We start from the raw sequence: 56,686 nt of genomic DNA on the forward strand, positions 1-56,686 counted from the left end.
GTCGGCCGGGTCCGGCAGCCCGGCCACGGCGCACAGCAGCCGCTGGGCCGTCGCGGCGGCGAGCAGCAGCGGCAGCGCCCTCGGGGCGGAACCGCCGTTGGCGCCACCGGAGTCGGGGCGCAGGCGCTCCGCGAGCGCGGCGAGATCGGCGCGGGCGCGCTCGGGGTCGGCGGGCGCGGTGACGAATCCGCCCTCCGGGCCGTACCGCAGGCCGACGGCCACCGGCGGTTCGCCCGCGACGGCCAGCACCTGACCGGCGGGCAGCGCGGGCTCGGCGACGACCGTCGGCCGTGCCCCGCCCCGGGCGAGGGCGCGCGCCACCGCCCGGGCCGTCGCGTCGTCCGGGTCCGCCGAGGCGACCACCGGGTGCGCGGCGGCGAGGGCCGCCGCCGCGTCGCCGGGGCGGTCGGCCACCGAGCCCGGCCAGGGCGGCAGACCGGCGCCGTCGGGGTGGTCGACCAGCAGGTCGTGTTCGCGCAGCCGTGCGGTGACGGTGGCCAGCGCCGCCTCCACCTTGGGGTGCCCGGTCTCCGCGGTGGCCGCCGGGTCGCCGTCGAGCCGCGCGGACAGCACCTCCCACAGCGCGGGCAGCGAGCGGCTGCCCTCCAGGGTGAGGCTGGTGCTCCGGCCGCGCAGGTGCAGCCCCTCGCGCAGCGGGGTGACCGCCACGCCGGGGCGCAGGTGCGGGCGTTCGGTGACCGGTTCGGCCGTCACGCCGCCCCCTCGACCGTGCCGGTCACCTCGGCGATGTAGTCCTGCCACCGGTGCCCGGTGAGTTCCGGCACGCTGCGCACCACGAGGTGGGCGGCCAGGTAGCGTTCCACCGGCCGGACGTCGCAGATCGCGAAGAGCCGGTACAGGGCGTTGGTGCCGGTCCGGTAGACGAGGTAGTCGGCGCGGTCGAACATCGTGCCGTCGGGGTCGCTGCGCGACAGCATCCGGTGGAACTCGCTGTAGCGGGTGCGCAGTTCGGCGTTCCAGCGCTCGGCGGTGGCCCGGTCGCCGAGGGCCTCCGCGCGCCTGCGGTACTCCTCGCCGCGGCTGGAGAGGTCGACCCCGGCCGCCAGCAGCCGCTCGGCCCGGTGCCAGGCCGTGGCGGACCAGCGCGCCCAGTCCTGCTCCCAGCCCCGGGTGCCCCCGGCCGCCACTCGGCGGACCAGCTCCGTGACCGCCGGGCGGCCCTGCTCCCAGCGCCGCTCGAAGGCCGCCCGCAGGCGGCCGTCCGGGTCCTCGTGGACGAGGAAGTCCTCCAGGTGGGAGAGGAAGGAGTAGTGCCCGCCGACCAGCCCGTCCGGATGGGTGCTCGCGTGCGCCGCCAGCGCCGTGACCGCCAGCTGCACCCGGGCCTGCGCGGTGTCGCCGTGCTCCCCGAGGAACGCGCAGGCCGACGCGATCGCGGGCAGCCCGCCGCGCATCAACTCATCGCGCAGCGCGGCCGGTTCGGCTCCGATCAGGGCGTGCAGGTCGGCCGTGGCCGCCGGGTCGACGGGTACCGTCCGGACGGTGTTGTCCGGCACCAGCGGGCCGTACGGCGGCGCGATCAGCTCGGCCCGTCCGGCGACGGCGGCCTCGGCGAGCAGCTGCTCCGGCGTGCGGTCGGCGACGGACGGGTGGGCGGCCGCCCACGCCCGCAGCACCTCGGCGGACTCCCGCGCCATGGCGGCCACGCGCTCGGCCGGCCCCTCCAGCCGCAGCCGCAGGTGCGGCCCGAACCGCCAGTGCCGTTCGACGTGGGCGCGCAGCCCCCGCTCCGTCGCCCGCAGCGCCAGCGGCAGGACGGCCTCGCGCAGGGCGGGCGCCTTGACGGGCTGGTAGTAGGTCAGGATCACGTCGACGGCCGTCCCGGGCGCGGGCCGGTCGGTCGGATCGCTCATCGGCTCACTCATCGGGCGACTCCTCGGCGCCGTGGCGGCGGTGCGGATGCGGGGCGGGCGGGCGTACGGGCGTGGCGGGGGCGGGCGGGGCTACGGGCGCGGCGGCGGGCCGGGCCGGACGGTAGGTCTCCGCGACGAGTTCGACCGTCCGGGTCGGTTCCGGCTGCCCGCCGACGAGGGGCAGGGCCTCCTCCAGCAGGGCGCCGTGCGGGTGGCGGGCGAGCCACCGGTCCAGGTGCCGCAGGTGGAGCGGGTTGCCGAGGTCGACGGGCTGCGGCTTGGGCGCCCGGAGCCGGTCGAGGAAGGCGTCGACGGGCGCGGCGTCCTCGGCGGGCCGGGCCACGGGGTGGAGGAAGAGCTGCTCGGGCAGGCCGAGGCGGGCGCGCCAGCGGGCGACGGCGGCGAGCGGGACGCCCTCCGGGCCGGGGTCGGCGGCGAGGTCGGCCCGCAGGGCGTCGAGGACCCCGGCCGGGAGGTGCCAGCGGCGGCGGGCCAGGACCACGTGCCGGTGGCGCAGCCGCGGGGTGCGGGTGACGGTGCCGCCGGGGGCGGGCAGGGCGGTGCGCGGCAGCAGCGGCTGGAGGACGACGACGCCGTTCGGGTGGTCGGCGAGCAGCGGGGCGAGCCGCTGCGGCAGCATGATCGGGGAGAGGAAGCCCAGGTAGAGGACGTCGAGGTACTCGCCGGTGGAGCGCAGCCGGAACCGGAGCTGGTCGCTGTCGACGTCGTGGACCAGGTCGAGGTCGGCCTCGGCGAGGGCGGACCACCGGTGGTCGGGCCCGATCTCCTCGGCGAGCAGCAGCGGGTGCAGGTTGGCGTTGAAGCCGCCCACCGGCCGGAGCTGGGCGGCCCGCGCGTTCCCGCCGAGCCCGTCGCGGATCTGCCGGGCGACCTCGGCGGCGGCCCGCGGCTCGGTGGCGTCGAGGAACCGGCTGGTGAAGCGGCCCCAGCCGCAGTAGACGTGGTTGACGCACAACAGGCCGTCGGACGGCTCCCGTTGGACGAACCAGGAGTAGCTGAGCGGCCGGGCCGCCGTCCAGTCGGGCAGTCGGCCGGCCAGGGCGCGGACCCGGTCGGCGGGCAGCACGACCTCCCCGTCCACCTCCGGCAGGTCGGTGAACTCCCGTCGCAGGGCGGCGATCTCGTCGGGGACGGGGACGTCGGCCCAGGCGTCGCCGATGTCGGCGCCGAACTCCCAGGGCGTGGCGCAGACGCCGCCGGCGCCGTACCGGGCGACGAAGCGGTCCCGGGCGGCCAGCCGGGTCAGGTGGCCGTGGTCGAACAGCTCGGCCAGCGCGGTGAGTTCGCCGAGCGCGGCCCGGTCGGCGGGGTCCAGCCGGGGCTGCGGGGGCGCGGGGGCGTGGACGTCCTCGCTGAGCACGTTGAGCGGGAAGGCCTCCCCGGGCAGGGGCCGGCCGGCCTCGGCGAGCACCCGGCGCCAGTCGGCCGCCAGGGCGGAGAGCAGGCCCGGCCGGCGCTCGGCGGGCGCGGCCGGGTACGCCGCCGTGTCGTCGGCGAGCTTCCGTACGCTCTGGGCCAACCCGGCGTCCTCGGGCCAGGTGCCCAGCCAGGCGGCGAGCCGTTCCAGCGGTTCGGGGCTCTGCGGGTCGACCGGCTCGGTCGGGACCAGCAGCCCGGCGTCGAGGAGCCGGTCGACGAAGCGCCGGACCGCCGGGTCCTCGCCGGGGCGCCCGAGGGCCTCGGCGAGCCGTGCGACGAGCCGGTCCGGCGGGTCGGGGGTCTCGGCGAGGGAGGCGAGCAGCGCCAGCTCCGGCCGGGCGCCGAGCTCGACCTCCTCCTCGCGGCTGGCCAGGTAGCGGCCGCCGACGAACACCGTCCGGGTGCGCTGGTAGTGGGCCCGTCCGGCGTCGACGCGGGCGGCGCTGGTCATCCGGTGCGGCAGGCTCCGGCTGCGCCGGGGTTCGTCGAGCAGCGCCTGGACCAGCGCGCCGACCAGGGTCCGGTTCACCCGGACGACCGCGCGCGGTTCGGTCGGCGACTCGCTCCGGCACGGTTCGTCCGAGGCCCAGCCGACCGCCGTGAACCAGGACAGCGGGCTGCTCTTGCCGGTCGCGCGCAGCGCGTGGCGCAGGACCGCGGCCTCCTCCTTGCGGGCCCGGCCGCCCCGTCCGGCGCCCGGGTCCGAGGCGTTGACCACCGCGCGCAGCAGGTCGGCGCTGCCCAGTGCGACGGCGCGCCGGAACGCGGGCTCCCGGCACACCGCGGCCAGTGCGGCCCGTTCCGCGGCCAGCGCCGGCGGCACGGCCCGCGCGAGCTCGTCCAGCAGCCGGGCGCGCTGCTCCCGCAGCTCCAGCCACCGGGCGAGCCGGGGGAGCCGGGCGGGCAGGTCCCCGAGCCGGTCGAGCTGCGCGGCGCGGGCCGCGCGGCCGTTGTGGAGGTCGCGGCGCAGCGGCAGGACGACCCGCCGGTGGAAGTCCTCGTCGTGTCCGGCCCGGCTGGCGTACAGGTCGTCGGCGAGCACGGGGCGCAGGGCGGCGTCGGCGGCCTCCGCGGCGGTGAGCCGCGCCAGCAGGTCCCGTACGAGAGCGGAGGGCGCGGACTGCGCGGCCCGGGTGAGCACGGCGGCGCGCACCAGCGCGTACGCCGCGGTGGACGTGGCGACCGGCGGCACGGGCGCCGACGGGGCACGGGTGGGCACGGCGGGCGACCTCCGATGCTGGCGGGTGGGGGAAGCGGGAACCCGGCGCGTTCGCGGCGGAACGCGCCGGGTTCCGTGGTGCTCCGGTCCTGAGCAGCACTGCTCGGTCCTGCTCGGGACCGCTCGGTGCCGCGACCCTCAGAGCTGCGTCGTGGGCGGGTGCACGATGCTGGAGTTGGAGGACGACTGGCAGGAGCTGGAGGCGGGGTTGCTGGAGGCTCCGCCCTCCGGCAGTGCGATGCTGTCCCGCAGCGCGGTGACGGTCAGCTCGCCCAGGTCGAGGTCGTCGAGCGCGAGGACGTCCTGCAGGTGGTCGGCCATGAAGGCTCCCGAAGGGTGTCGAAGGGATGGACCCGGCGGATCGTCAGGACGTCTCCGTGCCGGGCCCGCCGGACTCGGCGCACGAGGGCGAAACCGGTGGGAACACGATCCGGATCGGACCGGTCACCGGCCGGGCGCCACCGCGTCGCCGAGTGTAGGTCGGGTCGGTTCCGCCGAGTGGGCGCTGCGGTGATATTGGCTGGTAATCCGCTCCGGCCCGGCGGGGCGGTCCGCACCCGCCGGGCTCCGCGGTGTCCGGTTCGCCCGCATGCGTACGACCCTGAGCCCTGGACGGATCCGGCCCACCCGCCGCCGACGGGACGGTGCGACGGGGGAGACGGTCCGTCGGCGCCCTCGGGAAGCGGCAGCTCCGGCCCCGTACGGGCCGTCGACAGGTCCTTCACCCGGACTTCACGCCTCCTGCCCGACCGTACGACTCGCGTACCCGTGCCGAGGCGGTGGAGGGCCGGACCGGAGCCGTGCGGATTCGGCCAGCCGCCGGACCCGCGAAGCGCGCGGGCGTCCTGGCCGAACCGGGCGCGTGCCGTGCCGGGCAGGCAGACGTACGGACGAAGGGCGAGGGCTGCCTCGCGGCCGATGGCGGCGAGTGATCCTGAGGGGATGACAAAGAGGTCGATCCGTGTCGGACGACCCGGGTCAGGACGGCAGCGGGGTGAAGTCGCGGGCGGCGATGAAGGCGGGCCGGCGGCCGGGTGCGACACGGCCGTGAAACCGGACCGCCCGGCCGCCGACTCGGCTGAGTCGGCGACCGGGCGGTCCGGCGGGCGCGCGGAAGGCGCGCGTCGTGCGGTCAGACGGTGACCTGTTCGGTCCGCTCCGCCTGGAGGCCGGCGGTCCGCCCGGCGGTGCCGGAGGTGTTCTCCCGGGGCGTGGGGAGGACGGCCATGATCGCGCCGGAGATCACGATGGTCGCCGCCCAGGCGAGCCCGTACCGGCCGACGGGAGTGTCGGAGAGCGGTCCGGCGAACCAGTCGCACTTGGTGAAGGCGAGCCCCATCAGCAGCGCGAGCACCCAGGACACCATCGCCTGCCAGCAGAAGCCGCCCACGTACCAGTAGCGGCTGTTCCTGCCGGTGTCCATCAGCGCGGCGGCGTCGTAGCGCACCGCGCGCGACCGCCGGCGGAACATGTCCACCGCGTAGACGCCGATCCAGGCCGAGAAGGAGACGGCGAGCAGGACCAGGAAGGTGATGAAGGAGCCCAGGAAGCTCTTGGCGACCAGCATCAGCAGCAGGCCGCCGACCAGCGAGATCACGGCGTTGATGCTGACGGCCATGGCGCGGGGCAGCTTCACGCCCATGGTCTGCGCGGTGAAGCCGGCCGAGTACATGGAGAGGCTGTTGATCAGCAGCATGCCCACGATCGCGGTCAGCAGGTACGGCACGGCCAGCCAGGTCGGCAGCAGGTCGCCGAGGAAGGAGACCGGGTCCGCGGCCTGCGCCAGGCCGGGGGAGGCCACCGCCATCACGGCGCCCATCAGCACCATCGGCACCATCACCAGGCCGGCACCGGAGACCGTCACGCCGGCGATCTTCCGGCCGGAGGCGGAGTGCGGCAGGTAGCGGGCGAAGTCCGGGCCGGTGGGGACCCAGCTGATGCCGCCGGCGGCGATGGTCCCGATGCCGGCGATCATCATCGTGGTGGTGCCCGCGGGCTTGGCGAAGACCTCGCTCCAGTCCATGGTCGCGACCAGGTAGCCCAGCACCAGGATGCTGAAGACGCCGAAGAGGTACGTCGACCAGGTGTTGCAGACGTTCAGCGCCTTCCGGCCCATCCCGGAGACCAGGAAGGTGCAGGCGACGAAGGCGAAGAGCGTGATCACGATCAGCGCGGTGTTGCTCTTCACGCCGAAGAGCAGGTCGAGGACGGTCAGCACCGCGTAGGCGCCGGTGACGGCGTTGATCGTCTCCCAGCCGAACCGGGCGATCCAGAGGATCGCGCCGGGGAAGAGGTTGCCGCGCACGCCGAAGGTGGCCCGGGAGAGCGTGGCACCGGGGGCTCCGCCCCACTTCCCGGAGACCGACACCACGCCGACCATGCCGAAGGAGGCGAACGCGGCGCACGCGGCGACGATCAGGACCTGCCAGAAGTTCAACTGGTTGAACACCACCAGGGCCGCACCCATGGTGAGGAGCAGGACGCTGATGTTGGCCGCGACCCAGGTCGGGAAGAGCTCGCGGACTCTGCCCCGGCGCTCGTCGTCCGGGACGGGTTCGATGCCGCGGGTCTCTATCGCGCCGCCGGTTTCGGCGGTGGACAGGTTGTCCATGTGGGTGGCTCCGTGCGTGTGAAGCGGTAGATGAATCGGACAAATGGAGTATTCATGGAACTCTTCGCGCGTAGCGCGGGAGTTACGTCATCCTACTTTGTCCAGTTCGGCTTCAAGCCCCGCCCGGTGCCGGGCCGGAGCGCCGGGCGGGGTGGTGTCCTGCGCGGGTCTCAGGGCTTGACGGCGACGGCCGCGTAGAAGGAGACCTGGGCGTCGGTGACGGTGGCCGGGAGGGCGTCGTCGGTGGGGGTGCCGGTGCCGTCGTCGTGCCAGCGGTGGGCGGGGACGATGCCGGGGCCGAGGAGGTCGAGGCCGTCGAAGAGGGTGGCGAACTCGGCCTTGGGGCGAAGCCGCAGGGAGGTGCCGGCCTGGTTGTAGATCTTCTCCACCTGGGAGGCGCCGGCCGGGTCGAGTTCGGCGGTGGCGTGGGAGAGGACGAGCGCGGAGCCCGCCGGCAGGGGCGCCAGGAGGTGGTCGACGATGGCGCGGGCGTCGTCCAGCTCGGGAACGAAGTGGAGCAGGGCCACCATCGACACGACCAGGGGCCGGGTGAGGTCGAGGGTCTGCTGGACCTGGGGGGTGGCCAGGATGGCGGCCGGGTCGCGGACGTCGCCGTGGACGTAGGCGGTGCGGCCCTGGGGGGTGCTGGTCATCAGGGCGCGGGAGTGCGCCAGGACGACGGGGTCGTTGTCGGCGTAGACCACGCGGGCCCGCGGGTCGACGGCCTGGGCGACCTCGTGGAGGTTCGGCGAGGTGGGGATGCCGGTGCCGATGTCCAGCCACTGGCGCAGGCCGCGGCGGGCCAGGGCCCGGGTGGCGCGGCGCATGAAGGTGCGGTTGGCGTGGACCGCGGTGCGCATGGTGGGGAAGACGGTCAGGACGCGTTCGGCGGCCTCACGGTCGACCGCGAAGTTGTCCTTGCCGCCGAGGAAGTAGTCGTACATCCGGGCGCTGTGCGGGATGTCCTGACGTATGTGCAGGGCGGCCGATTCGTCGGACCCGAACGCGGCGGCCGTCGCCACGGTCTCGTCGGTGCTCATTCCCTGCCCCTTCGTCGGTGATCATGCCAGGCCCGCCGCAGTCTAGCCAACTCGCCTGCGCCGCGCGGGAAGTCGGCGGCCCTGGACGAGCGACAGGACCCGGGAGCGTAGCCAGCTCCCGGGCCCCTGTTTGCCGCCCAATTGCGCACACCGGCACGTTTAAGGGTCGCGGATCAGATTGAAATCGACGCGTTCTGCCTTTGAACTACCGTGCCACGGAGCGGCACAGACAGGACTCGAACCTGCATTCGTCGATATTCGTCCGCGCCCGGTCGATCCGGTGTTCGGCGGCGAATGCTGAGACTGGAGCGGGAGTCTGAGATTCAGGGGGTCTGCCTCTGCCTGCTTGGGCCACCCCGGCCGGTGGTGCCGGGGGGAGGATTCGAACCTCCACCGAAACCCCTGGTCAGCTTCAACATCAGTGTCAGCTTTTCGCACCGCGCAGCGTCCCCGCCCGGTTCTCCCGGAACGGTTCGGACGCGCTCGGCGCACCCGCCCGGCTCCCCGGGCGGGCGTTCACGGGCTACCGGAACAGGTAGCCGAAGACGGCGTCACCCACCCGCTGGTCGGTGACCTCGACGGCGTTGGCCTCCTCGCGGGCGAACTTGACCGCCTGCTGGAGCCGCTCCACCCGGTCGGCGAGCTCGTTCACCCGGCGGGCCGGCAGCGCACCGGAGAACTTGACCGTGGTCCAGTAGCCGACCGCGATGTCCTCGTAGTAGACCTCGACCTGGGCCGGGTGCTTCTCGGTGGCCTCGGCCTTGACGTGGTTGCGCGGCACCTTCTTGGTCCGGATGGTGCGCACCGGCTCGGTCTTCCAGGAGTCGGTGGACGGGTCGAGGTTCCACGACTCGGAGGCGTCCAGCACCGGCAGCTTCTTCACGAAGGTGAACAGGTCGGTGAGCTGCTTCTCCAGGAAGAGCAGGTACGGCACCGGCACCTGGGGGAGGAGCACCTGGCCGTCCACCACGACGTCGGCGCGGGCGTCGACGTTGGCCCAGTCCTTGGTGGCCGTCACGTCGAAGAGCCGGGTGAGGGTGTTCGCGGTCGACCGCAGGATGTCCTCGGCCTTCAGCTGCACCCGGGTCGACTCCGGCGGCAGCTGCTCGCCCTCCTCGTCCTTGGGCTGGTAGGTGCGGGAGATCCCGGCCAGCAGCGCGGGCTTCTGCAGGTCCTGGTGGGCCTGCGTCAGCTCCTGGAAGGACTTGGACTTGACGCCCTTTTCGACGGCGATGATCTGGTTCAGCTTTGCCACGTCGGGGACGCTACCAGTCCCGAACTGAACGGCGACACCCGATTATTGACCGAGTGGCGACCGGAGCCCCGGCCGGACCGCTCGGACCGCTCGGACCGCTCGGACCGCTCGGACAGACGAGGAGAGAGGGCCATGGCCATCGCGCCGATCACCTCCCGTGACTTCCCCACCAGCCCGCTCGCCCTGCGCTTCGCCGACCCCGCCCGACAGGTCCGGGCCCGCGCGTTCGCCGCCGAGCAGGCGAGCGCCGCCACCGAGGCGGCCGGCCTGCTGGCCCGGATGTGGCGGGCCGCCGCGGACCGGTCGGCCCGGGTGGCCGCGCTGGCCGCCGTCCACGCCCACCTGGTCGACTGGCGCTACCGGCTCGCCGTCTCGATGGGCCCGCCCCCGGGCGGCGTCGCCTTCGACCCGGAGCGCTTCCGCACCCCGATCCGGGAGGGCGACACCAACTACGACCGCCTCGGGGACGTCGGCCGCCTGCGCGAGGGCGCCCGGTGGGACCAGGCCACGCACAGCTACACCGGAGGCCGGGCGACCCCGGCCTGGGAGGCCATGCTCCGCTACGGCCGTCTCGCCGAACTGCGCTTCGCCGCCGAGGGCGTCAGGGGCGACACCCTGCAGAACCGGGTGCTGCTGCCGGACGGACGGCGGATCGCCGGCAACCGCCTGCTGCGGGGCGAAGCCGCCCGCCGCGCCGACGCCGAGCTCGTCGCCCGGACCGCGGCCCGGGGCCTGGACGCCTCCCGGCTGGAGACCGGCGGCAGGCCGGTCTACACCGCCACCCCCGCTCCCCGGGACAGCGCCGTCCTGCACTCCGCAGCCCTCGGCCTCCTGGCCCGGCCCCGGCTCACCGTCCAGGACTACCTGTCGGCCCGCTACCTGCTCTTCCAGGCCCCGCAGACCAAGAAGGGCAGCGACGCCGTGACCAGGACGTTCGTCGTGGCGGTCGGCGCCGTCGCCCTCCCCGGCGCCAGGCCGGCCCTGCCCGAGGACGTCGACCTGCGCTGTTACGTCCTCGGCCAGCCGCGCCGGCGCCGGTAGCAGGGCAGCCGCGCCGCCATCGGAAGGAGGGCAGGCCGCCGGGCAGTCACGCGGCTTCGGCCCGACCGTGGGCGACGGCCCCGGCGGCATGCTCCCGGGGCCGGTCGTCGTCGCCGGACGCGCCGAGGGAGACCAGGAGTTCCCGGATGCGCAGGCCCAGGTGGAGGGTGATGCGATCCGCGCCGCTGTCCAGGTCGAGTCCGGTGACGTCCTGGATCTGCCGCAGCCGGTAGTAGAGCGAGGTGCGGTGGATCCGGAGCGCTTCGGCGGTCCTGGGGACCGACCCCGCGTGATTGAGGAAGCACCGCAGGGTCGCCTCCAGGCGGTGTCCGCCGCTGGACTCCAGCAGTGCGCGCAGCGGTTTCGGGAGCAGGGACTCGTTCAGGGCGTGGTCCGGCAGTTGCAGGAGCACGGCGAACTCGCCGAGGTCCTCCCAGCAGCCGATGCCGTCCAGGCCGGGCATCCGGCGTGCGGCGCGTACCGCGACGAGTGCCTGCTCGTGGGAGGTCCAGGCGTCGGCGAGGCCGCTCTGGTGGCCGCCGACGCCGATGACGGGAGCGGCCGAGGCGCCCAGGCGGGCGCCGAGGGCTTCCCTGATGCGGGCGGACTGCTCGCGGAGCGCCTCCGGGGTCAGCGGCCGGTCGGCGGCCTGGAGCAGGACGGCCCGGTGCGAGGCGACCGCGAAGGCGCCGTGGGCCGATCGGGTCCGGCGGAATCCCTCCAGCGCGCCGTGGAGTGCCGTCGCCACCTGCCCGGGGGACACCCGGGAGCGAGCCACCTGCACGATGCTGACCACCGCGTGGGGGGCGTCCGGCAGCAGCCCGTCGTCCAGGATCCGGGTGCGGGAGTCGGCGCGGGCGGCGGGGTCGGCGTCCAGCAGCGACAGCAGGAGCCGCTGCTCGGCGGTCCTCCGGGCGTCGGCCGCGACCTGGTCGGCGTACAGCTGGCCGATGACGGCGGGCGTCGCCCGGGCGACGGTCCCGGTCTCCTCGGGGGTCAGGGAGGTGTCCGGTGCGATGACCGTCAGCAGGCCGAGGAGGTGGCCGCGCTCACGCAGCGGCACGCAGTAGCGGGGGAGCAGCCCGAGGTCCTCCCGGCCCGGGAGGAACCCCGGCTTGGACCACCGGATGACGTCCTGGTCGCGGACGTACCGGGCGACCTCGCTGCTCACCCGCCCCTGCAGCAGGCTGTAGAGGCGGACCGGGTCCGCGTCGTCGTAGTGCCGGCTCGAACAGATGCGCCTGCCCGCGGCGTCGGTCAGGGTGACGGACCGACGGAGCGACTCCGCGAGTCGCTCGATCAGCCCGCGCAGCGCGGCGGTGCCGGCGGGGGGCCGCCGCCGCTGTTCGGTCGTGGCAGTCGTCATCGTGGTCATCCCTCCGTGTCCTCGACACACGGTGACACCGACGCGTTGCCCCACGGTGCACGGCTCTTGCCCCTGTCTGCGGGAAGTGCCGGACCCTTGTACCCCGGGGGCTGACCTGTCTCCGACCGACCCGGCGGGTCACCCGCCCCCGTCCGTGGCGACCGCGCCGCCTTGCCGCCGCCATTCGCTCGGGGAGACCCCGTAGGCCGCCTGGAAGCGGCGGCTGAAGTGGCTCGGGCTGCTGAACCCGCAGCGGGCGGAGACGGCGGCGACGGTCAGGCGGTCGTACCGCGCGGAGGCCAGCATGCGCCGTGCCTTCCCGAGCCGCTCGGATATCAGCCACTGCTCCAGGCTGATCCCCGCCCCGCTGAGCAGGGCGTAGAGCCGGCGGACCGAGACGGCGTGCTCCGCCGCGATCCGCTCCGGCGTCAGGTCGCGGTCCGCGAGGTGGGCCCGCGCGTAGGCCGTGATCCGGGTGAGCAGGGTCTCGTCCATCGTCGACCTGACCTCGGGGGCCTGTTCGGCGTGCGCGGCCGACAGCAGCAGGGCGCGGACGAGGTCCGTGGTGGCGGACGCCAGGGCCTCCGCGCCGGGGTCGTGCTCCAGCCGGCCGGGATCGCGCCACACGCCCCGCAGGTGCTCCAGCACCAGGCCGTACAGCGGACTGGCGCGCAACCGCAGGGACGCCCGCACCACCGTGTCCACCGGTACGCCGAGGCGGTTCATGTCGAACATGACGGCCTGGGACGCCCCGTCGCCGGACCAGCCGTACACCCGGGGCGACAGCTCGTGGAAGACGCAGATGTCGTCGGAGCCCAGGAGAGTCCGCCGGTCCGCGACCTCGGCCCGGTGGACGCCCCGGGGCTGGAGCGAGACCGAGACGATCGGGTCGCTGCGGTGGTGGTGCACGTGCTGGGCCGTCCGCCGCACCTGGAAACCCGAGTTCCGGGTGGCGAAGAGGTCCAGTCCGCCGATGCGCCAGAGTTCCATGCGGGCGCGGATGCCGGTCTCCGGTTCCTCGTGGGCGACGTCGTTGGGGACCAGCGAATCCGTCAACGCGTGGTGGAACGCATCCACGCGCTCGCGAGGCGCCACGGTGTCGAGGTCGAGCAGCAGCACACACCCTCCCGGGGGAAATGATCTTCATCCCATTCTGCCGCACCGGTGAGCGCCCCGGCCGCGGCGGACGTTCGCGCGGCCGGGCGGACGTCCGGGGGAGGGGGCCGGGGACGGGGCGGCCTGGGCGGTGCGTCAACGCCGGTGTGGCGTGTACTCGGCCGGGTGAACATCGCGCGTGCGAGGTGCACCGCGTCGGCCGGCCGGGCAGGGGTGGGGAGCCGGGGGTTCCGTCAGAAAGGGCTGTGCCATGGGGCGTGCACTGATCGTGGTCGATGTGCAGAGGGACTTCTGCGAGGGCGGGGCCGTTCCGGTCGGCGGCGGGGCGGGGCGGGCCCGCGCCATCGCCGAGCTCGTCGAGCGCACCGCCGGCGGCGAGTACGCCCACGTCGTCGCCACCCGCGACCACCACCTCGACCCGGGCGGCCACTTCTCCGACCATCCGGACTTCGAGGAGTCCTTCCCCGTGCACTGCGTCGCCGGCACCGAGGGGGGCGAGTTCCACCCCGACTTCGCCCCCGCGGCCGAGCGGAAGGTGGACGAGGTCTTCTACAAGGGCGCGCACTCCGCCTCCAAGAGCGGCTTCGAGGGCTTCGCCGCGGACGGCACCGCCCTCGCCGACTGGCTGCGCGCGCGGGAGATCACCGAGGTGGACGTGGTCGGCATCGCCACCGACCACTGCGTGAAGGCCACCGCGCTCGACGGCGTGCGGGCCGACTTCGCGGTCCGGGTCCTGCTCGACTACACGGCGGGCGTGTCCGCCGAGACCACCGTCCGGGCCGTTGCCGAACTGGATGAGGCGGGCGTGGAGTTGAGCGGTACGCCGGTCGTCCTCGCCTGACGGCCGAGCGCGTCATCCCGATTCGCCGGCGCGCCCTCGAACGGGTGGGTTGCGGCACCTCGGGGGCGGCGGGCGGCCAGGGTAGCGGTCGTGATCAACATTCGAATTCGCACGGCCGCCGGCGCGGTCGCCCTCGCCTGCGCCGTCGTGCTCACCCCCGAGAGCCTGGCCGCCGCCGCCCCCGCGGCCGAGACCGAGACCGCCCCGTTCCGCTGCCTCGACCCCAGCGGGGAGGCGCTCTGGAGCGGCCCCCAGTGCGACGGCTTCGTCGTCCGTGAACTCGGCACCGGGGCCGTCGCCATCGTCCTGGACGGCCGCCGTATCGACTTCGCGAACGAGGCCGAACTGCGCGCCGACGACTGCGCGGCCCGGCCGACCGTCACCCTCCCCGCCAGTACCTTCGAGAGCATCCCGGAGGGCCCGGACCCGCTGTACGCCGCCGTGGACCGCCGGGTGGACGTCCCCCGCATCACCCCGGCACCGCACTGGCGCAAGGACTGCCACCCGCTCTTTCGTTCGGACGGCCGCGACCCGTCCGTCATCTTCGAGCAGGGCTTCGCCCCGAAGGACGTCAACGGCCAGTACGACATCACCAGTTACGTGCTGCAGAACCAGCCCTCGCCGTTCGTCAGCACCACCTACGACCCCGAGCTGTACAAGAAGTGGAAGAAGGTGCCCTGGGACTACTTCATCGACGCCCCCGGCGGCATCAACGTGAACGCCACCATCGGCGACCAGCACCAGTACGCCGACCAGGTGGAGGTCGCCTTCCCCGGCGGCGTGGACCGGCACTTCATCCGCCGGGCCTGCCCGGTCGACCGGGCCACCGCCTCACTGGTCGAGTCCGGCTGCGTGGACAACCCGCACTACCAGCCCTGGCTGCACTGACCGCGGGGCCGGAACGGCGGGGCGGCCGGTCGAGCCGAGGCTCGGCCAGCCGCCCCGTCCGCGCCGGAAGCCCGGTTCGGTGGGGGAACCCGGGGCCGGCTGCCCGAGCACCCTCCGGGCGGAGTCCTACCGGGTGTTCCAGAACAGGACGGTGACGCCGGCGGTGAGGACCAGCCAGCCGGTGATCCCGACGGTGAGGGCGATGGCGAAGGCCAACCCGATGGTGATCATGGTGGTGCTGCCGAAGAAGGCGAGGAAGGCGATGACGAGGTAGGCGGCGGCGGGAGCCTTCCAACCGGTCCGGTGGCCCCGCAGCAGGGTCTGGACGGCGAGGGCGGTGCCCGCGCCGATCAGCAGGGACAGTTCCAGGACGGACCGCCAGGGGGCCGTGATGATCGCGTTGCGGTGGCCCCCGTGGGAGAGCTCGATGACGCGGCCGTTCCAGAGGGTCAGGTCCACGTCGGCGCCCGTCCGCGTGCTGTCGTAGAGGTCCTCGGAGACGTAGTAGGTGCGGTCGGGCGCCGCCTCGCGGGAGACGGTCAGCTGGTGGCTGGTGTTCTCGCCCTCCCAGTGGGTCTTCCTGCCGGTGACCCGGCCGGTCTCCCGGGTGGTGCAGTCCGTGGCGGGCGGGCCGGTGAGGGCGGCGCAGGCGGGGGCGTCGCGGTAGGCGAACACCTCGTCGTAGGTGTCGGTGAACCGGGCGAAGCCGAGGGCGACGGCGGCCACACCGGTCAGGACGAGCAGGGTACGGGCCACGAGGCGGGCGGCCGCACGGGCCTTGTGCGGGTGGGCCGGGTCGCCGGTGCGGAGGGGTGGCGCCGGGGTCCGGTCGGCGAGTTCACTCATCGTCGTCGCCCAGCACCTCGGCGAGGAGCGGTACGGCCCGCGCCTGCTCCGGCTGCCCTGCGGTCAGCGTGACCCGGCCGCGCCTGGTGGTGACTTCGAGGGACACGTCCGGGTGGCGGGTCCGCAGCCACTCCGACAGCGCCCCGGCCAGGGCCGCGCCGGCGCCGCCGCCACCGAGGGCGATCTCCAGCACCTCGGTCGTCCCGCCCGGCTCCCCGTCGGCGGGCCGGACGGGAAGCGGGCGGACCGCCCCCGCCGGGCCGCTCCCGCGGCGCAACCAGTCCCGGAGTTCCGCGGTCTCCCGCAGCCCGTCGCCGCCGGCGACCCTGATCCGCGCGTCCATCGCACTCCCTCCGGCCACGCCCGGGCGGCTCCCGGGCTCAGTCGGGATGATGGCAGGGAACGGCGCCGGGCCGGGAGCAGGCGGCGGAGCTTGTGACGGAGTTGTGGAATTCCCGCGCGGCGGAGGCTTCTCGGCGGTCCTCGGCGCTCCTCGGCGGCCGTCGAACGGCCCTCGGCGATCGGCGGCGCGTCAGGTCGGGCAGGCCTGGCAGGCCGGCTCAGGTCGCGTCAGGTCGCCGTCAGAGCGGGCAGGTCCCGCCAGTCCGGTCAGGGCAGCAGCAGGCCGGCGAGCTCGTCCAGCAGTTCGGTGACCCGCCGTGCCTTCTCCGGGTCCGGGACGGCCGTTGCGATGACCGGCTCGGCGGGCCGGGCGACGTGGGTGTGGATGGCGCGCCTTGCCGACTCGGAGACGGTCAGCAGGGTGCGCCGCCCGTCGCCCGGGTCGGCGGCGGCGTCGAGCAGGCCGCGTTCGCGCAGTCGGGCGACGGAGACCGAGACGTGGCTCTGGGCGAAGCCGGTGCGGACCCGGATCTCCTGGACGGAGGACGCGGGGTGGCGGAACACGTCGGAGATCACGGCGATCTCCCCTGCGGTGAGGTGCTCGGAGGCCGGATCGGTGATCAGGGCTCGGCCGAGTTCGGTCAACCGCTTGCCCAGTCTGAGGAGTTGCACGCCGTCCATGTCCGCCAGAATACATCTTCACCGATGCATCGGTAGCGATGTAGATTGCCGGGCATGACGACCTCCGAACCGCTCAGCCCGGTCTCCCGCACCGCCCTGTCCGTCGCCCGGGTGCGGGCCTACGAGAGCTCCCGGCCCGATCCGCTCTTCGTCGACCCGTACGCCGCCGCGTTCGTCGCCGCCGCCGGTCTCGACCTGGCACCCACCGGGGCGGACAGCGGCTTCGCCAAGGCCCTGCTCGCCCACGGCATCCTGCGCACCCGCTTCTACGACGACCGGCTGCGCGCCGCGGGTGCCGACCAGGTGGTGCTGCTGGCGGCCGGCCTGGACACCCGCGCGTACCGGCTGGACTGGCCGGACGGCACCCGGGTGTTCGAACTCGACCTCGGCCCGGTGCTGGCCTTCAAGGAACAGGTCCTGGCCGGGCTCGGCGCCGCGCCGAACGCCGAGCGCACCACGCTGCCCGCCGACCTGCTCGACCCGCGGTGGCCCGAGCGGCTGGTCGCCGCCGGCTTCGACCCGGCGCGACGCTCGGTCTGGCTGGCCGAGGGGTTGCTGGTCTACCTCACCGCCGAGGAGGCGGCCGCCCTGCTGACGGCGGTGGCCGGGCTGGCCGCCCCGGGCAGCCGGCTGCTGCTGGAGCAGGGCCGGGACCTCAGCCGTACACCGGACGATCCGGCGCTCGCCCACCTCACCGGCCTGTGGCGCGGCGGGCTCGGCCCCGGCACCGACGAGTGGCTCGACGGGCACGGCTGGACGACGGAGGTCACCACCCTCGTCCGGCTCGGGGAGGCCTACGGGCGGCCGTTCCAGAACCCCTCCGCCACGACGGCGTTCATCGAGGCGGAGCGGCGGGCGGCGCCGGGCGGGGCCGCCCGGCCCTGATCACGGGCGGCATGCCGCTTCCGTCGCCGCCCGGTCCAGGATCAACTTCCCCTCCGCACAAGGACGTCAGAGCGAGTCGGCCGGCTGCGGCGGCCAGCTGCCCGGGAGCAGGACGCCGGTGGCGTAGGCCCGGGCGACCAGGGCGGTGCGGTTGGGGACGCGCCAGCGGCGGGAGAGCCGGGCCAGGTGGTAGTTGACCCCGTCCGGGGTGACGCCGATCTCCCGGGCGATCTGCGCGGTGGTGTCGCCACGGGCCGCCGCGGCCAGGATCCGGGCCTCGACCGGGCTGGCCCCGGCCCGCGGGCCGGGCGGCGGGGCCGCCTCGCCCGCGGGCTCCGCCGCGTTCAGCGACAGCAGCAGGCTCGGGGTCTGCTCCGGGGTGTCGCCGACCAGGGCGACGGTCATCTCGCCCTGCCGCTCCCGGCCGTCGGCGGGCGTCCAGGAGACCCGGGCCGGGTACTGCGAGCGGCGGTGCAGCCGGACGGCCTCGGTGAGCGCCTCCAGGGTGCCGCTGTCCCGCAGGGTGAAGAACTCCAGAATCCTACGGTCGCGCAACTGGCCCGGCAAACGGCCGAATTCGGCGGCCATCGCGCGGTTGACGATCAGGATCCGACCGCCGAACTCGCACACCGCGATGGGCAGCGGCACGTGGTCCAGCAGCCGCAGCGCCCGGTTGCGCCAGATCACCGCCGCCTCCAGCCCGTCGTCCGGCACCGGGCCGCAGCCCTCGGTCGTACGCATGAGTGGTTCTCCTCCCCGGGGGCCGGTGCTGACGGTTCGTGGGCAAGCCCGTGGCGGCCCCGGGTACTACACAATCATGTAGTGACCGGGGCCCGGGCTCCCGCCCGGTGGGCGCACAGTGGGGGAAGCCGAAAGTTTCCTGCTGTGGGAGGGGCACACCGATGACCGAGACCGTGGAGAGCGTGACCGAGGACGAGCCGGCGGCGGGGGCCGGGAGCCGGGGAGTCCCGCTGGTGGACATCTCGTCGGCGCCGCCGCTCGCCGCCCCGATGCTGCGCACCATGGAACTGGCCAGAGAACACGGCCCGGCCTTCGTCCAGCGGCTGCACGGCCGGGACACCCTGGTCGTCAGCGGCCTGGAGCTGGTGGCGGAGCTGGCCGACGAGACCCGGTTCACCAAGTCGATCAGCCCGGCGCTGGAGAACGTCCGCCAGTTCACCGGCGACGGCCTGTTCACCGCGTTCAACGACGAGCCCAACTGGGCCCGGGCGCACGACATCCTGATGCCCGCCTTCGCGCTCGGCTCGATGCGCACCTACCACCCGGTGATGCTGCGGGTGGCCCGCCGGCTGGTCGACGCCTGGGACCGCCGGGAGGCCGCCGGACTGCCGGTGGACGTGCCCGGCGACATGACCAGGATGACCCTGGACACCATCGGACTGGCCGGCTTCGGCTTCGACTTCGGCTCCTTCGAGCGGGACGAGCCGCACCCCTTCGTCGAGGCGATGGTGCGCTGCCTGGACTGGGCGATGACGAAGCTCACCCGCGACCCGGAGGCGGACCACCACGAGCGCGACGCGGCCTTCCGGGCCGACGCCGACTACCTGGCCGCCGTGGTGGACGAGGTGATCGCCGCCCGTGCCGGGGAGGGCGTCCAGGGCCCGGCCGAGGACCTGCTCGGCCTGATGCTCGGCGCGGTCCGCCCCTCGGACGGCACCCGGCTGGACGCCGAGAACATCCGCAACCAGGTGATCACCTTCCTGATCGCCGGCCACGAGACCACCTCGGGGGCGCTCTCCTTCGCGCTGTACTACCTGGCCAAGCACCCGGCCGTGCTGCGGCAGGTGCAGCGCGAGGTGGACGGGCTCTGGGGCGCCCAGGCCGACCCGGAGCCCTCCTACGAGGACGTCGGACGGCTGCGCCACACCCGCCAGGTGCTCAACGAGGCGCTGCGGCTGTGGCCGACGGCGCCCGCGTTCAGCCGGGAGGCGCGCGAGGACACCCTGCTCGGCGGACGCATCCCGCTGCGCGCCGGGGAGACGGTCTTCGTCACCACGCCGATGCTGCACCGCGACCCGGCCTGGGGCGACAACCCGGAGCTGTTCGACCCGTCCCGGTTCGACCCCGAGTACGAGGAGGCCCGCTCCCCGCACGCCTTCAAGCCCTTCGGCACCGGCGAACGCGCCTGCATCGGAAGGCAGTTCGCGCTGCACGAGGCCGTCATGCTGCTCGGCATGGTGGTCCACCGCTACCGGCTGATCGACCACGCCGACTACCGGCTGACCCTCAAGCAGACGCTCACCATCAAGCCCGACGGCTTCACCCTCGGGCTCGCCCGGCGGATGCCCGTCCAGGCGTCCGCCGCCTCTCCCGGCACCGCCGGGCCGACGGCCGTCGACCGGCAGGCCGGCCCGGCCGCCGAGCGCCCCGGTAGGGTCCGCCGCGGGACCGGGCTGCTGCTCCTGCACGGTTCCAACTACGGTGCCTGCCGGGAGTTCAGCCGGCAGCTCGCGGAGGCCGCCGCCGACCTCGGCTGCGAGACCGAGATCGCCCCGCTGGACGCCTACGCGGACGGTCTGCCCGCCGGTCGGCCGGTGGTGATCACCGCCGCCTCGTACAACGGGCAGCCGACCGACGACGCAGCCCTGTTCGTGCGCCGGCTGCAGGAGGCGCAGGAGGACCCGGCGGAGCAAGTGACCGACGGCTCCCCGCGGTTCGGGGCGGGCGGGACGGCCGACGGCGTCGAGTACGCGGTGCTCGGCATCGGCGACCGCACCTACGCCGCCACCTACCAGCGCGTGCCGGCGCTGATCGACGACCGGCTCGCCGCGCTCGGCGGCACCCGGCTGCTGGCCCGCGCCGAGGCCGACGCCTCCGGCGATCTGGCGGGCACGGTACGGCAGTTCACCGCGGCGCTGCGCGAGGCCCTGCTGGCGCGCCACGGGGACGCCGACGCCCCCACCGCGCCGCAGCCGGAGGCCGCCTACTCGGTGACCGAGGTGACCGGCGGCCCGCTGGCCGCGCTGGCCGCCCGGCACGACATGGCGGAGCTGACCGTCACCGCCGTCGGCAGCCTGACCGACCCCGCCTACCACCGGGTCAAGCGGCTGGTGCGGCTGGCCCTGCCGGAGGGCGCCGGCTACCGGACCGCCGACCACCTCACCGTGCTCCCGGCCAACGACCCGGTGCTGGTCGAGCGGGCCGCCAAGCTGTTCGGCGCCGACCCGGACACCGTGCTGGGCATCGTGGCGCACCGGCGCACCGGACTGGCCGTCGACCGCCCGCTGACGGTGCGCGACCTGCTCACCCGCCACGTCGAGCTGCAGGACCGCCCGAGCGCCGAGCAGCGCGCCGCGCTGGCCGCGCTCAACCCCTGCCCGCCCGAGCAGGCCGCGCTGCGGGCACTGCCCGTGGACGACCCGCGCACCCTGCTGGACCTGATCGAGGACCACCCGGCCCTGCGGGAGCGGCTCAGCTGGCCGGTGCTGCTGGAGCTGCTGCCGCCGATCCGGCCGCGGCACTACTCGATCTCCTCCTCGCCCACCGGCGACCCGGGCCAGGTGGAGCTGATGGTCTCGGTGCTCAGCGGGCCGGCCCGCTCGGGCCGGGGCGCCTTCCGGGGCACCGGCTCCGGCTACCTCGACCGGGTGGCCGTCGGCGACACGGTGCTGGCCCGGGTCCAGCCCTGCCGGGAGGCGTTCCGGATCGGCCACCGCACCCCGGTGGTCATGGTCGCGGCGGGCACCGGCCTGGCGCCGTTCCGGGGCGCCGTCGCCGACCGCCGGGCGCTGCTCGCCGAGGGGGCCGGGCTCGCCCCGGCGCTGCTGTACTTCGGCTGCGACGACGCGGCGGCGGACTACCTGCACCGCGGCGAGCTGGAGGCGGCCGAGCGGGCCGGCGCGGTCTCGCTGCGGCCCGCCTTCAGCGAGCGGCCGCAGCACGGGCGGCGGTACGTGCAGGACCGGATCGCCGCCGAGGCGGCGGAGGTCTGGGAGCTGCTCGAAGCCGGCGCCGAGGTGTACGTGTGCGGCGACGGGGCCCGGATGGCGCCGGGCGTCCGGGAGGCCTTCCGGACGATGTACCGGGAGCGCACCCCGGGGGCGGACGAGCAGCGGGCGCAGGCCTGGCTGCAGGGGCTGGTCGAGGCCGGCCGGTACGTCGAGGACGTGTACGCGGGCTGACCGGTCGCCCCCGGACAGGGCCGTGGGGGGGGGGCGCCCCGGGGGGGGGGGGGGCCGGGGGGGGGGGGGCGGGGGGGGGCGGGGGGGGTGGGGGGGGGGGGGGGGGGGGGGCGGCCCCGCCCCCCCGGCGGGGGGGGGCCCCCCCCCCCCGGGGGGGGGGGGGCCCCACGGCTGGGGCGGCTCGAAGTGCTCAGCGGGCCCGGAGCGTGCAGCGGGCCCGGAGCGCTCGGAGGGCTCGAAGGCTCCGAACGGCGAAGGCTGCGAACGGCGAAGGCTTCGAACGGCCCGGTCAGTACACGCTGACCCCGTACGCGGAGAGCGCCGCGTTGACCGGCTGGTAGAAGGTCGTCCCGCCCGAGGTGCAGTTGCCGCTGCCGCCCGAGGTGAGGCCGAGCGCCTTGGTGCCGTCGTACAGCGGGCCGCCCGAGTCGCCCTGTTCGGCGCAGACGTTGGTCTGGATCAGGCCGCGGACGGTGCCGCCGCCGGTGTAGCGCACGGTGGCGTTCAGTCCGGTGACGGTGCCGCCGTGGGTGCCGGTGGTCGAGCCGGTGCGCTGGACCGACTCGCCGACGAAGGCGTTCGGGGCGGAGGTGAAGCCGCCCGGGTGGCTGAGCGCGGCGTTGTCGTAGCGGACCAGCGCGTAGTCGTGCCCGGGGAAGGTCGAGCTGACCGTCGGGCCGATCCGGGCGGTGTGGTTGGCGTCGGTGTACCAGTCGGGGGCGACGTTGCCGCAGTGCCCGGCGGTGAGGAAGTAGTAGGTGCTGCCGCTCATCACGTTGAAGCCCAGTGAGCAGCGGTACTGACCGCCGTAGATGGCGTCCCCGGCGGCGACCAGCGGGGTGAAGGTGCCGGGGACGCGGTGGATGTCGACGGCGGCGGCGTTGGTGCCGACGGCGCTCATCAGCCGGCCGAGCGCGAGGGGGGTGACGGTGCTGTCGGCGGTCACCACGACGCGTCCGGCGGCCTCGTCGACGTACCAGGCGGTGCCGTCGACCTCGGCGTTCAGGATGGCGTCGCTGACCGCCGAGAGCTGCCCCGGTTGCGGGGCGGGGGTGGGAGCGGCGGCGGCGCCCGGTGCGGCGACCGCGGTCGCGGTCAGCAGGCCGAGGGTCGCGGCGAGCAGGCGGAAGCGGCGCCTGGTGCCGGTGCGGGGCGTGGTGCGCGTGGTCCTCACCGATGTCCTCCAGAGGGATGACGGCCCTGAGGGTTGGGGCCGTGGAGCGCGGTCAGACGGTGGGCGGACACCGGCCGGTGCTCTCCGGAAGCACGACGGATGATCTGCTCCTGACAGGCGCTGACCGGAAGTATGAGGAAACGGACCTTTCGGTACAAGCTTCCTGATGGGGTGTCGGCGGACCCGCGGGCTCGGGGGTGAACCCGCGGATCCGCCGTTCGGCGGCTGCCGCCCGGGTGCTACCGGGCGGGCACCGGTTCGGGCCCGGTGAGTCGCCGGCCGCGGTGGAGGGCGTGCAGCGAGAGCGCGCAGAGCGCCCCGAGCGCGCACAGCGCCAGCCAGGGGAGCGCGGCGAGCCCGGCCGCGCGGGAGGCGTCCAGGGCCGCGCCGGTCAGCAGGTTCCCCAGGGTGATGCCGATCCCGCAGACGGTGTTGTAGAGCCCGTAGTGGGTGGCGACCAGGCGGTCCCCGGACAGCCGGACCACGGTGTCCATCTCGAACGGATAGGCCAGCATCGTGCCCAGTGCCAGCAGGAACGCGGCCAGCGCGGGCGGCCCGGCGGCCAGCGCCCACCGCCCGGGACCCGCCCCGGGGACGGGCAGGGCCGAGGCGGCGAGCAGCGGCAGGAAGGCCGCGCCCATCACGGCCACCCCCGTGACCAGCGCGGTGCCCGGTGCGATCCGGGCCCGGCACCAGGCGGTCACCCTGGTCTGGAGCAGGTCCAGCGGGTGACCTCCCGCTCGTCCGGCCGGGCGAGCTCGTCCGGGCCGTCCGCCGGCGGGTGGTCGAGCAGGTCGTGCGCGGCGCCGTACTCGTCGTCGTAGACGGTGCCGAGGTAGCGCTGCGGCCCGTCCGGGAAGACCGCGGCGATCCGGCTGCCGGCGGGCTGAGTGCGGGCCAGCCAGCCGGCCACCAGGGCGACCGCGCCGACGCTCCAGCCGCCGGTGGCGTAGTGCGAGGCGGCGAGGCGGCGGCAGGTCCAGACGGCCTCGGCCGGGGCGACCCAGTGGACCTCGTCGAAGGTGTCGTAGGCGACGTTGCGCGGGTAGATGCTGGAACCGAGGCCGCGCATCAGCCGGGCGCGGGCGGGCTGGCCGAAGATCGTGGAGCCGACGGTGTCCACCCCGACCACCCGCAGCCCCGGGTAGAGCTGGCGCAGCACCCGGGAGGTGCCGGCCGAGTGCCCGCCGGTGCCGACGCTGCACACCAGGACGTCCAGGTGGCCGAGCTGGGAGGCGAGTTCGAGAGCCAGCGGGGTGTAGGCGGTGGTGTTGTCGGGGTTGTTGTACTGGTCGGGGCACCACGAGTCGGGGTGGCGGGCCAGCAGCTCCACCACCCGGTCGCGCCGGGCCTGCTGCCAGCCGCCCCGCGGGTGCGGGCTGGCGACCGCCTCCACCTCGGCGCCGTAGGCGGTGAGCAGCCTGGTCATGGCCGGCTCCAGCCCCGGGTCGGTGACCAGCGTGACCGGGTGCCGGTACACCATGCCGGCCAGCGCCAGGCCCAGGCCCAGTGTGCCGCTGGTGGACTCCACGATCCGGCCGCCCGGGCGCAACTCGCCCCTGGCGCGGGCCCGCTGGACCATGTGCAGGGCCGGACGGTCCTTGATGCCGCCGGGGTTGAAGCCCTCCAGCTTGGCCCAGAAGCCGCGGCCCGCCGGGGCGAGCGGCTCGCCGATCCGCAGGACCGGGGTGTTGCCGACCAGGCCGCTGAGGGCCGCGTGGTCGTCGGTGGGATGAGTGAGGGACGTCATGTCTGGTCTCCTGTCGGAAGGTTGGCGGAGGATTCGGCGACTCGGGCGGGCGCCGAGCCGCTATATCCGCCACCGACCGGTGGCCAGCAGCGGGCCTCTCGGCCCGGGCGTACGGGCGCGGCGCACGGCGGCGGCCGTCGCCGTGCGCACCGCGCGGGGCGCCACCCGCCCGCCGCCGGGGCCGACGAGGAACGCCGGGGCGGAGGAGGGGACGGGCGCGGCGGTCGGGCGCGGCGACCGCAGGGCGGGTGCGGCGCTGTCTCCCTGCGGACAGTCGCGCTCCGGGAGACCGCTCGGTTCGGAAGGACCGGTGGTCCGGGTGGAGGAGAGGGCGGTGGCCGCGGAGAGGCCGGCCGGATGGGCGTCGTGGTGCGGCTGCGCGCAGCCGGAGGGCAGCAGGGAGAGCAGGCCGAGCAGCAGCGCGGCCAGGAGCCGGACGGGCATGGCGGGACTCCGCGCGGCCGCACGACGGCGGCAGCGGATCGGCAACGGCGGGGGAGTGGACGCGGCAGCCCACGTCGGCACGTACCGCGGGGCGGGCGTGGCAGGGCGCGGGCCGGAGCCGGTCTAGACCCTCAGTCGACCGATCCGGTGGGGGAGTTCGGGTGTTCTGGCCGCGGCGTTCCGGGCCGTCGGGACCGCCGGGCCGGGTGCGACGGGCTGTTCACCGAGGGCGGGTCGGACGGCGACGTCCGGCCAGGCGGCCTCGGCGCCCGGGCCGTCCTCGGGCTTGCCGGACAGGCACTCGCCGCCGGGGTGGTCGGCGTCCTCGTCGTGCTCCCGCTGGTGTGCGGGCTGGGTGCGGTCGGCGGCCTGCGGCCCGTCCGGCGCGGACCAGACGATCCGGATCGGATCGGTGTGTCCGGCGCCGTTCTCCACGCTGAACCCGTGGGCCGCGAACACGGCCGCCAACAGGGCGCCCAGCCACAACAGCCGCGCCGCCACCCCTCGGGGGCGGGCGCGTCGTGTACGCAACGGCGACCGGGCGGTGACCATGCCGTGATCCTAGCCCGACTTCCCGCTCCGCCATAGCGTGCCCTGGTTGATGTGATGAATCGTCAACCAGCTGTGCCGGCAGGCCGATCGACGGAAGCGCGGCGCACGCCGGAGAGGGGCGCTTGTCAGCTCCGGTCGCTCCGTGCGGCCGCGTGCCCGACGCGGGGCCGGCCGGGCGGGGTGCGGCGCTGGAGCACGACGGCCGCCTCGCGGTCGGTGACCTCGTGGAAGTCGCTGTACCAGGGCCCGGCGGCGTGCGCGTAGCGGGGGAGGTGGAGGCAGACCACCGCGTCCACGTCCCGGCGCAGCTCGGCCGCGATCCGGGCGTCGCCGACCGGCGCCGCGACGATCAGCTGCCGCGGGTGCTCGGCGGCGAGCGCGTGGAGCGCCGCCCGGGCGGTGAGGGCGTCGGTCAGGCCGTCGGAGACCAGGACGGCGGTGCGCCCGCTCAGCGGCAGCCGGGCGCGGCCCTGGCGGTAGAGCGACTCCCGGCGGTGGACCTCGACCCGTTCCCGCCGGACGCTCTCGCCCAGCTCCGCCGGGGTGACGCCGAGGCTGGTCAGGCTGCACCGGTCGAACAGCGGGGGGTCACCGTCGGCGATCGCGCCGACCGGGCGGTCGTGGCCGGGCACGGCCAGCGGCCGCACCACGGTGGCTTCGAGCGGGGCGCCCAGGGCCTCGGCGACCTCGGCGGCCACCGGCATCCCGCCCGGTGCCAGGCCCAGGACCACCACCCCGTCGCCGCTCCGTTCGCCCAGCAGCGGGACGAGCCTGCGGGCCAGCTGGTGTCCGGCGGTGCTGCGGTCGAGGAATCTCACGGCCTGTTCCCTGCCCTCCGTGCGTCCGAGCGCCCCGGTCGGGCGGCCGGGGTGCACCGGCGAGCGGCCAGCGGCCCCCGCCGCCGGTGCGGCTTCCCCGTCGGGACGGGCTCTAACGTCCGGCACGCGGCCCGGATCGTCCGTGGACGGTGACCCCGGGCCGTCCGGGACACGACCCGGACCGTCCAGGACGCGGCCCCGGACCGTCCCGGACGCGATCCGGGCCGGACGCCCCCGGCGGGTGTGCCCCGGGCGGGTGTGCTCCGGCGGGGTTCGGGCAGACGCGGGGCATGGACGGCCGAAGGTCGGCGCTACCGCCCGTACCCGGTGTGCTCGCGGGTACGGGCGCCGGTACGGCCCGCGACGGCGCACGCGATGATGTCCGGCGCGACGCCCCGCCGTCCCCGTCTGACCGGGAGCGAGCCATGCCAGGACCATCCGAGCCATCCCACGAGCCCGCGGGTCGGGACGGACCCGGCGAGCCCGAGCCCGACGACCTGAGCGTCACGGTGGCCGACCGGGGCCGGGTGCGGATCGTCACCGTCACCGGCGAACTGGACCACGACAGCGCCGACCGGCTGCGCGTCGCGCTCGCCCGGCCGGCGTCGGCGGACGGCATCGAGCGGATCGTGGTCGACCTCGCCGGCCTGCGGTTCTGCGACTCGACCGGACTGAACGTCCTGCTGCGCGCCCGACTGGACGCGGGAGCGGGGGAGCTGCGGCTGGAGCTGGCCGGCCCAGGCCCGCTGGTGGCTCGGCTGATCGCGATCACCGGGGCCGACAGCGTGCTGCGGGTCCACCCAGATCTCCGTGCGGCGCTGGCGGTCTCCGGCGAGGGGTCCGCCGGCGGGGCCGTGGTGCCACCCGGACCGAGGTGAGGAGGCGGACCGTGGAGCGCCCCGCGAACGGTGGGCCGCCGGGCCGGGAGGAGACCAGGCGGCTGGCGCTGCAGGGCAGCGCCGGCGCGGTGCAGCGCAGCCGTGACTTCAGCCGGCGGGCGCTGGTGTCCTGGCACTGGCTGCCGGCCGCCGACGAGGAGCGGCGGGCCGCGGCCGAGGACGTCCTGCTGATGGTCTCCGAGCTGGTCACCAACGCCTGCCTGCACGCGCCCGGCGGCCCGCGCGAGCTGCGGCTGCGCTGGGACGGCGACCGGCTGCGGGTGGAGGTCGAGGACGCCAGCCCCGTCCCGCCGCGGCTGCGCCCGTTCGCGGGGCCGGGCCGCCCGGGCGGGCACGGGCTGCGGGTGGTCGACCGGCTCGCCGCCGCCTGGGGCTCGCGGCCCGAGGGCGGCGGGAAGCTGGTCTGGCTGGAGGTGCCGCGCCCACCCGCCGTGACGGCGGCGGACGGGAACCGGGCCGGGGGACCGGCGGGGCCGGGCCCGGGCTGATCGGCGGCCCGGCCCGATCGGGACGCACCGAGGGGTTTCCGGCGCGGCACAGCGGATAGTCGCGGGATGTGAGCGCCGGCCGTCGACCGGCGCGTGCGGTCCGGACCGTGTGAGAGGAGCCCGCAGCCATGGCGCAGCGCCCGTCGAAGTCCGGGGAACCCGCCGCCGACCGGGCCGAGGGGCTCACCGTCGAGATCCGGCCGTGGGCCGGGGGGGCCGTGCTGGCGCTGCTCGGCGACCTGGACCTGGACTCGATCGCCGATCTGCGGGTCGCGTTCGACCGGGCCCTCACCGAGCCCGCCACCGTCATCGTGGTGGACTGCGCCGGGTTGGAGTTCTGCGACTCCACGGGGCTCAACGCCCTGCTGCGGGCCAAGGCCCGGGCGGCGGTGGACGGCAGCCGGATCGAGCTGGCCCGGCCCCGGCCGCTGATCCTGCGGATGCTCGAACTGACCGGCGCCACCGACGCCTTCCCGATCCGCGACACCGTGCCCGACTGAGCCCCGCCCCCGCGTGCCCTCCCCGCCGTGTCACCCCCGGCCGGCGGTGGCACAGTGGGAGCAGGGCGGCGCCCGCCGCCTTCGGGGCCGAGGTGCCCGAACGGCGCACCCCGGCCGTGCGAGCGATCCGGACGGTGGACGGATGGACGAGCACCCGGTGGCCGGAGCCCCCGCGCCCGACCCGGCCGAGCAGGCGCTGCGGCAGCTGCTCGCCGGGCTGACGGCCGTGCGCGACGGGGACTTCCGCACTCGGCTCGCCCCGGACCGGCCGGGGGTGCTGGGGGAGATCGCCGCGGTCTTCAACGGCATGGCCGACCAGCTGGCCCGGGTGACCTCCGAGGTGACCAGGGTGGCCCGGGAGGTCGGCAGCGACGGACGGCTCGGCGGCCAGGCCCAGGTGCCGGACGCGACCGGCACCTGGCTGGAGCTGACCGACTCGGTGAACGCGATGGCGCGCAACCTGACCTGGCAGGTGCGCAACATCGCCCAGGTCACGACGGCGGTGGCGCGCGGCGACCTCACCCAGAAGATCGAGGTGGACGCGCGCGGCGAGATCCTGGAGCTCAAGAGCACCGTCAACACCATGGTGGACACCCTCTCCTCGTTCGCGGACGAGGTGACCAGGGTGGCCCGGGAGGTCGGTACCGAGGGCCGGCTCGGCGGCCAGGCCCAGGTGCCGGGCGTCGCCGGGACGTGGCGCGACCTGACCGACTCGGTGAACGCGATGGCGGGCAACCTGACCTGGCAGGTGCGCAACATCGCCCAGGTGGCGACCGCCGTGGCGGAGGGGGACCTCACCCAGAAGATCTCGGTCGCCGCCCGCGGGGAGATCCTGGAGCTCAAGACCACCATCAACACCATGGTCGACCAGCTGTCCGCCTTCGCCGCGGAGGTGACCAGGGTCGCCCGCGAGGTCGGCACCGAGGGCCGGCTCGGCGGCCAGGCGGACGTCCGGGACGTCTCCGGCACCTGGAAGGCGCTGACCGAGTCCGTCAACGTCATGGCCGACAACCTCACCGCCCAGGTCCGCTCGATCGCCGAGGTGACCACCGCCGTCGCGGAGGGCGACCTGACCCAGAAGATCCGGGTCGACGCGCGCGGGGAGATCCTGGAGCTGAAGGAGACCATCAACACGATGGTGGACCAGCTGTCCGCCTTCGCCGCCGAGGTGACCAGGGTCGCCCGGGAGGTCGGCACCGCCGGGAACCTGGGCGGGCAGGCCACCGTCCGGGGCGTCTCCGGGACGTGGAAGGACCTCACCGACAACGTCAACGTGATGGCCTCCAACCTCACCGGCCAGGTCCGCTCGATGTCCGAGGTGGCGACCGCGGTGGCCCGCGGCGACCTCTCCCGGAAGATCACCGTCGAGGCCGAGGGCGAGGTCGCGGCCCTCGCCGACGCGATCAACACCATGGTGGACACCCTGTCCGTGTTCGCCGACGAGGTGACCCGGGTCGCCCGCGAGGTCGGCACCGAAGGCATCCTGGGCGGCCAGGCCCGGGTGCCCAACGTCGCCGGGACGTGGAAGGACCTCACCGACAACGTCAACTTCATGGCGCACAACCTGACCAGCCAGGTGCGCAACATCGCCCAGGTCACCACCGCCGTCGCCGAGGGCGACCTGACCCGCAAGATCGACGTGGACGCGCGCGGGGAGATCCTGGAGCTGAAGACGACCGTCAACACGATGGTCGACCTGCTGTCCTCGTTCGCCGCCGAGGTGACGCGGGTGGCCCGGGAGGTCGGCAGCGAGGGCCGGCTCGGCGGGCAGGCCCGGGTGGAGGGCGTCTCCGGCACCTGGAAGCGGCTCACCGAGAACGTCAACGAGCTGGCCGGCAACCTGACCCGGCAGGTCCGGGCGATCGCCGAGGTCACCAGCGCCGTCGCGGCCGGCGACCTGACCCGCTCGATCAGCGTGGACGCCTCCGGCGAGGTCGCCGACCTCAAGGACAACATCAACGCGATGGTCGGATCGCTGCGCGAGACCACCCTGGCCAACCAGGAGCAGGACTGGCTCAAGACCAACCTGGCCCGCTTCTCCGCCGCCATCCAGGGCCGGCGCGACATCCGGCCCGTCGCCGAGATGATCACCGACGAGCTGACCCCGCTGGTCGGCGCCCAGTACGGCGCGTTCTTCCTCGCCGAGGAAGGCGCGACCGGCACCGAACTGGCCCTGATCAGCGCCTACGGCCGCCCGGCCGGCGAGCGGCGGCTCCGGCTGGGGGAGACCCTGGTCGGCCAGGCCGCCCGGACCCGGCGGACCGTCGCGGTGGACGAGCTGCCGCCCGGCTACGCCACCGTCTCCTCCGGCGCGGGCAGCGCCGACGCCCGCTCGCTGGTCATCCTGCCGATCGCCCTGGAGGAGTGGCTGATCGGCGTGATGGAGTTCGCCTCCGTCCACCCGTTCACCCAGGTCCACCGCGACTTCCTGGCCCAGTTCGCCGAGATCTGCGGGGTCAACCTGGGCAACCTGCTGGCCAACGCCCGCACCGACGAGCTGCTCGGCGAGTCCCAGCGGCTCACCGCCGAACTCCAGGCGAGATCCGAGGAGTTGCAGGAAGGGCAGGAGGAACTGCGGCGCTCCAACGCCGAGTTGGAGGAGAAGGCCGCGCTGCTCGCCCAGCGCAACCGGGACATCGAGGCGAAGAACCTGGAGATCGAACAGGCCCGCCAGGAACTGGAGGAAAGGGCGAGGGAGTTGACCCAGGCCTCGATGTACAAGTCGGAGTTCCTGGCCAACATGAGCCACGAGCTGCGCACCCCGCTGAACAGCCTGCTCATCCTCGCGCAGCTGCTCGCCGAGAACAGCGGCGGCAACCTCACCCCGAAGCAGGTCGAGTACGCGGGCGTGATCCACTCGGCCGGCACCGACCTGCTCCAGCTGATCAACGACATCCTCGACCTCTCCAAGGTGGAGGCCGGGAAGATGGACCTGGCCATCGAGCCCTTCGCGGTGCGCGAGCTGCTGGAGTACGTGGAGTCCGGCTTCCGGCCGCTGGCCGACCAGAAGGGGCTGGCCTTCGAGGTGTCCGTCGACCGGAACATGCCGGAGCGGATCGTCACCGACCAGTCCCGGCTGCGCCAGGTGCTGCGCAACCTGCTCTCCAACGCCGTCAAGTTCACCGACGTCGGCCGGGTGGAGCTGCGGATCGAACGCGTGGAGGAGGCGGACCTGCCGTCCGGACTCGGCCGGACCCGGGCCGCGGTGGCCTTCCACGTGGACGACACCGGGATCGGCATCGACCCGGCCCACCTGGACACCATCTTCGGCGCCTTCCAGCAGGCCGACGGATCCACCGCACGACGCTTCGGCGGCACCGGCCTCGGGCTGTCGATCAGCCGGGAGCTCGCCCGGCTGCTCGGCGGCACCATCACCGTGCGCTCGGCGGCCGGGCAGGGCAGCCGGTTCACGCTGTACCTGCCGCTGGGCGAGGACGAGCACACACCGGACGGCGCGGCCGAGCCGCGGGTCCTGGTGGTGGAGCCCGACCCGCCGGGGCTGCTCACCCAGCTCGCCCGGGCGGCGGTGGGGACGTCCTCGGGCGGTCCGACCGGCGGCTCTCCGGATGCGCCGTCGGTGGTGCGGGTCGACGGGGTGGGCGACGAAGCCGGGCTGCGGGCCGCGCTCACCGGCGGGCCGTACCGGTGCGTGCTGCTGGACCTGGTCGGCTCCGCGCACCTCGCCCCGCTGCTCGGGCGGTTCGCGGCGGGCGGCACGCCGGTGCTCGGGTACGGGACCGGCGGTGCGCCGCCCGAGGGCGTGGAGCGGGTCGGCGGACTCGACGAGCTGCGGGTGCGGGTGATCCGGGCGCTCGGCGGCGAGCCCCCGGCCGCCCGGGAGCCCGGGGAGGCGGAGGAGGCCGCGGGGACCGACGACCCGGGCGTCGCCGCCGCTCTCGCCGGACGGACCGTGCTGATCGTCGACGACGACATCCGCAACGTCTTCGCGCTCACCGCCGCCCTGGAACGGCACGGACTGGACGTCCTGCACGCCGCCGACGGCCGCGCCGGGCTCGACCTGCTGCGCTCCCACCCGGAGACCGACCTGGTGCTGATGGACGTCATGATGCCCGGACTGGACGGCTACGCGGCCATCGCGGCGATCCGCGCCGACGCGCGCTTCGAACGGCTGCCGGTCGTAGCCGTCACCGCCAAGGCGATGCCCGGCGACCGGGACCGCAGCCTGGCCGCCGGGGCCGACGACCACGTCACCAAGCCGGTCGACACCGGCCGGCTGCTGGAGCGGATGCGGGACTGGCTGGACGCGTCATGACCGCTCTCCGGCACGGGGGAACCGCCCTCCGGCACGGCGGAACCGCGCTCCGACCCCGGGGTGCGCGGTGACCGCCGGGCAGGAGCCCCCCGGGCACGCCGGGCAGGAGTCCGCCCGGCGGGAGTCCGCCGAGCGCACCGCCCGGGCCCTGGCCGAGACCGTCCGCCGCCTCCAGGCCGCCGCCGCCCGGTCGCACGCCGAGGCCCGGACCAGGGCCGCCGTCGACCTCGCCACCGGCATCCTGGCCGAGCGGCTCGACCTGCCCGTCGCCGAGGCCGCCGCGCACCTCGCCCGGCTGGCCCGGGATGCGGGCGTGCCGGTGCTCGCGCTGGCGGCGGACGTCGCGGGGCTGCCGGCGCCCGGCCCGGTCCCCGGCCAGGAGCCGGCACCGGAACCGGAGGAGGGGCCCGGACGGTCCGCCCCCGCCCTGACCGCCGTCGGACCGCCCGAGGCCGGCCCGCCCGTCGCGCCCGCGCTCGCCGCCTCGCCCGACCTGGAGCGCGCCGCCGGGGCCGTCCTGGACCAGGCCGCGGCGGCGGTCGGCGTCCGCGCCGTGGCCGTCTGGCTGCGGCTGCCCGGCGGCGCGCTCGCCCTCGCCGCGCACGCCGGGCTGTCCGCCGAGGAGGCGGCCGACTGGGCCCGGGTACCGCCCGGCGTGCCCACCCCGGCGCAGCTGGTCGTCGGCGGCGGAGCCGAGCTGTGGCCCGGCGACCCGGGGGCGGACGGGCCCTCGGTGGGCGCCGGCGCCGCCCGGGCGGTCCTCCCGCTGATCGACCGGCGCCGCCGCCGCGGCGCGCTGGAGCTGCTCTGGCCGGCCGCCGGCCCGGGATCCGCCCCGGTGCTCGGCCAGGCCCAGCGCCGCGAGCTGTGCGCCCTCGCCGACCTGTGCACCACCCTGCTCGGCCCGCCCCCGGAGCCGATGGCCCCCGAGCAGGCCGCCGCTCTCCTGGACGGGCTGCTCACCCCCGCGCTGCTCCTGGCCCCCGCCGTCCGGGCCGAGCGGATCGCCGACTTCACGCTGCTGCGGGTCAGCGCCGGGTTCCGCGACCCGCTCGGCCGCTCCCGGCAGGAGCTGGAGGGCGCCTCGCTGCTGGCGACCTACCCCGCCGCCTGCGCCGCCGGACTGCTCGACCGGCTGCTGCGCGCGTACGAGACCGGCGTGCCGTCGACCGCCGAGCCGGTCCGGCTGGCCTTCCGGGAGCACGGACCGGCGGTGCCGGTGGCCGTGCTGCTCTCGGTCGTCCCGCTCGGCGCCCGGATGCTGGTCTGCTGGCAGCTGGAGGACGAGCGGGAGGACGACGAGCACACCGCCCTGCTGCGCCAGGCCCAGCGGCTGGCCCGGGTGGCCGGGTTCGAGGAGCGCCCGGCCGAGGGCCGGATCCGCTGGAGCGACGGGCTGCGCGAGCTGTACGGACTGCCGCCGGACGCCCCGCCCGTACCGCTGGACCGGCTCGCCCGGCACACCCACCCGGACGACCGGCCGGCGATCCGGCGGCTGCTGGACACCGTCCGGCACCACCACCGCACCGCCTCCGCGGTGGTCCGGCTGGACCGCCCGGACGGCACCCACCGCTTCACCCGGGTGATCGCCGAACCGGTGGTGGACGAGGCCGGCCGACTGGTCGCCGTCCGCGGCGCCTACCACGACGTCTCCGCCCAGCACTGGACGGAGGTCGCGCTCGGCGCCACCCGGGAGCGGCTGGCCGACAGCGAGCAGGAGTCCGCCGAGCGGGCGCAGCTGGCGCTCCGGCTCCAGCAGGCGATCCTGCCGGCCGCGCCGCCCCCGCTCGGCGTGACCGGCCTGCACGCCGCCGTCCGCTACCGCCCCGCCGGCCAGCGCGACCGGGTCGGCGGCGACTGGTACGACGTGCTGGTGCTGCCCGACCGGCGGGTGCTGCTCGCGGTCGGGGACGTGGCCGGGCACGGCGTCGGCGCGGCCACCGGGATGGTCGCGCTGCGGCACGCGCTGCGCGGCCTCGCCGTCACCGGGGCCGGCCCGGGCCGGCTGCTGGCCTGGGCCAACACCGTGGCGCTGCGCGAACCGGGCCAGATCACCGCAACCGCCGTCTGCGTGCTGCTGGACCCGGTCGGCGGCGAACTGCGCTGGGCCCGGGCCGGCCACCTGCCGCCGATCCGGCTCGGCGCGGACGGCGCCCAGGTGCTGCCGCTGCCGCACGGCGTGCTGCTCGGCGCGCTCGACGACGCCGAGTACGAGGAGCACACCGCCCGGCTCGACCCGGGGGACGTCCTGCTGCTCTACACCGACGGGCTGGTCGAGCGCCGGGACCGCCCGGTGGAGGAGTCGGTGGAGCAGCTGCTCCGGGCGGCCGGCGCCCCCGGCCCGGACCTGGAGCAGTACCTGGACCGGCTGCTCGAACTCAGCCCCGCCGACACCGACGACGACACCTGCCTGATCGCCGTCCAGACCGAGTGAGGCCGATCGCCGCCGCGACGGCGGTCGCCCGTCCCTTCCGCCGCCGTTCCCCGGCGGCCGTTACGGGCCGCCGGGGGCGGGTAGGCGCGAGCGGACAAGGGGGGCCGAGACGGAAGGGACCGATCCCCATGTTGCTGCTGGGACTTCTGCTGATGGCGGCGTCCGGAGCATTCGTCGGACTGCTGATCGCGGACAACCTCTCCGGCGGGCCCGACTACCAGGTGACGATCCTGGGCAACGACCTCGTGACGCTGAACAGCCTGAGCATCTTCCTCGCCGGGGTGGCGCTGGCCCTGATCTTCTGCCTCGGCCTCGCGATGATGCGGCTGGCCCGGCGGACGCCGCGACGGGCGCGGCGGGCGCGGCCGGTCGCGGCTCCCGTGGAACGCGAACGCACCCTGGGCGGCACCGACGACATGCGGGTGCTGCCCGAGGACCGGGCCGCCGAGCAGGGCGGCCGGGAGACGGCGGCGCGACCGGGCGGCCGGATCCGGCACATGTTCGGACACTGACCACCGGTCGCCGACCGAACCGCCCGCCACCCAAGGAGGCCGCCATGGACCTCGCCTTCCTCACCCCGCTGCTCGACCGGACCAGCCCCTGGGCCTCGGTTTACCTCGACACCTCCCGCGCCACCGAGGACGCCGCCCGGCGGCGGGCGCTGATCGACCGCGCCGCCGTCCAGCGACTGGCCGACGCCGGCGCAGACGGGCCGACCTGCACGGCCGTCCGCGAGCACCTGGCCGGGATGCCCGCCGCCGGGTCCCCGCCCGGCCGGGCGCTGTTCGCCGCCGACGGCGAGGTCGTGCTGGACGTGCCGCTCGCCGACTCCCCGCCCGACGTCGCCGCCACCTGGGCCCCGCTGCCGCACACCGGCCCGCTGCTCGGCCTGCTGGACGACGCGGTGCCCGCCTGCCTGGTCGCCGCCGTCGACCGCACCGGGGCCGACCTGCGGCGCTACGAACTCGGTCGCGGGGAGCCGCTGGGTACCGTCGAGGGTCCGCAGTGGCAGGGCCGGGGGCACCGCGCCCCACCCGCCGACCGCTACGAGTGGCACTACCGGCACCGGGTCGAGGACACCTGGGAGCGCACCGCCGGGATCGTCGCCGAGCACCTCGCCCGGAGCTGGCCGCACAGCGGCGCCCACCTGCTGGTGCTCACCGGCGGCACCCGGGAGCGCCGGGCCGTCCACGACCGGCTCCCCCCGCAACTCCAGGACGTGACCGTCGAGTTGGACGGCGAACCCGCCGGAGGCGCCTTCGACCGGCGCCTCGCCGAGGCCTGGGCCGACCACCGCGGCCGGCACGTGGCCGAGCTGCTGGACGCCTTCCGCACCGGCGTCGGCCGCCCCGGCGGACACCGTACCGACGGCGACGGCACCGAGACCGCGCCCGGCCCGGCCGCCCAGGGCATCCCCGCCGTGGTGAGCGCCGCCCGGCAGCACCAGCTTGCCGCGCTGCTCCTGCAGGCCGGCGGCCACGACCCGGAGCGCCCGGTGTGGACCGGGCCCGAGCCCGAGCACCTCGGCGTCGACCGGGCCGACCTGCGGCGCATGGGCGTCCGCCACCCGGTGCAGGCCCCCGCCGCCGACGCCCTGCTGCGCGCCGCCACGGCCTGCGCGGCCGAGGCCGTGCTCGTCCCGGAGACCGTCCCCGGCCCGCCGGGTGGACTCGGCGCGGTGCTGCGCTGGCCCGCCTGACGCCACGCCCGACCGGCGGACGGCACACCGCCGGCCCGTCGGCCGGGCGGAGCCGGCGCCGACGGGCCGGCTCGGAGACCGTCACGGCCGCGTCGTTCAGCGGGCGGCGACCGGGGGCAGCCGGTCCAGGATGCGCTCCATGCCGCTGGTCCAGTTGGCCTCCAGCGCGGTGACGGCCTGGTCGATGTCGCCGTCCAGCAGGCACTGGGCGATCCGCTCGTGCTCCTCTGCGGCGCGTTCCAGGATCTCGTGGTCGCCGACCACCACCCGCTCGTAGCGGTGCAGGGTGAGCTTCAGCGAGTCGATCATCTCGCGCAGCCGGGCGTTGGCGCAGCCGGAGAGCAGCAGGGCGTGCCAGGCGTCGTCGTAGCGTTCTATCGTGCCGTGCGGGGCCTGCGGGGCGGAGAAGGCGCGGGCCTCGGCGAGCAGCCGGGGGGCGATCTCGGCGAGGTGCGCGGGGTCGGAGGTGCGCAGGGCCAGCGACTCCAGGGCGATCACGATCGCGGTGAGGTCGAGGAACTCCTGTTTGCCGGTGGGCGCGAAGCGGAAGCCCTTGCCGCGCTCGCTGGTGATGATGCCCTCGCGTTCCAGGCTGATCAGGGCCTCGCGCAGGGGGGTCCGGCTGACGCCAAGTTCCTCGGCGAGCTGGACCTCGTTGATCGACTCGCCGGGGGTGAACCGGCCGCGGCCGAGCTGCTCCAGGAGTTCGTCCTTCACCTGCTCGCGCAGCGGACGCCGCTCGATCGCCATCGGGCTTTCCTTTCGTTCTCGGTCGGTAGCGTACCGGCCGGGCGACCGGCGTCGGCGGTCAGGCGCCCGGGGCCGGGTACGGGGGTGCGGGTCAGGCGGTGCCGGCGCCGTCCACGGCGATGACCGCGCCGCTGACGAAGGCGGCGGCGTCGCTGGCCAGGAACGCCACGGTCCGGGCGATGTCCCGGGGTTGGCCGATCCGGCCGAGCGGCCGGTCGGCGGCGTCGGTGTAGAAGGCGTCCGGGCTCTCGCCGAGCTGGCGGGCCTCCTCGGCGAGCATGCCGGTGTCGGTGTCGCCCGGGCAGACGCAGTTGACCCGGATGTTGTCCGGGCCGTGGTCGATGGCCATCGCCCGGGTCATGTTGACCACGGCGCCCTTGGAGGCGCAGTAGGAGACGGCCCGGCCCCCGCCCTTGATGCCCCAGCCGGAGCCGGTGTTGACGATGCTGCCGCCGCCGTCCGCGGCCATCAGCGGCACCACCAGCCCGCTGACCAGCATGATCGAGCGGACGTTGACGGCCATCACCAGGTCCCAGTCCTCGTCGCTGATCTCGGTGACGGTGGAGCGGCGGATGATGCCCGCGTTGTTGAACAGCACGTCCACGCCGCCGAGTCGCTCCACGGCGGTGCGTACGGCCCGCTCGCAGTCGGCGCGGCGGGAGACGTCGCAGCGGACGAAGGTGCCGCCGGTCTCCTCGGCGGCCGCTTCGCCGCGCTCGGCGTCGACGTCGAGGAGGACGACGGCCGCGCCGAGTTCGGCGAGCAGGGCGGCGGTGGCCCGGCCGATGCCGGAGGCGGCGCCGGTGACGATCGCGCGCTTGCCGTGCAGGTCGATCATGGGAGGCTCCTTCAACTGGCCTGGGGGAGTGGGGCGTCGGAGTCAGGCGGAGAGGCGGTAGACGGCGCCGGAGCGGCGGCCGGTGATCACCCGGACGTGGCCGGCGAGGGCGTCGTCCAGGTCGGGGTCGCCGGTGTCCAGCAGCAGCGGGCGCCCCGCCAGGGCGGCGAGCTTCGCCTCGGTGGCGAGCACCAGCAGCCTCTCCCGGCCCGCGGCGCGCAGCAGTTCGGGGGTGAGCTGCTGGTTGCCGCGGCCGAGCAGGAAGCCCTGGCCGCCGATCGGGGAGAGGGCGATGTAGGGGGTGGTGGGCAGGGCGCGCAGCTGGTCGGCCCGGGCGTCGCGGACCAGCACCCGGGCGGCGGGGGCGAGGCCGTCGGCGTGGCCCGGGCCGGGGGCCCGGGGCCGGACTCCTGCCCGCGCGGCACCGGCGGGGCCGAGCCGCAGCAGGTCGACGCCGGTCAGGCTGGTGTCCGGCGCACCGAGCGCGGTGGCCACCGCGTGGGTGGTGCTGCCGGGCCCGAGGACCAGCAGCCCGCCGGGGCCGACCCGTTCGGCGACCTCGGCGGCGAGACCGGCCGGGGTCCCCGGGTCGGGCCCGGAGCTGCCGGTCTTGCGCTGCTGCACCCGGGCGGGCAGCACCGGGACGGTCAGCCGGCCGTACAGCCGGGCGGAGACCAGGCCGGCCCGCAGCGCGGCCTCGTCCCGGTCGACCACCTCGGCGGCCGTCAGGCGCACGCCCCGGCCGGCCGCCCAGGCCGCCGCGACCTCGGCGGCGGCCCGGGGGTGGACGGCGAACACCGCGGAGTGCATCTTGACCCCGGCCGGGATGCCCAGCACGGGCAGCCGGGGCTCGGGCCCGAGCGCCTCCAGCACGTCGCGGGCGGTGCCGTCGCCGCCGCAGAACAGCAGCAGTCCGGCGCCGGCCGCGACCAGGGCGCGCACCACCGCGCGGGTGTCGGCGGCGGTGGTCGCCGCCCCGGCGGGCCGATGGACGACCCGCGCGGGCCGGCCGGCCGCCCGGGCGGAGTCGGCGCCCATCGGGCCGTCGGCGGTGACCAGCTCCACGCCGGGCAGGCCGCGCAGCGTCAGCGCGGCCCGGGCGACGGCCTGCGGGGCGGCCCCGAGTGCCAGGGCCCGCCGCTGGACGTCGGCGCCGTCGCTGCCCTTGAGGCCGACCCGGCCGCCGAGCCCGGCGACCGGGTTGACCACGAGCCCGATCCGGGCGCCCGGGGCGGACGTCACGGCCGCTCGCCCAGGACCTTGCGGCGGTAGGCGCGCCAGCTGACCGCCCAGAGCGCCGGGTCGTCCAGCGGTTCGTGCCGGATCCGGTGCACGGTGGAGTTGTGCGGCGCGGTGCGGACGGTCTCCGGGTCCTCGTACGCCTCGCGGGCGACCTCGGCCAGGATCGCCGCGTACTCGTCCAGGTCGGCCCGGGAGTAGGACTCGGTGGGCTCCAGGGTCATCGGCTCGGGGACGACGTAGGGGTGGTGGCTGGTCCAGTAGTGGGTGCCGAAGTCGGCGGCGCGGTAGCCGAGGTCCTCGCTGTGCAGGCCGGTGTCCTCGTTGAGCCGCTGCCAGCTGTAGCGGACCTGCTCGACCCGGGGGCGGCCCTCGGCGTACGGGACGGAGACGCCGCGGATCCGCCGTACGTGGTGCAGCAGGTAGTTGTTGTTGAGGACGGCGGTCTCGGCGGCCGCGCGCAGCCCCTCGGCGCCCAGCGCGGTGATCCAGGCGTAGGCGCGCACCAGGTTCGGCACGACGCCCAGGTAGGGGCGGATCTTGCCGACCGAGTCCGGCCGGTCGTCGTCCAGGAAGTACCGTTCGCCGTCGAACTCGACGGTGGGGCGCGGCAGGTGGGGCGCCAGCTCGGCGGTGACGCCGCAGGCGCCGGCCGCCGGGCCGCCGCAGGCGTGCGGGGTGGAGAAGGTCTTGTGCAGGTTGAAGTGGCACAGGTCGAAGCCGGCCTCGCGGGCCCGGGTGATGCCGAGGATGCCGTTGGCGTTGGCCTGGTCGTAGGCGCACAGGCCGCCGGCCTCGTGGACGATCCGGACGAACTCGGCGATCCGGGGGTTGTAGATGCCGGTGTCCTCGGGGTTGGTGATCAGGAGGGCGGCGGTGCGCGGGCCGACGGCGGCGCGCAGCGCCTCGATGTCGGGGTAGCCGTCGGCGTCCGGGTGCAGGGTGACCACCCGGAAGCCGGCGGTCCTCGCGCAGGCGGCGTTGGAGGGGTGGGAGAAGGCGGTGGTGACGACCTCGTCGCGCTGCTCCAGTTCGCCGCGCGCGGCGTGGTACGCGCGGATCACCGAGACGTTGGTCCAGATCGCCGCCGAGCCCGCGCCGGGCTGGAGGCTGACCCGGTCCATGCCGGAGACCTCCTTGAGCGCCTGCTCCAGCCGGTGGACGAGTTCGAGCACGCCCTGGACGGTGGAGGCGTCCTGCGCCGGGTGCAGGGCCGCGATCCGGGGGTCGCGGACGAAGGCGTCGTTGACCTTGGGGCTGTACTTCATGGTGCAGGTGCCCTGGCCGACGTCCACGTTGAGGTCGGCGCCGAGGTTCTCCTGGGAGAGCCGCAGGTAGTGCCGGAGCACCTGTTGCTGGCCGAGTTCGGGCAGGGCGGGCGGTGTGCCGCGGCGCAGGGCGGCGGGCAGCCGCGCGGCCGGGTCGCCGACGGCGGCGGTGACGGCGGGCTCGGGCAGCGGGGGCAGGACGCCGCGCTCGCCGGGGGTGCCCAGCTCGAAGATCAGCTTCTCGTCCCAGCGGGCCTGGTGGAAGCGGCGCAGCGCGGGTTTGGCGGCGATCCGCGGGTCCACCGGCCGGCTGTTCTCCTGACGATTCGTCACTTCACGATCTCCTCAAGCGCGTCGGCGAGGCGGTCGATGTCGGCCCGGGTGTGCAGTTCGGTCACGCAGTACCGGCCCTCGTGCGGCCCGGCCGGGGTGCCGCCGTGCAGGCCGAGGGCGAGCAGCGCGCCGGCGATCTCGGCGGCGCCGCGCTCGCCGGTGTAGCGGACGGTGAAGTCGGCGAAGTGCACGGCCTCCGGGTCCGCCGGTTCCACGCCGGGGACGCGGGCCAGGCGCCGGCGGGCGTACTCGGTGTTGGCGAGGATCGTCGTGCCGATCTCGCGCATGCCGTGCGGTCCCATCAGCGCGAGGTAGACCCCGGCGGCGATGCCGTGCAGGGCGGCGGCGGTGCCGACCCACTCCTTGCCCTCCTCACGCAGCGCGAAGGAGGTGCGCTCGTACGCGACGTCGCCGAAGCCGTACTCGCCGGGGACGTCGGTGGGGGTGAGGCCGAACAGCCGGCTCGGGTACTCGGCGACCAGCCGCTCGTCGTCCGGGCTGCCGATGAAGCCGGCGTTGCCGCCGCCGAAGCTCGGGTGGATGCCGAGTGGCTGGAGGTCGCCGCAGGTGAGGTCGGCGCCGAGTTCGGCGGGCGGGGTGAGCACGCCGAGGCTGAGCGGGTTGACGTGGACCACCGCCAGCGCCCCCGCCCGGTGGGCGAGTTCGACGTACCGCGGCAGTTCCGGGTCCACCCGCCCGCGGTGGTCGGTCAGTTGGGCGTAGACCGCGGCCGCGTCGCCCCGCTCCAGCGCGGCCCGGACGGCGGCGGGATCGGCCGGGACGGGCACCAGTTCGTGGACGCCCCGGACGTAGTCGCGGATCCGGGAGAGCCGGTCCGGGTCGATCGCGCCGACCAGCACCAGCCGGCGCCGCCCGGTGGCCCGTCCGGCCATCCGCAGCGCGGTCGCGGCGGCCTGGAAGCCGTCGTACGTCGGCACGTTGACGACCTCGACGGCCAGCAGCTCGGCCATCAGCGACTGGTACTCCCACAGCGCCTGGAAGCGGCCGTGGTCCTCGTACGGTTCGCCCGCGTAGGCGGTGAGGAACTCGCTGCGGTTGACGATCTCGTCCACCACGGCGGGGACGTGGTGGCGGTAGCAGCCGGCGCCGAGGAAGCTGCGGCCCGGCGGCACGGCGGTGTTGCGGGAGAGCAGTTCCTCCATGTGCGCGACCAGCCGGGCCTCGGACTCCAGGGGCTCGGGCAGCCGCAGCGGGCGGTCCAGCCGGAGGGCGGCGGGGATGTCGGCGTAGAACTCCTCGACGTCCTGGGCGCCGATCGCCGCCAGCATCGCTTTGCGCACCTGCGGGGCGGAGTTGGGGATGTACGGGTGGGTTCGGGGGGCGCGTGTGCTCATCCTGGCACCTTCCGCGATTTCAGTCACAAGCCTTGACGGGTTTGTGAATGCTGAGTTCTGTATACAGCATTCGGCATTCACCAGTCGGGAGGCAAGATGTCCGCACGAACCCGGCACCGAGAACATCCCCAACTCGCCCACGACCAGGGCGGATCACCACCACGTCCGGCGCGGCGCCGGATCCTCTCCGCCGGACTCGCGGGCGGCGCACTGCTGTTGACCGGCGCCGCCGGCTGCGCGACCGGCGGGGCCGGCGGCACCGGAGCCAAGCAGCTCACCGCCGGCCCGGGCAGCACGCCCACCGGCAAGGTCGTCATCTGGTCCTGGGACGTCGCCGCCAAGGCCATGCGGCGGCTCGGCAGGGACTTCGAACAGGCCCACCCCGGCACCACCGTCGAAGTGGTCGACATCGGCTACGACAACGCCTACGACAAGATCGCCGTCGGCCTCGGCGCCGGCAGCGGACTGCCCGACGTCCTCACCGTCGAGGGCCACCGGCTGCCCGCCTACCTCGGCAACTTCCCGAACGCCCTGGTCGACCTCACCGGCCGAGCCGCCGGCCTCAGGCCCCAGTACGCCGAGGCCTCCTGGCGCGCCGTCTCGGACGCCGAGGGCCGGGTCTTCGCCCTGCCCTGGGACAGCGGTCCGTGCGCCCTGTTCTACCGGCGAGACCTGTTCGAGCAGGCCGGCATCGACCCGACGGGCCTCGGCACCTGGGACGACTACGTCACCGCCGGCACCGCCCTCAAGGCCGCCACCGGCAGGAAGCTGCTCGTCCTGGACGCCAAGCAGGACAGCCTCTTCGCCATGCTGCTCCAGCAACAGGGCCAGCGCTGGTTCACGGACGGCAAGGTGGCCGTCGCCACCCCCGCCGCCGAACGCGCGCTCACCCTGCTCAAACAGCTCGTCGACCGCGACCTGGTCGACTTCGAGAACGGCTGGGACGGACTGGTCTCCGCCACCCATGACGGCAAGGCCGCCACCACCCCCACCGCCGCCTGGTGGGACGGCACCCTCACCGCCGAAATGGCCGACCTCGGCGGGAAGTTCGGCGTCGTCCCGCTCCCCGCCTTCACCTCCGGCGGCACCCGCACCTCCAACAGCGGCGGCTCCGCCCTGTGCGTCCCCGCGCAGAGCGGGAACCCCGAGACGGCCTGGGCCTTCGTCTCCTTCCTGCTCGCCGACAAGGCCAACCAGGCCTCGATGATGCGCCACGAAGGCCTCTTCCCCGCCTACCTCCCCGCCCTGGACGACCCCTACTTCCAGCAGCCCGCCCCCTACTACGACGGCCAGTCCGCCATGCGGCTGTTCGCCGGGCTCACCCGCTCCATCCCCACCGTCGAGCTCACCGCCGACGACGCCAAGGCCGCCGACATCGTCACCACCGCCGTCAACCAGGTGCTGCACAACGGCGCCGACCCGGGCACCGTACTGCGCTCCGCCGCCCGCCAGATCGCCACCGCGACCGGCCGCCGAACAGTCGGGTAGGGGCGGAACCGATGACCAGCCCTCCGGTGACCCCGCGCAAGCCGGCGGCCCCGACCCGGGCCGCCCCCGCCCGCCGCCGACGCTCCCCACGCACCGCCGCCTGGCTGTTCGCCGGGCCCACCACCGCGCTCTTCGTCGCCTTCTTCGCCTACCCGCTCGGCGCCAGCCTCTACCAGAGCTTCACCGCCCGCCGCGACGGCGCCGACGTCTGGGTCGGCCTGGACCAGTACCGGCGGATGCTGAACGACCCCGCGTTCCTGCACTCCCTGGTCAACACCGGCATGATCCTGGCCGTCCAGGTGCCCGTGATGACCGGCCTCGCCCTGGTGCTGGCCGTCCTGCTCAACCAGTCCTGGCTGCGGTTCCGGGCCGGCTGGCGGGCGGTGTTCTTCCTGCCCGCGATCACCACCCTGGTCGCCTACGCCGTGGTCTTCCAGGTCCTGCTGCGCACCGACGGCGGCCTCGCCAACCAGGTCCTCCAGGCGCTCGGCCTCGGCCCGGTCGACTGGCTCAACTCGCCCACCTGGGCCAGGATCTCGCTGATCGGCTCGGTCACCTGGCGCTGGACCGGCTACAACGCCGTCATCCTGCTGGCCGGACTGCACGCCATCGGCCGCGACCAGTACGAGGCCGCCGCCCTCGACGGCGCCGGCGCCGTGCGCACCTACACCGGCGTCGTGCTGCCGCAGCTGCGCCCGGTGGTGCTGTTCTGCGTCATCACCTCCACCATCGGCACCCTCCAACTCTTCGACGAGAACTACGTGCTGACCCGCGGCGGCCCCGGCGACGCCACGCTCACCCCGGTCGTCTACCTCTACAAGGTCGGCTTCCAGCAGCTTGACTTCGGCTACGCGGCCGCCATTGCCTGGGTGGTTGTGCTGGTCATCGCGGCGGTCTCGCTGCTCCAGTTCCGGCTCTACGGAAGGGAAAGGCGCCGATGAGCAGCACCCCACCGCCCGGCGCGCCCGGCCGCGCTCCGCTGTCGGCCCGGGTCGCCCGCACCCCGCCGCCCGGCGCGCCCGCCCGCACCCCGCTGCCCGCCCGGCTCGGCCGGACCGCCGTCCTCGCCGTCCTCGTCCTCGGCGCCGTGCTCAGCCTGCTGCCCTTCGCCTGGATGCTCGTCGCCAGCACCCACAGCAGCTCCGAACTGTTCCACTCCCCACCGCCGTTCCTGCCCGGCGGCAACCTGCTGCGCAACCTGGTGCACCTCCAGGAGACCATCGGCTTCGGCCGGGTGCTGCTCAACAGCCTCGGGATCGCCGTCGTCTACACCGCGCTCAGCTCGCTGCTCTCCGCGATGTGCGGCTACGGGCTGGCCAAGTACCGCTTCCGCGGCCGCGGACTGCTGCTCGGCCTGGTGCTGGCCACCATGATGATCCCCCTGCAGGTGCTGCTGGTCCCGCTGTTCCAGATGATGGCCAGCCTCGGCTGGATCGACAGCTACCAGGCCGTGATCGTGCCGTTCCTGGCCAACTCCTTCGGCATCCTGCTGATGCGCCAGGGCTTCCTGGACTTCCCCGACGAGCTGCTGGAGTCCGCCCGGATCGACGGCTCCGGGGAGCTGCGCACCTTCTGCCGGGTCGTCCTGCCGTGCGTGCGGCCGCAGTTGGGCGCACTGGTGATCTTCACGTTCATGGGCCAGTGGAACAGCTTCATCTGGCCGCTGCTGATGCTCAACACCGAGGACAGGTACACCGTGCCGGTGGCGCTCAACACGCTGACCGGGCTTTCCCACGTCGACTACTCCGGCCTGATGCTGGGCTCCTTCCTGGCCACCCTGCCGCTGATGGTGCTCTTCCTGGTCTTCCAGCGGCAGTTCGTGGCCGGCCTGCTCGGCGGAGCCCTGAAGGGATGAGTGACGAAGCGATGAGCGCTGAAGGAACGCCTGACAGGGCGATGCGCGCTGCCGGAACGCGTGACGAAGCGGCGCCTGACGGAGCGACGGCCACGGACCGCCTGACCAGGGTGCCCGGCCTGCTGTACGGCGGGGACTGGAACCCCGAGCAGTGGCCCGAGCGGGTGTGGGCCGAGGACGTGAAGCTGATGGCCGAGGCCGGGGTCAACCTGGTCACCGTCGGCATCTTCTCCTGGGCCCGCCTCCAACCCGACGCCCACAGCTGGGACTTCGGCTGGCTGGACCGGCTGCTCGACCTCGTGCACCGGCACGGCATCGCCGTCGACCTGGCCACCGCCACCGCCTCGCCACCCGCCTGGCTGGTCCGCGCCCACCCCGAGCTGCTGCCGGTCACCGCCGACGGGGTACGGCTGGAGTTCGGCTCGCGCCAGCACTACTGCCCGTCCTCGCCCGCCTACCGGGAGGCCGCCGTCCGGCTCACCCGGGCGCTCGCCGAGCGCTACCGGCACCACCCGGCGCTCGCCCTGTGGCACGTCCACAACGAGTACGCCGACCACGTCGAGGAGTGCTTCTGCCCCGCCTCGGCCGCCGACTTCCGCCGCTGGCTGCGCCAACGCCACGGCGGCATCGAGGAGTTGAACCGTTCCTGGGGCACCGCCTTCTGGTCCCAGCACTACAACTCCTTCGACCAGATCGAGCCGCCGCGCACCGCGCCGGGCCCGGTCAACCCCACCCAGCTGCTGGACTGGCGCCGGTTCTGCTCGGACGCGCTGCTCGCCCTGCACCGCGCCGAGAAGGCCGTCCTGGACGAGGTCTCGCCCGGCGTCCCGGTCACCACCAACTTCATGTCGATGCTCAAGGCGCTGGACTACTGGGAGTGGAGCCGGCACGAGGACTTCGTCTCCGACGACGCCTACCCCGACCCGGCCGACCCGCGCGCCCACGTCAACGCGGCGATGAACTACGACCTGATGCGCTCGCTCAAGGGCGGCCGCCCCTGGCTGCTGATGGAACAGGCCCCCTCCGCGGTCAGCTGGCGCCCGGTCAACCTGCCCAAGGGCCCCGGCCGCTACCGCCTCTGGTCGCTCCAGGCGCTGGCCCGCGGCGCCGACGGCGTCCTGCACTTCCAGTGGCGCGCCTCGGTGGCCGGAGCCGAGAAGTTCCACAGCGCGATGCTCCCGCACCGGGGCACCGCCTCGCGCGGCTGGCAGGAGACCGTCCGCCTCGGCGCCGAACTGCGCCGGCTGGGCGAGGTCGCCGGCAGCCGGCTGCGCGGGCGCGCCGCCGTCCTGCTCGACTGGGACAGCTGGTGGGCGCTGGAACTGGACGACCACCCCTCCGCCCGGATGCGCTGGCCGGACCTGCTCCGCCCCTGGTACGCGGCGCTGTACGAGCGCGGCGTCACCGTGGACTTCGTCCCGCCCACCGCCGGGTTCGACGACCACCCGCTGCTGCTCGCGCCCAACCTCTACCTGCTCGACACCGCTACCGCCGAACGGCTCACCGCGTACGTGCGGGGCGGCGGCCGGCTGGTCTGCGGCCCGTTCAGCGGCATCGCCGACCGGCACGACCACATCCACCCCGGCGGCCACCCCGGGCCGCTGCGCGACCTGCTCGGGATCGTGGTGGACGAGCACTGGCCGATCCCGGACGGCGCGACCACCGCCGTGGACCTGAACGGCACGGGCCTGGACGCCGAACGCTGGAGCGAGTGGATCGAGACGGAGGCCGCCGAGACCGTCGCCCGCTACGGCTCCGGCGCCCTGGCCGGCCTCCCGGCCGTCACCCGCAACCGCCTGGGCGCCGGCAGCGCCTGGTACCTGAGCTGCCACCTCGGCGCCGACCTCGGGCCGGTGCTCGACCTGGCACTCGCCGAGGCCGGGGTGGGCGCCGAACTGCCCGGCCTGCCCGGGGGCGTCGAGGCCACCTGCCGGGTGGCCGCCGACGGCACCGGCTACCTCTTCCTGCTCAACCACGGCCCGGAGGAGCGCCTCGTCCCGCTTCGCGCGCCCGGCCGCGACCCGCTCGCCGGCGCGGGCCCGCTCGCCGGGGCCGACCCGTTCCCCGGCACGGCCCCGCTCACCGGTACCGACCTGCTCACCGGCGCCGAGGCGGCCGGAGCCGTCACCCTCGCGCCGCTCGGCGCCGCCGTCATCCGACTCCCCGCCGCCCAGGAGCGCGCATGAACCCGCTGACCCGCCGCCACTTCCTGGCCGGCTCCGCCGCCCTCGCCGCGGCCGGCACCCTCGCCGCCGCCCCGGCCGACGCCGCGGAACCCGTACCGGCCGCGGAACCGCTGCCGGCCGCCGGGCCGCCGGACGACCGCTACGCCGACGTCCTCGACCTCCACGGCACCCCCGCCCAGGCCTACCCCGGCGACGCCCGCGGCAACAACCCGATCAACGTCTTCGCCGACCTCGGCGCCTGGCACGCCTACGCCCTGCCCCGCCCGGCAGACCGGCCCGGCGGCTTCACCGGCCCGCTGTACCTCGCCCAGGAGTACCCCTGGTGGCTCAGCGACGGCCTGACCCGTCTCGAACTGACCGAACGGGGCCGCCCGCTCGACCTCACCGCCGGCGCGCCCGCGCGCGGCACCTCGCTGCCCGACCTGCTGCGGCTGACCCACGACCTCGGCGGCGGCCTCGGCCTCACCCTGGAACTGCGCTTCGCCGGCAACCGCACCGCCCTGCTGCGGGCCCGGCTCGCCAACACCGGCCCGGCCGTACGGACCCTGGCCGTCGCCTGGACCGGCCGGCTGCTGCGCCCGGCCACCGGCCCGCAGCGCGAGGCGCCGGAACTGCTCGCCGCCGAACGGGGCGTGGAGGTGCGCTTCGCCAGGGTCCGGCAGACCTGGGACTACCTCACCGACGGCACCGAGCGCTTCGCCGTCCGCCACGCGCGGCCCGTCCGGGTCGTGCTGAGCGCCGACGGCGACGGCCACCGCACCGAACTCGCCGAGCCGCTCCGGCTGGCACCGGGGGAGAGCCGGAGCCTGGACTGGACCGAGAGCTACACCTTCACCGAAGCCGAGCACGCCCGGGCGGCGGAGGAGGCCGAGGCCGCGCTGCGCGCCCCCGACCGGATCGCGGCGGAGGGCGCCGCCCGCTGGCACGGGTACCTGACCCGGGCCACCGAGGGCGTCCCGGCCGCCCGCCGCCGCACCGCGGTCAAGTGCGTGCAGACCCTGGTCACCAACTGGCGCAGCCCGGCCGGGCGGATCCGGCACGACGCCGTCACCCCCACGCTCTCCTACAAGTGGTTCAGCGGGGTCTGGGCCTGGGACACCTGGAAACAGGCCGTCGGCACCGCCGCGTTCGCGCCCGGCCTGGCCGCCGACCAGATCCGGGCGGTCTTCGACCACCAGGTCCCGATCGGCTCGCCCCGGCGCCCGCAGGACGCCGGCATGGTCCCCGACTGCGTCTTCTACAACGACCCGGGCACCGGCGGCGGCAACTGGAACGAGCGCAACTCCAAGCCCCCGCTGGCCTCCTGGGCGGTATGGGAGGTCTACCGGCGCGGCGGCGACCGGGCCTTCCTGCGGGAGCTGCTGCCCAAACTGACCGCCTACCAGGACTGGTGGTACCGCACCCGGGACCACCTCGGCGAGGGCCTGTGCGAGTACGGCGCCACCGTGGACCCGGCCAACGCCACCGCCGAGGACCGCCGGGAGGCGGCCGCCTGGGAGTCCGGCATGGACAACGCCCCGCGCTTCGACGCCGCCGCCGTGCTCCCCAACCGGGACGCGGACGGCACCCTGCTCGGCTGGTCGCTCGACCAGCGCTCCGTCGACCTCAACGCCTACCTGGCCGCCGACCACCGCCACCTGGCGCTGATCGCCGCCGAACTGGGCGACCGGTCCGCCGCCGAACGGCTGCGGGCCCGCGCCGAACGGATCGACGCCGCCGTGCGCGACACCATGTACGACCCGGCCGACGGCTGGTTCCACGACACCGACCTCGCCACCGGCGCCCGGCTCACCGCCCGGGGCCGCGGCATCGAGGGCGCCGTTCCGCTCTGGTCGGGCACCGCCACCGCCGCCCAGGCCCGTACCGTCCGCCGGCTGCTGCTCGACCCGGCGGAGTTCGGCACGGCCATGCCGTTCCCGACGGTGGCCCGCAGCTCGGCCGCCTTCGACCCGGCCGGCTACTGGCGCGGCCTGGCCTGGCTCGACCAGACCTACTTCGCCGTCGAGGGCCTGCGCCGGTACGGCTGGGAGCAGGACGCCCGGCGCACGGTCGAGCGACTGCTCGCCACCGCCGCCGGGCTGGCCGGGGACGGCCCGGTGCGGGAGAACTACGACCCGCTGACCGGCGAGGGGCGCAGCTCGACCAACTTCAGCTGGTCGGCGGCGCTGCTGCTGCTCCTGCTGCGCGGCTGAGCGGCTTTGGCTCCGGGCCGTCCGACCAGGCATGATCGGGGCATGGTCGAACGAGTCATTGCAGCGTGTGACGGAGCAGCCAAGGGCAACCCCGGCCCGGCGGGCTGGGCGTACGTGGTGGCGGACGCCGCCGGGGCGCCCCAGCGCTGGCAGGCCGGTGCGCTCGGGCACAGCACCAACAACGTGGGCGAGTTGACGGCACTGCGGCAGCTGCTGGCCTCGACGGACCCGGCGGTCCCGCTGGAGGTGCGGCTGGACAGCACCTACACCCGCGACTCGGTGACCAAGTGGCTCAAGGGCTGGAAGCGCAACGGCTGGAAGACGGCGGCCGGCAAGCCGGTCGCCAACCAGGAGCTGATCCAGGCGATCGACGCCCTGCTGGAGGGCCGGGACGTCACCTTCGTGTACGTGCCGGCCCACCAGGTGGACGGCGACCCGCTGAACGCCATCGCCGACAAGGCCGCCAGCGACGCCGCCCGCACCCAGCAGGACGCCTCCGGCACTGCCGCCGACCTGCCGGTGCCCGACCCGGCCGCCGCCACGAAGGCCCCCAAGGCGCGCGCCGCCCGTCCCGCCGCCACCGGCACGGGCGGCGCCGCCAAGCGGAGCGGCGGCTCGCGCACCCTGAACGCCCGCTTCCCCGGCACCTGCCCGTGCAGCCGTCCGTACGCCAAGGGCGACAAGATCACCAAGGTCGGCGGCTCCTGGGGCCACCCGGAGTGCGCCGCCGCCCACGCCTGACGGCCGGACCGGGCGCACCGGCGCCGCCGGGCGAGGCCGGAGGCCCACCCGGCGGCGGACGACGGCGGTCATCGCCGAATCGCGCGACGAAGGACGGGCCGGTCGTCGCACGGCCGGGCGAGCGGCGGCATCAGCCCCGCTGATGCGCGGTGCAGCGGACCGCGTTGGACGCGATCGAGGCCGCGGCTACAGGATGGCCGCATGACCGTTTCCTCCGCCATCGTCTCCTTCGCCGTCGTGGCCGGCATGCTCACCGTCATGCCGGGACTGGACACCGCCCTGGTGCTGCGTTCCGCCATCACCCTCGGCAGGCGCCGGGCCTTCGCGACCGCGCTGGGGATCCTCTGCGGCGTACTGGTGTGGGGCGTGGCCGCGGCGGTCGGTGCCACCGCGGTGCTCACGGCCTCCCGCCTGCTGTACGACGTGCTGCGCCTGGCCGGTGCCGGGTACCTGGCGTGGCTGGGGATCGGCATGGTCCTCCGGACGCTCAAGGGGCGCGGCCGGTCCGGGCCGGGGGAGGCGGCGGGCGGAGCGGGAGCCACCACCGCGGAGGCGACCTGGGCACGGTCCTGGGCGCGCGGACTGGGCACCAGCCTGCTGAACCCGAAGAACGGCGTCTTCTACATGGCGATGCTGCCCCAGTTCATCCCCGACGGCGCCCCGCACCTGCTGATGGGCGTCGTGCTGGCGGCCGTGCACGACCTGGAGGGACTGGTCTGGTTCAGCGCGCTGATCTTCGGCACCCACCTTGTCCGCCGGTGGCTGAACCGCGGCTCGGTGCAGCGGGCCATCGACGCCGTCACCGGCACGGTACTCGTCGGCTTCGGCATCAAGCTGGCGCTCGGGAACGACTGACCGACGACCGACCACGGAGGCCGGCCTGCGCGGACGGCGGCGCGGGCCGGGAACGCGCGACCGGCCGACCGCGTCGCGCGCGGTCGGCCGGTCACGGGTGCGGGTCAGGCCCGGGGCGGGGTGTCCTCCTGGGCGATCTCCTTGATGTCCTCGTAGGTGAGGCCGGCCCGGTTGAAGGCACGCGCCTCGGTCTCGGTGACGCCGAGGCCGGCGAGCTCCTTGATCTGGGCGTCGGTCAGCGGCGGCGCCAGCGTGACGTCGTCCGTGTCCTCGGGGCCGAAGGCGTTCCCGGTGCCCGCGCTGCCCAGGCCGAGCACCGCGTCCGTCAGCTGCTCGTCGGTCACCTTGACGGCGTCGCCCGGCGCCTGGACGTTCGGCGCCGCCTGGTTGAAGGCCAGCTTCACCGGGAAGTTGACGCCCGGCTCGACCTTGTCGGCCAGCTGGGCCAGGTCGAAGGTGGCCGAGGAGAAGGCGCCGCCCTTCAGGTAGAGGTCGAGGCCGATCCGGCGGTCCGGCACGTCGCTCGGCGCCTGGTCCGGGAAGCCGCCCAGCTGCTTCGGGAACTTGGTCGACAGCGGCTTGACGGCCTTGTACATCTCGTCCACCAGCTGGCGGGCCGGGGCGCTGACCCAGAGGTGCTCGGTGCCGTCCTTCTTGCCCTTGTCCTCGTACGTGACGGTGCGGCCGAGCACGTCCTTGACCGAGTTGAGCAGCTGGTTGCCGAGCTCCGGGTCGACGCCCGGGGCGGCCTTCTTCCCGTCGGACTCCTTCGCCCTGTCCGCGAGCGACTGGAGGTCGAAGGAGACCCACTTGCCGGCCAGCACGTCCCCGACCGGCTTCAGCTTCTCGGGCAGGTCCTCGCGCATCTCGTCCACCACGGACGGGTCCTCGCCGACCAGCTTCACCAGGGCCTTGGCGTCGGCGTGCAGGTAGCCGGTGCCGTCGACCTGGCGGTACTCCAGCAGCGCGGTCCCGTTGCGGTCGGCGAGCAGGTAGGAGACGCGCACCGACTTGTCGAGCGTCAGGTCGGTGTTCCGGCCCGCCTTGCCGGCGTTCTTGAAGGCCTCGACGTCCTTGAGCGGCTTGTCGGCGGAGACCGCGACCGAGACGGAGAGGCCGGAGATCGCCTTGGCGGCCTTCTCGTCCATCTCGCGGCCGTTGCCGCGGGCCGAGCCGACCAGGCCCTTGCCGTGCTTGCCCTTGCCGCTCCGGGCGAACGCGGCCACCTGCTCGGGGGTGGCGTCGATGGAGAGGGTGAAGCCGGCCGACTTGCCGTTGCCGACCTTGTCGAAGGCCTTGGACACCTTCTGGGCGGCGGACAGCTGCTCGACGGTGCCGCAGGCGGCGAGACCGGTGGCGAGCACGGAGACGGTGACGGCGACGGGCATCGCCCCACGGGCGGCCTTGCGGATGGCGGTGTTGATGGTGCGACTCCTGTTGATGGGGCCCGCTCGGTGAAGCGGGCCGTTCCCTCCCCTGCGACGCGCAACGCCACAGTGCCTGCACATGTGATCACATTATCGGCAAGGGGTCACTCGCTTATTTGGCCGGGTCTTTAACCACATCGGCCAAAACCACGACCAAAAGTCCGGAATCTCCCCTCGGACAAGGGCACCAGGACCCCGGGGACGGGTCACGGGTATCGCGGGTCGCCGCCCTCGCCCGCGGACCGGCCGCCCGCTCTGCCGAGGGCTAAGTCCGGCCCGGACGGGGCCAGGCGGTCACTACAGTCCGATCCCATGACGACGGTTACCACGCGCACGGTCGAGTACCCGGCCGACGGACTGACGATGATCGGGCACCTGGCTCTCCCCGCCGGCGCCGGCCGCGGGCCCGCGGTCCTGATCGGGCCCGAGGGGCCCGGCCTGAGCGACGTCCTGCGCCGGAGGGCCGACGCGCTCGCCGAACTGGGTTACGTGGCACTGGCCTTCGACCTCCACGGCGGCCACTGGTTCACCGACCCGCAGGAGATGCTGGCACGGGTGATGCCGCTGCTCGACGACCCCGACCGGATGCGGGGCATCGGCCGGGCGGCGCTCGACGTGCTGCTCGCCGAGCCGCGGACCGACCCAGGGCGGATCGCCGCCATCGGCTACGGCACCGGCGGCGCGATCGCGGTCGAACTCGGGCGCGCCGGTGTCGACCTGCGGGCGATCGGGACGGTCAACGGCCTGACCACGGGCCGACCGGGCGAGGCGGCGCGGATCCGGTGCCCCGTGTGGGCCGGGGTCGGCTCGGAGGACCCGATCATGCCGGCCGAGCGGCGGGACGCCTTCGCCGCCGAGATGCAGGCGGCGGGCGTCGACTGGCGCCTCGTCGTCTACGGCGGGGCCCAGCACGCCTTCCACCACCCGACGGTCGGCCACGCCGTGCTGCCCGGAGTGGGCCACCACCCGCGGCAGGCCGAGCGGGCCTGGCGCGACATCGTCGGCCTGCTCGCCGAGTGCCTGCCCGTGGACCCGCCCGTGGCGGTCTGAGCCCGCCCCTTCGGAGTCGGACCGGGCGGCCCTGTGCGGCCCCGGAACGGTCCGGAGCCGTACGGGAGCCCGGGGCTGCATGGTGCCGACGCTCTCGGAGCCGTTCGGCCCGTCGGACAACGCCCGGCCGCTGCCCACGAGTCCGTTCATGCGGATCTCGAGTTGCGCGTCCTCGGATGTTCCGGGCCGAGCCGAGCCGAGCCGGGCCGAGCCGGGTCGACCCGTGTGGGCGGTGCGGGCGTTCCGTGTGCGGGAGTTGGCGAGATCGTGCCCGTCCCGGGGCGGCCGGGTTGACCTTGGCCGCGACCGGGCGGTTGGCTCGGCCGGAAGGACGGGGAATCCAAGGGGAGGGGAGCCCATGAGGACGACGACGGTACGGGTGGTCTGCGCGCTGGCGGCCGTGCTGCTGGCGGGCACCGGAGCACCGGCGGCGCAGGCCGCGCCCGCGCCCGCGGCGGGCGGCGGAGGCCCGGTGCCGGTGAACGTGAGCCCCGACGGCGCGCCCGCCGACGACTGGTCCGAGCCGCTCGGGCTGAGCGCCGACGGCCGCTACGCCCTGTTCACCTCGCTGGCCTCGAACCTGGTGGCCGGCGACACCAACCGCCTCTACGACGTCTTCGTCCGCGACCTGTGGACGCGGCGGACCGAGCGGGTGAGCGTCGCCGACGACGGCTCCCAACTCGACGGCTCCAGCAGCCAGGCGGCGATCAGCGCCGACGGCCGGTACGTCGCCTTCAGCAGCGACGCCGCCGACGCCGTCCCCGGGAACGCCGGCGGCCGCACCGACGTCTACGTCCGCGACCGCCGCACCGGCCGCACCGAGCTGCTCACCGCCGGAAGCGGCGCAGGCAACTCCGTCAGCCCGGCGATCAGCGCCGACGGCCGCTACGTCGCCTACTCCTCGGACCGCGCCGACCTCGCCCCCGGGGCCGGGGCGGGCACCGCCAACGTCTACCTGACGGACCGCCGGACCGGCACCACCCGCCTGGTCACCGCCGGGCAGGGCGGCGCCCCCGCCGACGGCGGCTCGGTCGAGCCCTCGCTCAGCGCCGACGGCCGGACCGTCGCCTTCCGGTCGAAGGCGGCCAACCTGCTGCCGCCCGCGCCGACGGCCCTGAAGCCGCCGCCCACCCGGCAGCTGTTCCCGCTCTACGTGTACGACGCCCGCACCGGGCGGATCGAGGGCGCGAGCACCGACGGGAGCGGTGCCCTGCGCGACGCGGCACGCCAGGGGCGGCTGAGCCCCGACGGCCGGTACGCGCTGTTCCGGGTGTTCCAGCCGGACCAGGGCGCCACCCGCGTCGCGCTCCACGCCCGCGACCTGCGCACCGGGACGGTCACCGAGGTTGCCCCCGCCGGCACCCAGCCGGCCGCTGTGACGGCGGACGACCGCTGGGTCTACTTCGCCTCGGACGACGCCGCTCTGGTGCCCGACGACACCAACGGCGCCGCGGACCTCTTCCGGCGGGACCTGCGGACCGGCCGGACCGAGCGGGTCGCCGAGGCCGTCGGCCCGGCGTCCACCGCGCCCGCCGTGGACGCGTTCGGCACCACCGTGCTGTACGGCGCCCTGGACGGCACCCGCGCCGACGTCCTGGTGCGCCGCCTGCCGCCCCGCTGACCGGCCGCGGCTCCCGGATCCCGCGGGGTGCGGCGCGCCGCGACCGGGGCGCGGCCGGTCGGCCGGTGACCAACCGTCAGGCCCGCGGCGACGGAGTTACCGACGAGTTCACCGAATGCTCGCCCGATGTCTTGCGGACGGTGTCGAGAGCCAAGTTGGATACACAACATCCCTCGACCCGACGGGTCCACGACAACGCCCCCCACGGAGGCCCGATGCCCCTGTCGTCCGTCCGCCGCGCCCTGGCCGCCGGCGCCGCCGCCACCGTCCTCGCCGTGCTCGGCGCCGCCCCGGCCTCGGCCGGGAGCGCCCCGGCGACCGCGCCCCCGCTCGACGTGCTGACCTACAACACGTTCCTGATGAGCACCTCGCTCTACCCCAACTGGGGCCAGCAGTACCGCGCGCAGGCCATCGCCTCGGCGGACTTCTTCCAGGGCCACGACGTGGTCGTGCTGGAGGAGGCCTTCGACAACGCGGCCTCCGACGCGCTGATCACCAAGGCCTCGGCCGGGTACCCGTACCACACGCCGGTGGTCGGCCGCTCGACCGGCGGCTGGGACGCCACCTCCGGCAGCTTCAGCTCCACCACCCCCGAGGACGGCGGCGTCACCCTGCTCAGCAAGTGGCCGATCCTGCGCAAGGAGCAGTACGTCTTCAAGGACGCCTGCGGCTCGGACTGGTTCTCCAACAAGGGCTTCGCCTACGCGGTGCTGGATGTGAACGGCCGCCGCACCCACGTGGTCGGCACCCACCTGCAGTCCACCGACTCGGGCTGCGCGAGCGGCCAGGCGGCGGACATCCGGGCCAAGCAGCTCACCGCGATGCGCTCCTTCCTGGACGCCAAGCGGATCCCGGCCGACGAGCCGGTCC

General features: G+C 75.1%; 46 protein-coding genes and 1 pseudogene (2 of these 47 running past the window's edge). 22 read left to right on the forward strand and 25 right to left on the reverse strand.

Features of this window, described 5'->3' with window-relative positions; translation table 11 throughout:
- The 7 genes from ACFY0X_RS23955 to ACFY0X_RS23985 all read right to left on the reverse strand — a co-directional run.
- Positions 1 to 714: the 5' end (the start) of a hypothetical protein gene (locus ACFY0X_RS23955; protein WP_387757362.1), read on the reverse strand. It extends 1,062 nt beyond the left edge of the window; the window shows 714 of its 1,776 coding nt (coding positions 1–714); its start codon is at positions 712 to 714; its stop codon lies off the left edge, out of view.
- On the reverse strand, positions 711 to 1,886 hold the full coding sequence (locus ACFY0X_RS23960; RefSeq protein ID WP_387757364.1) for a hypothetical protein: 1,176 nt from the start codon (positions 1,884 to 1,886) through the stop codon (positions 711 to 713). Before ACFY0X_RS23960 ends, ACFY0X_RS23955 begins: the two co-directional genes overlap by 4 nt.
- Positions 1,879 to 4,533: a lantibiotic dehydratase gene (locus ACFY0X_RS23965; protein WP_387757365.1), complete on the reverse strand. Its 2,655-nt coding sequence runs from the start codon at positions 4,531 to 4,533 to the stop codon at positions 1,879 to 1,881. Before ACFY0X_RS23965 ends, ACFY0X_RS23960 begins: the two co-directional genes overlap by 8 nt.
- Before the next feature lie 138 nt (positions 4,534 to 4,671).
- A complete protein-coding gene (locus tag ACFY0X_RS23970) occupies positions 4,672 to 4,854 on the reverse strand; it encodes a thiazolylpeptide-type bacteriocin (protein ID WP_387757366.1) in 183 nt (60 codons plus the stop codon).
- Between the two features lie 811 nt (positions 4,855 to 5,665).
- Positions 5,666 to 7,144: a purine-cytosine permease family protein gene (locus ACFY0X_RS23975; protein ID WP_387757367.1), complete on the reverse strand. Its 1,479-nt coding sequence runs from the start codon at positions 7,142 to 7,144 to the stop codon at positions 5,666 to 5,668.
- Between the two features lie 170 nt (positions 7,145 to 7,314).
- Positions 7,315 to 8,184: an SAM-dependent methyltransferase gene (locus ACFY0X_RS23980; RefSeq protein ID WP_387757368.1), complete on the reverse strand. Its 870-nt coding sequence runs from the start codon at positions 8,182 to 8,184 to the stop codon at positions 7,315 to 7,317.
- A 523-nt stretch (positions 8,185 to 8,707) separates the two neighbouring features.
- Positions 8,708 to 9,439, reverse strand: coding sequence for a hypothetical protein (locus ACFY0X_RS23985; RefSeq protein ID WP_387757370.1), 732 nt, complete (start codon positions 9,437 to 9,439; stop codon positions 8,708 to 8,710).
- Positions 9,440 to 9,571: 132 nt separating this feature from the next.
- Here ACFY0X_RS23985 and ACFY0X_RS23990 point away from each other — a divergent pair, with 132 nt between their 5' ends.
- Positions 9,572 to 10,480 carry a hypothetical protein gene (locus ACFY0X_RS23990; protein ID WP_387757371.1) on the forward strand — a complete coding sequence of 303 codons (909 nt, stop codon included), beginning with the start codon at positions 9,572 to 9,574 and terminating at the stop codon, positions 10,478 to 10,480.
- 46 nt (positions 10,481 to 10,526) lie between these two features.
- Here the strand turns inward: ACFY0X_RS23990 and ACFY0X_RS23995 are convergent, their stop codons facing one another.
- Complete coding sequence (locus tag ACFY0X_RS23995) at positions 10,527 to 11,846, reverse strand: PucR family transcriptional regulator (protein WP_387757372.1); 1,320 nt, start codon at positions 11,844 to 11,846, stop codon at positions 10,527 to 10,529.
- A gap of 138 nt (positions 11,847 to 11,984) precedes the next feature.
- The gene (locus ACFY0X_RS24000; RefSeq protein WP_387757374.1) at positions 11,985 to 12,965 is read right to left on the reverse strand and encodes an AraC family transcriptional regulator; all 981 of its coding nucleotides are present in this window, start codon (positions 12,963 to 12,965) and stop codon (positions 11,985 to 11,987) included.
- A 247-nt stretch (positions 12,966 to 13,212) separates the two neighbouring features.
- Between ACFY0X_RS24000 and ACFY0X_RS24005 the strand changes: the two genes are divergently transcribed.
- Together ACFY0X_RS24005 and ACFY0X_RS24010 are read left to right on the forward strand one after the other, a co-directional pair.
- Positions 13,213 to 13,803, forward strand: coding sequence for an isochorismatase family protein (locus ACFY0X_RS24005; protein ID WP_387757376.1), 591 nt, complete (start codon positions 13,213 to 13,215; stop codon positions 13,801 to 13,803).
- 90 nt (positions 13,804 to 13,893) lie between these two features.
- Positions 13,894 to 14,691: an ADP-ribosyltransferase gene (locus ACFY0X_RS24010; protein ID WP_387757377.1), complete on the forward strand. Its 798-nt coding sequence runs from the start codon at positions 13,894 to 13,896 to the stop codon at positions 14,689 to 14,691.
- A 126-nt stretch (positions 14,692 to 14,817) separates the two neighbouring features.
- Here ACFY0X_RS24010 and ACFY0X_RS24015 read toward each other — a convergent pair whose 3' ends face one another.
- The 3 genes from ACFY0X_RS24015 to ACFY0X_RS24025 all read right to left on the reverse strand — a co-directional run bounded on the left by ACFY0X_RS24015 (position 14,818) and on the right by ACFY0X_RS24025 (position 16,560).
- Positions 14,818 to 15,537 carry a hypothetical protein gene (locus tag ACFY0X_RS24015; protein WP_387757379.1) on the reverse strand — a complete coding sequence of 240 codons (720 nt, stop codon included), beginning with the start codon at positions 15,535 to 15,537 and terminating at the stop codon, positions 14,818 to 14,820.
- Entirely contained in the window at positions 15,530 to 15,880 is a 351-nt protein-coding gene (locus ACFY0X_RS24020; protein ID WP_387757381.1) for a hypothetical protein, read from the reverse strand. The genes ACFY0X_RS24015 and ACFY0X_RS24020 overlap by 8 nt, the downstream gene beginning before the upstream one ends.
- A 266-nt stretch (positions 15,881 to 16,146) precedes the next feature.
- Entirely contained in the window at positions 16,147 to 16,560 is a 414-nt protein-coding gene (locus ACFY0X_RS24025; RefSeq protein WP_387757383.1) for a MarR family winged helix-turn-helix transcriptional regulator, read from the reverse strand.
- A 54-nt stretch (positions 16,561 to 16,614) separates the two neighbouring features.
- Between ACFY0X_RS24025 and ACFY0X_RS24030 the strand changes: the two genes are divergently transcribed.
- The gene (locus tag ACFY0X_RS24030) at positions 16,615 to 17,445 is read left to right on the forward strand and encodes an SAM-dependent methyltransferase (RefSeq protein WP_387757384.1); all 831 of its coding nucleotides are present in this window, start codon (positions 16,615 to 16,617) and stop codon (positions 17,443 to 17,445) included.
- A 66-nt stretch (positions 17,446 to 17,511) separates the two neighbouring features.
- On the opposite strand, the gene ACFY0X_RS24035 is transcribed toward ACFY0X_RS24030, so the two are convergent.
- The gene (locus tag ACFY0X_RS24035) at positions 17,512 to 18,186 is read right to left on the reverse strand and encodes a helix-turn-helix transcriptional regulator (RefSeq protein WP_387757385.1); all 675 of its coding nucleotides are present in this window, start codon (positions 18,184 to 18,186) and stop codon (positions 17,512 to 17,514) included.
- Positions 18,187 to 18,347: 161 nt separating this feature from the next.
- On the opposite strand from ACFY0X_RS24035, the gene ACFY0X_RS24040 reads away from it, so the two are divergent.
- Positions 18,348 to 21,587, forward strand: a complete 3,240-nt coding sequence (locus ACFY0X_RS24040) for a bifunctional cytochrome P450/NADPH--P450 reductase (RefSeq protein ID WP_387757387.1) — start codon at positions 18,348 to 18,350, stop codon at positions 21,585 to 21,587.
- A 289-nt stretch (positions 21,588 to 21,876) separates the two neighbouring features.
- On the opposite strand, the gene ACFY0X_RS24045 is transcribed toward ACFY0X_RS24040, so the two are convergent.
- From ACFY0X_RS24045 to ACFY0X_RS24070, 6 genes and pseudogenes are all read right to left on the reverse strand, one after another.
- Positions 21,877 to 22,761 carry a S1 family peptidase gene (locus tag ACFY0X_RS24045; RefSeq protein ID WP_387757388.1) on the reverse strand — a complete coding sequence of 295 codons (885 nt, stop codon included), beginning with the start codon at positions 22,759 to 22,761 and terminating at the stop codon, positions 21,877 to 21,879.
- 239 nt (positions 22,762 to 23,000) lie between these two features.
- Positions 23,001 to 23,474: pseudogene (locus ACFY0X_RS24050) on the reverse strand (MFS transporter); the annotation flags it as partial.
- Positions 23,462 to 24,511, reverse strand: a complete 1,050-nt coding sequence (locus tag ACFY0X_RS24055) for a PLP-dependent cysteine synthase family protein (protein WP_387757390.1) — start codon at positions 24,509 to 24,511, stop codon at positions 23,462 to 23,464. The pseudogene ACFY0X_RS24050 and the gene ACFY0X_RS24055, both read right to left, overlap by 13 nt.
- A gap of 60 nt (positions 24,512 to 24,571) precedes the next feature.
- Positions 24,572 to 24,955 (reverse strand): hypothetical protein, encoded by a 384-nt coding sequence (locus tag ACFY0X_RS24060; protein WP_387757391.1) that lies wholly within the window; start codon positions 24,953 to 24,955, stop codon positions 24,572 to 24,574.
- Between the two features lie 123 nt (positions 24,956 to 25,078).
- Positions 25,079 to 25,486 carry a hypothetical protein gene (locus ACFY0X_RS24065; RefSeq protein ID WP_387757392.1) on the reverse strand — a complete coding sequence of 136 codons (408 nt, stop codon included), beginning with the start codon at positions 25,484 to 25,486 and terminating at the stop codon, positions 25,079 to 25,081.
- Between the two features lie 146 nt (positions 25,487 to 25,632).
- Positions 25,633 to 26,325 (reverse strand): phosphoribosyltransferase, encoded by a 693-nt coding sequence (locus ACFY0X_RS24070; protein WP_387757393.1) that lies wholly within the window; start codon positions 26,323 to 26,325, stop codon positions 25,633 to 25,635.
- A gap of 425 nt (positions 26,326 to 26,750) precedes the next feature.
- Here ACFY0X_RS24070 and ACFY0X_RS24075 point away from each other — a divergent pair, with 425 nt between their 5' ends.
- From ACFY0X_RS24075 to ACFY0X_RS24105, 7 genes are all read left to right on the forward strand, one after another.
- Positions 26,751 to 27,203 carry an STAS domain-containing protein gene (locus ACFY0X_RS24075; RefSeq protein ID WP_387757395.1) on the forward strand — a complete coding sequence of 151 codons (453 nt, stop codon included), beginning with the start codon at positions 26,751 to 26,753 and terminating at the stop codon, positions 27,201 to 27,203.
- Between the two features lie 11 nt (positions 27,204 to 27,214).
- On the forward strand, positions 27,215 to 27,712 hold the full coding sequence (locus ACFY0X_RS24080) for an ATP-binding protein (protein WP_387757396.1): 498 nt from the start codon (positions 27,215 to 27,217) through the stop codon (positions 27,710 to 27,712).
- Between the two features lie 128 nt (positions 27,713 to 27,840).
- Positions 27,841 to 28,212, forward strand: coding sequence for an STAS domain-containing protein (locus tag ACFY0X_RS24085; protein ID WP_387757398.1), 372 nt, complete (start codon positions 27,841 to 27,843; stop codon positions 28,210 to 28,212).
- A gap of 142 nt (positions 28,213 to 28,354) precedes the next feature.
- Positions 28,355 to 32,485, forward strand: a complete 4,131-nt coding sequence (locus tag ACFY0X_RS24090) for a HAMP domain-containing protein (RefSeq protein ID WP_387757399.1) — start codon at positions 28,355 to 28,357, stop codon at positions 32,483 to 32,485.
- A gap of 67 nt (positions 32,486 to 32,552) precedes the next feature.
- Entirely contained in the window at positions 32,553 to 34,919 is a 2,367-nt protein-coding gene (locus tag ACFY0X_RS24095; protein ID WP_387757401.1) for a PP2C family protein-serine/threonine phosphatase, read from the forward strand.
- Positions 34,920 to 35,047: 128 nt separating this feature from the next.
- Entirely contained in the window at positions 35,048 to 35,431 is a 384-nt protein-coding gene (locus ACFY0X_RS24100; RefSeq protein ID WP_387757403.1) for a hypothetical protein, read from the forward strand.
- Positions 35,432 to 35,475: 44 nt separating this feature from the next.
- Positions 35,476 to 36,618: a hypothetical protein gene (locus tag ACFY0X_RS24105; protein WP_387757404.1), complete on the forward strand. Its 1,143-nt coding sequence runs from the start codon at positions 35,476 to 35,478 to the stop codon at positions 36,616 to 36,618.
- A 96-nt stretch (positions 36,619 to 36,714) separates the two neighbouring features.
- Here ACFY0X_RS24105 and ACFY0X_RS24110 read toward each other — a convergent pair whose 3' ends face one another.
- The 5 genes from ACFY0X_RS24110 to gcvPA form a co-directional block, all read right to left on the reverse strand.
- Positions 36,715 to 37,368 carry a GntR family transcriptional regulator gene (locus ACFY0X_RS24110; RefSeq protein WP_387757406.1) on the reverse strand — a complete coding sequence of 218 codons (654 nt, stop codon included), beginning with the start codon at positions 37,366 to 37,368 and terminating at the stop codon, positions 36,715 to 36,717.
- Positions 37,369 to 37,459: 91 nt separating this feature from the next.
- Entirely contained in the window at positions 37,460 to 38,206 is a 747-nt protein-coding gene (locus ACFY0X_RS24115; protein WP_387757407.1) for an SDR family NAD(P)-dependent oxidoreductase, read from the reverse strand.
- Positions 38,207 to 38,248: 42 nt separating this feature from the next.
- Positions 38,249 to 39,448, reverse strand: a complete 1,200-nt coding sequence (locus ACFY0X_RS24120) for an ATP-NAD kinase family protein (RefSeq protein ID WP_387757409.1) — start codon at positions 39,446 to 39,448, stop codon at positions 38,249 to 38,251.
- A complete protein-coding gene (gene gcvPB, locus ACFY0X_RS24125) occupies positions 39,445 to 41,046 on the reverse strand; it encodes an aminomethyl-transferring glycine dehydrogenase subunit GcvPB (protein WP_387757410.1) in 1,602 nt (533 codons plus the stop codon). Before gcvPB ends, ACFY0X_RS24120 begins: the two co-directional genes overlap by 4 nt.
- Positions 41,043 to 42,401 carry an aminomethyl-transferring glycine dehydrogenase subunit GcvPA gene (gene gcvPA / locus ACFY0X_RS24130; protein ID WP_387757411.1) on the reverse strand — a complete coding sequence of 453 codons (1,359 nt, stop codon included), beginning with the start codon at positions 42,399 to 42,401 and terminating at the stop codon, positions 41,043 to 41,045. The genes gcvPB and gcvPA overlap by 4 nt, the downstream gene beginning before the upstream one ends.
- 96 nt (positions 42,402 to 42,497) lie before the next feature.
- On the opposite strand from gcvPA, the gene ACFY0X_RS24135 reads away from it, so the two are divergent.
- The 7 genes from ACFY0X_RS24135 to ACFY0X_RS24165 all read left to right on the forward strand — a co-directional run bounded on the left by ACFY0X_RS24135 (position 42,498) and on the right by ACFY0X_RS24165 (position 51,718).
- The gene (locus ACFY0X_RS24135) at positions 42,498 to 43,889 is read left to right on the forward strand and encodes an ABC transporter substrate-binding protein (RefSeq protein ID WP_387757413.1); all 1,392 of its coding nucleotides are present in this window, start codon (positions 42,498 to 42,500) and stop codon (positions 43,887 to 43,889) included.
- An 11-nt stretch (positions 43,890 to 43,900) separates the two neighbouring features.
- The gene (locus ACFY0X_RS24140) at positions 43,901 to 44,830 is read left to right on the forward strand and encodes a carbohydrate ABC transporter permease (protein ID WP_387757415.1); all 930 of its coding nucleotides are present in this window, start codon (positions 43,901 to 43,903) and stop codon (positions 44,828 to 44,830) included.
- Complete coding sequence (locus ACFY0X_RS24145; protein ID WP_387757416.1) at positions 44,827 to 45,744, forward strand: carbohydrate ABC transporter permease; 918 nt, start codon at positions 44,827 to 44,829, stop codon at positions 45,742 to 45,744. Before ACFY0X_RS24140 ends, ACFY0X_RS24145 begins: the two co-directional genes overlap by 4 nt.
- Before the next feature lie 110 nt (positions 45,745 to 45,854).
- The gene (locus ACFY0X_RS24150; protein ID WP_387757418.1) at positions 45,855 to 47,930 is read left to right on the forward strand and encodes a beta-galactosidase; all 2,076 of its coding nucleotides are present in this window, start codon (positions 45,855 to 45,857) and stop codon (positions 47,928 to 47,930) included.
- Positions 47,927 to 50,122: a trehalase family glycosidase gene (locus ACFY0X_RS24155; protein WP_387757420.1), complete on the forward strand. Its 2,196-nt coding sequence runs from the start codon at positions 47,927 to 47,929 to the stop codon at positions 50,120 to 50,122. Before ACFY0X_RS24150 ends, ACFY0X_RS24155 begins: the two co-directional genes overlap by 4 nt.
- Before the next feature lie 42 nt (positions 50,123 to 50,164).
- Positions 50,165 to 50,863 carry a ribonuclease H gene (locus tag ACFY0X_RS24160; protein WP_387757422.1) on the forward strand — a complete coding sequence of 233 codons (699 nt, stop codon included), beginning with the start codon at positions 50,165 to 50,167 and terminating at the stop codon, positions 50,861 to 50,863.
- Positions 50,864 to 51,064: 201 nt separating this feature from the next.
- Complete coding sequence (locus ACFY0X_RS24165; RefSeq protein ID WP_387757424.1) at positions 51,065 to 51,718, forward strand: LysE family translocator; 654 nt, start codon at positions 51,065 to 51,067, stop codon at positions 51,716 to 51,718.
- A gap of 104 nt (positions 51,719 to 51,822) precedes the next feature.
- On the opposite strand, the gene ACFY0X_RS24170 is transcribed toward ACFY0X_RS24165, so the two are convergent.
- Positions 51,823 to 53,106 carry a hypothetical protein gene (locus ACFY0X_RS24170; protein ID WP_387757425.1) on the reverse strand — a complete coding sequence of 428 codons (1,284 nt, stop codon included), beginning with the start codon at positions 53,104 to 53,106 and terminating at the stop codon, positions 51,823 to 51,825.
- A 351-nt stretch (positions 53,107 to 53,457) separates the two neighbouring features.
- Here ACFY0X_RS24170 and ACFY0X_RS24175 point away from each other — a divergent pair, with 351 nt between their 5' ends.
- From ACFY0X_RS24175 to sph, 3 genes are all read left to right on the forward strand, one after another.
- Positions 53,458 to 54,195, forward strand: coding sequence for a dienelactone hydrolase family protein (locus tag ACFY0X_RS24175; protein WP_387757427.1), 738 nt, complete (start codon positions 53,458 to 53,460; stop codon positions 54,193 to 54,195).
- 358 nt (positions 54,196 to 54,553) lie between these two features.
- The gene (locus tag ACFY0X_RS24180; protein WP_387757429.1) at positions 54,554 to 55,816 is read left to right on the forward strand and encodes a hypothetical protein; all 1,263 of its coding nucleotides are present in this window, start codon (positions 54,554 to 54,556) and stop codon (positions 55,814 to 55,816) included.
- A gap of 215 nt (positions 55,817 to 56,031) precedes the next feature.
- Positions 56,032 to 56,686, forward strand: partial view of a sphingomyelin phosphodiesterase gene (gene sph / locus ACFY0X_RS24185; RefSeq protein WP_387757431.1) — the 5' portion only. It continues 323 nt past the right edge of the window; the window shows 655 of its 978 coding nt (coding positions 1–655); the start codon lies at positions 56,032 to 56,034; the stop codon falls past the right edge of the window.

The organism is Kitasatospora sp. NPDC001547, from assembly GCF_042894165.1.
Classification (GTDB): Bacteria; Actinomycetota; Actinomycetes; order Streptomycetales; family Streptomycetaceae; genus Kitasatospora.

Excerpts from the sequence above, each read along its gene's own strand:
- ACFY0X_RS23960 (WP_387757364.1), bottom strand. The coding sequence starts at position 1,886 with ATGAGTGAGCCGATGAGCGATCCGACCGACCGGCCCGCGCCCGGGACG.
- ACFY0X_RS23970 (WP_387757366.1), bottom strand. The coding sequence starts at position 4,854 with ATGGCCGACCACCTGCAGGACGTCCTCGCGCTCGACGACCTCGACCTG.
- ACFY0X_RS23975 (WP_387757367.1), bottom strand. The coding sequence starts at position 7,144 with ATGGACAACCTGTCCACCGCCGAAACCGGCGGCGCGATAGAGACCCGC.
- ACFY0X_RS23980 (WP_387757368.1), bottom strand. The coding sequence starts at position 8,184 with ATGAGCACCGACGAGACCGTGGCGACGGCCGCCGCGTTCGGGTCCGAC.
- ACFY0X_RS23990 (WP_387757371.1), top strand. The coding sequence starts at position 9,572 with ATGGCCATCGCGCCGATCACCTCCCGTGACTTCCCCACCAGCCCGCTC.
- ACFY0X_RS23995 (WP_387757372.1), bottom strand. The coding sequence starts at position 11,846 with ATGACGACTGCCACGACCGAACAGCGGCGGCGGCCCCCCGCCGGCACC.
- ACFY0X_RS24005 (WP_387757376.1), top strand. The coding sequence starts at position 13,213 with ATGGGGCGTGCACTGATCGTGGTCGATGTGCAGAGGGACTTCTGCGAG.
- ACFY0X_RS24015 (WP_387757379.1), bottom strand. The coding sequence starts at position 15,537 with ATGAGTGAACTCGCCGACCGGACCCCGGCGCCACCCCTCCGCACCGGC.
- ACFY0X_RS24020 (WP_387757381.1), bottom strand. The coding sequence starts at position 15,880 with ATGGACGCGCGGATCAGGGTCGCCGGCGGCGACGGGCTGCGGGAGACC.
- ACFY0X_RS24025 (WP_387757383.1), bottom strand. The coding sequence starts at position 16,560 with ATGGACGGCGTGCAACTCCTCAGACTGGGCAAGCGGTTGACCGAACTC.
- ACFY0X_RS24030 (WP_387757384.1), top strand. The coding sequence starts at position 16,615 with ATGACGACCTCCGAACCGCTCAGCCCGGTCTCCCGCACCGCCCTGTCC.
- ACFY0X_RS24035 (WP_387757385.1), bottom strand. The coding sequence starts at position 18,186 with ATGCGTACGACCGAGGGCTGCGGCCCGGTGCCGGACGACGGGCTGGAG.
- ACFY0X_RS24040 (WP_387757387.1), top strand. The coding sequence starts at position 18,348 with ATGACCGAGACCGTGGAGAGCGTGACCGAGGACGAGCCGGCGGCGGGG.
- ACFY0X_RS24055 (WP_387757390.1), bottom strand. The coding sequence starts at position 24,511 with ATGACGTCCCTCACTCATCCCACCGACGACCACGCGGCCCTCAGCGGC.
- ACFY0X_RS24060 (WP_387757391.1), bottom strand. The coding sequence starts at position 24,955 with ATGCCCGTCCGGCTCCTGGCCGCGCTGCTGCTCGGCCTGCTCTCCCTG.
- ACFY0X_RS24075 (WP_387757395.1), top strand. The coding sequence starts at position 26,751 with ATGCCAGGACCATCCGAGCCATCCCACGAGCCCGCGGGTCGGGACGGA.
- ACFY0X_RS24085 (WP_387757398.1), top strand. The coding sequence starts at position 27,841 with ATGGCGCAGCGCCCGTCGAAGTCCGGGGAACCCGCCGCCGACCGGGCC.
- ACFY0X_RS24090 (WP_387757399.1), top strand. The coding sequence starts at position 28,355 with ATGGACGAGCACCCGGTGGCCGGAGCCCCCGCGCCCGACCCGGCCGAG.
- ACFY0X_RS24100 (WP_387757403.1), top strand. The coding sequence starts at position 35,048 with ATGTTGCTGCTGGGACTTCTGCTGATGGCGGCGTCCGGAGCATTCGTC.
- ACFY0X_RS24105 (WP_387757404.1), top strand. The coding sequence starts at position 35,476 with ATGGACCTCGCCTTCCTCACCCCGCTGCTCGACCGGACCAGCCCCTGG.
- ACFY0X_RS24110 (WP_387757406.1), bottom strand. The coding sequence starts at position 37,368 with ATGGCGATCGAGCGGCGTCCGCTGCGCGAGCAGGTGAAGGACGAACTC.
- ACFY0X_RS24115 (WP_387757407.1), bottom strand. The coding sequence starts at position 38,206 with ATGATCGACCTGCACGGCAAGCGCGCGATCGTCACCGGCGCCGCCTCC.
- gcvPA (WP_387757411.1), bottom strand. The coding sequence starts at position 42,401 with ATGAGCACACGCGCCCCCCGAACCCACCCGTACATCCCCAACTCCGCC.
- ACFY0X_RS24135 (WP_387757413.1), top strand. The coding sequence starts at position 42,498 with ATGTCCGCACGAACCCGGCACCGAGAACATCCCCAACTCGCCCACGAC.
- ACFY0X_RS24140 (WP_387757415.1), top strand. The coding sequence starts at position 43,901 with ATGACCAGCCCTCCGGTGACCCCGCGCAAGCCGGCGGCCCCGACCCGG.
- ACFY0X_RS24145 (WP_387757416.1), top strand. The coding sequence starts at position 44,827 with ATGAGCAGCACCCCACCGCCCGGCGCGCCCGGCCGCGCTCCGCTGTCG.
- ACFY0X_RS24155 (WP_387757420.1), top strand. The coding sequence starts at position 47,927 with ATGAACCCGCTGACCCGCCGCCACTTCCTGGCCGGCTCCGCCGCCCTC.
- ACFY0X_RS24160 (WP_387757422.1), top strand. The coding sequence starts at position 50,165 with ATGGTCGAACGAGTCATTGCAGCGTGTGACGGAGCAGCCAAGGGCAAC.
- ACFY0X_RS24165 (WP_387757424.1), top strand. The coding sequence starts at position 51,065 with ATGACCGTTTCCTCCGCCATCGTCTCCTTCGCCGTCGTGGCCGGCATG.
- ACFY0X_RS24170 (WP_387757425.1), bottom strand. The coding sequence starts at position 53,106 with ATGCCCGTCGCCGTCACCGTCTCCGTGCTCGCCACCGGTCTCGCCGCC.
- ACFY0X_RS24175 (WP_387757427.1), top strand. The coding sequence starts at position 53,458 with ATGACGACGGTTACCACGCGCACGGTCGAGTACCCGGCCGACGGACTG.
- ACFY0X_RS24180 (WP_387757429.1), top strand. The coding sequence starts at position 54,554 with ATGAGGACGACGACGGTACGGGTGGTCTGCGCGCTGGCGGCCGTGCTG.